This is a genomic window from Sphingomonas sp. P3_C6 (assembly GCF_056402595.1).
This window is the reverse complement of sequence record NZ_JBFUHB010000029.1, coordinates 1-57,066: the sequence shown is the minus strand read 5'-3', so window position 1 is coordinate 57,066 and position 57,066 is coordinate 1. Positions and strand designations below refer to the sequence as shown.

General features: G+C 64.7%; 50 protein-coding genes (1 of these 50 only partly in view). 26 read left to right on the top strand and 24 right to left on the bottom strand.

What is annotated here, in order from left to right; translation table 11 throughout:
* The 5 genes from kdpA to AC1DT7_RS20530 form a co-directional block, all read left to right on the top strand.
* Window positions 1–1,683, top strand: partial view of a potassium-transporting ATPase subunit KdpA gene (kdpA, locus tag AC1DT7_RS20550; RefSeq protein ID WP_478038046.1) — the 3' portion only. It extends 21 nt beyond the left edge of the window; the window shows 1,683 of its 1,704 coding nt (coding positions 22–1,704); its start codon lies beyond the left edge, outside the window; its stop codon occupies window positions 1,681–1,683.
* Window positions 1,684–1,838: 155 nt separating this feature from the next.
* The gene (gene kdpB, locus AC1DT7_RS20545; protein ID WP_478038045.1) at window positions 1,839–3,869 is read left to right on the top strand and encodes a potassium-transporting ATPase subunit KdpB; all 2,031 of its coding nucleotides are present in this window, start codon (window positions 1,839–1,841) and stop codon (window positions 3,867–3,869) included.
* A gap of 131 nt (window positions 3,870–4,000) precedes the next feature.
* Complete coding sequence (gene kdpC, locus AC1DT7_RS20540; RefSeq protein ID WP_478038044.1) at window positions 4,001–4,582, top strand: potassium-transporting ATPase subunit KdpC; 582 nt, start codon at window positions 4,001–4,003, stop codon at window positions 4,580–4,582.
* Window positions 4,583–4,591: 9 nt separating this feature from the next.
* Window positions 4,592–5,281 (top strand): response regulator, encoded by a 690-nt coding sequence (locus tag AC1DT7_RS20535; RefSeq protein WP_478038043.1) that lies wholly within the window; start codon window positions 4,592–4,594, stop codon window positions 5,279–5,281.
* A 121-nt stretch (window positions 5,282–5,402) separates the two neighbouring features.
* Window positions 5,403–7,445 carry a TonB-dependent receptor plug domain-containing protein gene (locus AC1DT7_RS20530; RefSeq protein ID WP_478038042.1) on the top strand — a complete coding sequence of 681 codons (2,043 nt, stop codon included), beginning with the start codon at window positions 5,403–5,405 and terminating at the stop codon, window positions 7,443–7,445.
* On the opposite strand, the gene AC1DT7_RS20525 is transcribed toward AC1DT7_RS20530, so the two are convergent.
* From AC1DT7_RS20525 to AC1DT7_RS20480, 10 genes are all read right to left on the bottom strand, one after another.
* Window positions 7,442–8,188 (bottom strand): 3'(2'),5'-bisphosphate nucleotidase CysQ, encoded by a 747-nt coding sequence (locus AC1DT7_RS20525; RefSeq protein ID WP_478038041.1) that lies wholly within the window; start codon window positions 8,186–8,188, stop codon window positions 7,442–7,444. The two genes, AC1DT7_RS20530 and AC1DT7_RS20525, sit on opposite strands and share 4 nt — an antisense overlap.
* Window positions 8,185–10,239 (bottom strand): sulfate adenylyltransferase subunit CysN, encoded by a 2,055-nt coding sequence (gene cysN / locus AC1DT7_RS20520; RefSeq protein ID WP_478038040.1) that lies wholly within the window; start codon window positions 10,237–10,239, stop codon window positions 8,185–8,187. The genes AC1DT7_RS20525 and cysN overlap by 4 nt, the downstream gene beginning before the upstream one ends.
* The gene (gene cysD / locus AC1DT7_RS20515) at window positions 10,239–11,141 is read right to left on the bottom strand and encodes a sulfate adenylyltransferase subunit CysD (RefSeq protein ID WP_478038039.1); all 903 of its coding nucleotides are present in this window, start codon (window positions 11,139–11,141) and stop codon (window positions 10,239–10,241) included. Before cysD ends, cysN begins: the two co-directional genes overlap by 1 nt.
* A 66-nt stretch (window positions 11,142–11,207) precedes the next feature.
* Window positions 11,208–11,426: a hypothetical protein gene (locus AC1DT7_RS20510; protein ID WP_478038038.1), complete on the bottom strand. Its 219-nt coding sequence runs from the start codon at window positions 11,424–11,426 to the stop codon at window positions 11,208–11,210.
* 76 nt (window positions 11,427–11,502) lie between these two features.
* Window positions 11,503–12,768: an N-succinylarginine dihydrolase gene (locus tag AC1DT7_RS20505; RefSeq protein WP_478038037.1), complete on the bottom strand. Its 1,266-nt coding sequence runs from the start codon at window positions 12,766–12,768 to the stop codon at window positions 11,503–11,505.
* Complete coding sequence (locus AC1DT7_RS20500; RefSeq protein WP_478038036.1) at window positions 12,769–13,785, bottom strand: arginine N-succinyltransferase; 1,017 nt, start codon at window positions 13,783–13,785, stop codon at window positions 12,769–12,771. It abuts the gene before it with no gap.
* Window positions 13,782–14,990, bottom strand: a complete 1,209-nt coding sequence (locus AC1DT7_RS20495) for a hydrolase (protein WP_478038035.1) — start codon at window positions 14,988–14,990, stop codon at window positions 13,782–13,784. Before AC1DT7_RS20495 ends, AC1DT7_RS20500 begins: the two co-directional genes overlap by 4 nt.
* 91 nt (window positions 14,991–15,081) lie before the next feature.
* Window positions 15,082–15,975, bottom strand: coding sequence for a DUF481 domain-containing protein (locus AC1DT7_RS20490; protein ID WP_478038034.1), 894 nt, complete (start codon window positions 15,973–15,975; stop codon window positions 15,082–15,084).
* 32 nt (window positions 15,976–16,007) lie between these two features.
* On the bottom strand, window positions 16,008–16,484 hold the full coding sequence (locus tag AC1DT7_RS20485) for an RNA pyrophosphohydrolase (RefSeq protein ID WP_478038033.1): 477 nt from the start codon (window positions 16,482–16,484) through the stop codon (window positions 16,008–16,010).
* The gene (locus AC1DT7_RS20480) at window positions 16,481–17,470 is read right to left on the bottom strand and encodes an alpha/beta hydrolase (RefSeq protein ID WP_478038032.1); all 990 of its coding nucleotides are present in this window, start codon (window positions 17,468–17,470) and stop codon (window positions 16,481–16,483) included. The genes AC1DT7_RS20485 and AC1DT7_RS20480 overlap by 4 nt, the downstream gene beginning before the upstream one ends.
* Before the next feature lie 42 nt (window positions 17,471–17,512).
* Here AC1DT7_RS20480 and AC1DT7_RS20475 point away from each other — a divergent pair, with 42 nt between their 5' ends.
* The 4 genes from AC1DT7_RS20475 to fdxA all read left to right on the top strand — a co-directional run bounded on the left by AC1DT7_RS20475 (window position 17,513) and on the right by fdxA (window position 21,793).
* Window positions 17,513–18,418, top strand: coding sequence for a histone deacetylase family protein (locus AC1DT7_RS20475; RefSeq protein WP_478038031.1), 906 nt, complete (start codon window positions 17,513–17,515; stop codon window positions 18,416–18,418).
* 102 nt (window positions 18,419–18,520) lie between these two features.
* Window positions 18,521–20,389 carry a 2-oxoacid:acceptor oxidoreductase subunit alpha gene (locus AC1DT7_RS20470; protein WP_478038030.1) on the top strand — a complete coding sequence of 623 codons (1,869 nt, stop codon included), beginning with the start codon at window positions 18,521–18,523 and terminating at the stop codon, window positions 20,387–20,389.
* Window positions 20,386–21,420 (top strand): 2-oxoacid:ferredoxin oxidoreductase subunit beta, encoded by a 1,035-nt coding sequence (locus AC1DT7_RS20465; protein WP_478038029.1) that lies wholly within the window; start codon window positions 20,386–20,388, stop codon window positions 21,418–21,420. Before AC1DT7_RS20470 ends, AC1DT7_RS20465 begins: the two co-directional genes overlap by 4 nt.
* A gap of 31 nt (window positions 21,421–21,451) precedes the next feature.
* Entirely contained in the window at window positions 21,452–21,793 is a 342-nt protein-coding gene (gene fdxA / locus AC1DT7_RS20460; protein WP_478038028.1) for a ferredoxin FdxA, read from the top strand.
* A 9-nt stretch (window positions 21,794–21,802) separates the two neighbouring features.
* On the opposite strand, the gene AC1DT7_RS20455 is transcribed toward fdxA, so the two are convergent.
* On the bottom strand, window positions 21,803–22,975 hold the full coding sequence (locus AC1DT7_RS20455; RefSeq protein ID WP_478038027.1) for a cupin domain-containing protein: 1,173 nt from the start codon (window positions 22,973–22,975) through the stop codon (window positions 21,803–21,805).
* A 143-nt stretch (window positions 22,976–23,118) separates the two neighbouring features.
* Here AC1DT7_RS20455 and AC1DT7_RS20450 point away from each other — a divergent pair, with 143 nt between their 5' ends.
* The 3 genes from AC1DT7_RS20450 to AC1DT7_RS20440 are packed head-to-tail and all read left to right on the top strand — an operon-like array spanning window position 23,119 to window position 26,977.
* Entirely contained in the window at window positions 23,119–24,483 is a 1,365-nt protein-coding gene (locus AC1DT7_RS20450) for a cryptochrome/photolyase family protein (RefSeq protein WP_478038026.1), read from the top strand.
* Window positions 24,484–24,539: 56 nt separating this feature from the next.
* Window positions 24,540–25,811 (top strand): class I SAM-dependent methyltransferase, encoded by a 1,272-nt coding sequence (locus tag AC1DT7_RS20445; protein ID WP_478038025.1) that lies wholly within the window; start codon window positions 24,540–24,542, stop codon window positions 25,809–25,811.
* Window positions 25,812–25,825: 14 nt separating this feature from the next.
* A complete protein-coding gene (locus tag AC1DT7_RS20440) occupies window positions 25,826–26,977 on the top strand; it encodes a serine hydrolase domain-containing protein (RefSeq protein WP_478038024.1) in 1,152 nt (383 codons plus the stop codon).
* A gap of 188 nt (window positions 26,978–27,165) precedes the next feature.
* Here AC1DT7_RS20440 and AC1DT7_RS20435 read toward each other — a convergent pair whose 3' ends face one another.
* Together AC1DT7_RS20435 and purF are read right to left on the bottom strand one after the other, a co-directional pair.
* Window positions 27,166–27,876, bottom strand: coding sequence for an SDR family NAD(P)-dependent oxidoreductase (locus AC1DT7_RS20435; RefSeq protein ID WP_478038023.1), 711 nt, complete (start codon window positions 27,874–27,876; stop codon window positions 27,166–27,168).
* A gap of 93 nt (window positions 27,877–27,969) precedes the next feature.
* Window positions 27,970–29,427, bottom strand: a complete 1,458-nt coding sequence (purF, locus tag AC1DT7_RS20430) for an amidophosphoribosyltransferase (protein WP_478038022.1) — start codon at window positions 29,425–29,427, stop codon at window positions 27,970–27,972.
* A gap of 131 nt (window positions 29,428–29,558) precedes the next feature.
* On the opposite strand from purF, the gene hisI reads away from it, so the two are divergent.
* The 4 genes from hisI to AC1DT7_RS20410 are packed head-to-tail and all read left to right on the top strand — an operon-like array spanning window position 29,559 to window position 32,706.
* The gene (gene hisI / locus AC1DT7_RS20425; protein WP_478038021.1) at window positions 29,559–29,921 is read left to right on the top strand and encodes a phosphoribosyl-AMP cyclohydrolase; all 363 of its coding nucleotides are present in this window, start codon (window positions 29,559–29,561) and stop codon (window positions 29,919–29,921) included.
* Window positions 29,918–30,433, top strand: coding sequence for a hypothetical protein (locus tag AC1DT7_RS20420; RefSeq protein ID WP_478038020.1), 516 nt, complete (start codon window positions 29,918–29,920; stop codon window positions 30,431–30,433). The genes hisI and AC1DT7_RS20420 overlap by 4 nt, the downstream gene beginning before the upstream one ends.
* A gap of 37 nt (window positions 30,434–30,470) precedes the next feature.
* Window positions 30,471–30,899 (top strand): MerR family transcriptional regulator, encoded by a 429-nt coding sequence (locus AC1DT7_RS20415; RefSeq protein ID WP_478038019.1) that lies wholly within the window; start codon window positions 30,471–30,473, stop codon window positions 30,897–30,899.
* Window positions 30,900–30,903: 4 nt separating this feature from the next.
* Entirely contained in the window at window positions 30,904–32,706 is a 1,803-nt protein-coding gene (locus AC1DT7_RS20410; RefSeq protein ID WP_478038018.1) for an acyl-CoA dehydrogenase C-terminal domain-containing protein, read from the top strand.
* Between the two features lie 9 nt (window positions 32,707–32,715).
* Here the strand turns inward: AC1DT7_RS20410 and AC1DT7_RS20405 are convergent, their stop codons facing one another.
* The 4 genes from AC1DT7_RS20405 to AC1DT7_RS20390 form a co-directional block, all read right to left on the bottom strand.
* Window positions 32,716–34,089 (bottom strand): cell wall hydrolase, encoded by a 1,374-nt coding sequence (locus AC1DT7_RS20405; RefSeq protein WP_478038017.1) that lies wholly within the window; start codon window positions 34,087–34,089, stop codon window positions 32,716–32,718.
* Between the two features lie 185 nt (window positions 34,090–34,274).
* Window positions 34,275–34,622, bottom strand: a complete 348-nt coding sequence (locus AC1DT7_RS20400) for a hypothetical protein (protein WP_478038016.1) — start codon at window positions 34,620–34,622, stop codon at window positions 34,275–34,277.
* Between the two features lie 65 nt (window positions 34,623–34,687).
* Complete coding sequence (gene cysK, locus AC1DT7_RS20395) at window positions 34,688–35,608, bottom strand: cysteine synthase A (protein WP_478038015.1); 921 nt, start codon at window positions 35,606–35,608, stop codon at window positions 34,688–34,690.
* Window positions 35,605–36,888 carry an MFS transporter gene (locus tag AC1DT7_RS20390; protein ID WP_478038014.1) on the bottom strand — a complete coding sequence of 428 codons (1,284 nt, stop codon included), beginning with the start codon at window positions 36,886–36,888 and terminating at the stop codon, window positions 35,605–35,607. Before AC1DT7_RS20390 ends, cysK begins: the two co-directional genes overlap by 4 nt.
* Window positions 36,889–37,061: 173 nt before the next feature.
* On the opposite strand from AC1DT7_RS20390, the gene pdhA reads away from it, so the two are divergent.
* Window positions 37,062–38,105 carry a pyruvate dehydrogenase (acetyl-transferring) E1 component subunit alpha gene (gene pdhA / locus AC1DT7_RS20385; RefSeq protein ID WP_478038013.1) on the top strand — a complete coding sequence of 348 codons (1,044 nt, stop codon included), beginning with the start codon at window positions 37,062–37,064 and terminating at the stop codon, window positions 38,103–38,105.
* Entirely contained in the window at window positions 38,105–39,502 is a 1,398-nt protein-coding gene (locus AC1DT7_RS20380; RefSeq protein WP_478038012.1) for a pyruvate dehydrogenase complex E1 component subunit beta, read from the top strand. The genes pdhA and AC1DT7_RS20380 overlap by 1 nt, the downstream gene beginning before the upstream one ends.
* A 116-nt stretch (window positions 39,503–39,618) precedes the next feature.
* Here AC1DT7_RS20380 and AC1DT7_RS20375 read toward each other — a convergent pair whose 3' ends face one another.
* The 3 genes from AC1DT7_RS20375 to AC1DT7_RS20365 are packed head-to-tail and all read right to left on the bottom strand — an operon-like array spanning window position 39,619 to window position 42,838.
* Complete coding sequence (locus AC1DT7_RS20375) at window positions 39,619–41,487, bottom strand: TadE/TadG family type IV pilus assembly protein (RefSeq protein ID WP_478038011.1); 1,869 nt, start codon at window positions 41,485–41,487, stop codon at window positions 39,619–39,621.
* Window positions 41,488–41,498: 11 nt separating this feature from the next.
* Complete coding sequence (locus AC1DT7_RS20370; RefSeq protein WP_478038010.1) at window positions 41,499–42,194, bottom strand: TadE/TadG family type IV pilus assembly protein; 696 nt, start codon at window positions 42,192–42,194, stop codon at window positions 41,499–41,501.
* On the bottom strand, window positions 42,167–42,838 hold the full coding sequence (locus AC1DT7_RS20365; RefSeq protein WP_478038009.1) for a TadE/TadG family type IV pilus assembly protein: 672 nt from the start codon (window positions 42,836–42,838) through the stop codon (window positions 42,167–42,169). Before AC1DT7_RS20365 ends, AC1DT7_RS20370 begins: the two co-directional genes overlap by 28 nt.
* Before the next feature lie 476 nt (window positions 42,839–43,314).
* Between AC1DT7_RS20365 and AC1DT7_RS20360 the strand changes: the two genes are divergently transcribed.
* Complete coding sequence (locus tag AC1DT7_RS20360) at window positions 43,315–43,992, top strand: squalene/phytoene synthase family protein (protein ID WP_478038008.1); 678 nt, start codon at window positions 43,315–43,317, stop codon at window positions 43,990–43,992.
* A 64-nt stretch (window positions 43,993–44,056) separates the two neighbouring features.
* Window positions 44,057–44,521, top strand: a complete 465-nt coding sequence (locus tag AC1DT7_RS20355; RefSeq protein WP_478038007.1) for an EF-hand domain-containing protein — start codon at window positions 44,057–44,059, stop codon at window positions 44,519–44,521.
* A gap of 286 nt (window positions 44,522–44,807) precedes the next feature.
* On the opposite strand, the gene AC1DT7_RS20350 is transcribed toward AC1DT7_RS20355, so the two are convergent.
* Window positions 44,808–45,188 carry a VOC family protein gene (locus AC1DT7_RS20350; RefSeq protein WP_478038006.1) on the bottom strand — a complete coding sequence of 127 codons (381 nt, stop codon included), beginning with the start codon at window positions 45,186–45,188 and terminating at the stop codon, window positions 44,808–44,810.
* Window positions 45,189–45,273: 85 nt separating this feature from the next.
* On the opposite strand from AC1DT7_RS20350, the gene soxR reads away from it, so the two are divergent.
* Window positions 45,274–45,717: a redox-sensitive transcriptional activator SoxR gene (gene soxR, locus AC1DT7_RS20345; RefSeq protein WP_478038005.1), complete on the top strand. Its 444-nt coding sequence runs from the start codon at window positions 45,274–45,276 to the stop codon at window positions 45,715–45,717.
* 116 nt (window positions 45,718–45,833) lie between these two features.
* On the opposite strand, the gene AC1DT7_RS20340 is transcribed toward soxR, so the two are convergent.
* The 3 genes from AC1DT7_RS20340 to AC1DT7_RS20330 are packed head-to-tail and all read right to left on the bottom strand — an operon-like array spanning window position 45,834 to window position 50,169.
* The gene (locus AC1DT7_RS20340) at window positions 45,834–47,327 is read right to left on the bottom strand and encodes a PepSY-associated TM helix domain-containing protein (protein WP_478038004.1); all 1,494 of its coding nucleotides are present in this window, start codon (window positions 47,325–47,327) and stop codon (window positions 45,834–45,836) included.
* Entirely contained in the window at window positions 47,324–47,902 is a 579-nt protein-coding gene (locus AC1DT7_RS20335) for a hypothetical protein (protein WP_478038003.1), read from the bottom strand. Before AC1DT7_RS20335 ends, AC1DT7_RS20340 begins: the two co-directional genes overlap by 4 nt.
* Window positions 47,899–50,169, bottom strand: coding sequence for a TonB-dependent receptor (locus tag AC1DT7_RS20330; protein WP_478038002.1), 2,271 nt, complete (start codon window positions 50,167–50,169; stop codon window positions 47,899–47,901). Before AC1DT7_RS20330 ends, AC1DT7_RS20335 begins: the two co-directional genes overlap by 4 nt.
* A 166-nt stretch (window positions 50,170–50,335) precedes the next feature.
* Between AC1DT7_RS20330 and AC1DT7_RS20325 the strand changes: the two genes are divergently transcribed.
* The 5 genes from AC1DT7_RS20325 (at window position 50,336) to AC1DT7_RS20305 (ending at window position 56,691) form a co-directional block, all read left to right on the top strand.
* Complete coding sequence (locus tag AC1DT7_RS20325; protein WP_478038001.1) at window positions 50,336–51,658, top strand: DUF418 domain-containing protein; 1,323 nt, start codon at window positions 50,336–50,338, stop codon at window positions 51,656–51,658.
* Between the two features lie 60 nt (window positions 51,659–51,718).
* Window positions 51,719–52,276, top strand: coding sequence for a DNA-3-methyladenine glycosylase I (locus AC1DT7_RS20320; RefSeq protein WP_478038000.1), 558 nt, complete (start codon window positions 51,719–51,721; stop codon window positions 52,274–52,276).
* A gap of 270 nt (window positions 52,277–52,546) precedes the next feature.
* On the top strand, window positions 52,547–54,808 hold the full coding sequence (locus AC1DT7_RS20315; protein ID WP_478037999.1) for a S9 family peptidase: 2,262 nt from the start codon (window positions 52,547–52,549) through the stop codon (window positions 54,806–54,808).
* 415 nt (window positions 54,809–55,223) lie between these two features.
* Window positions 55,224–56,252 (top strand): aspartate-semialdehyde dehydrogenase, encoded by a 1,029-nt coding sequence (locus AC1DT7_RS20310; protein WP_478037998.1) that lies wholly within the window; start codon window positions 55,224–55,226, stop codon window positions 56,250–56,252.
* 4 nt (window positions 56,253–56,256) lie between these two features.
* Window positions 56,257–56,691, top strand: a complete 435-nt coding sequence (locus tag AC1DT7_RS20305) for a GFA family protein (protein ID WP_478037997.1) — start codon at window positions 56,257–56,259, stop codon at window positions 56,689–56,691.
* Window positions 56,692–57,066: the final 375 nt, after the last annotated feature.

Sequence of the window (57,066 nt, the reverse complement as noted above, 5' to 3'; positions counted from 1 at the left end):
CTGATCGCCCTCTTCGTCATCATCCTCGTCGCGCTGGCCAAGCCAATGGGCATGTGGCTGTTCGCGCTGTACGAGGGCCGTCGCACGCCGCTTCATTACGTCTTGGGACCGGTGGAGAAGGGCTTCTACAAGCTCGGAGGCATCGACCCGAACGCCGAGCAGAGCTGGCGCCGCTACGCGGTGCACATGCTCGCGTTCAACCTCGCGCTCCTGCTGCTCACCTATTTTGTCCTGCGTTTCCAGGATCTGCTGCCGATGAACCCGCGCGGCTATGCGGGCATCGCGCCCGATGGTGCGTGGAACACCGCGATCAGCTTCACCACCAACACCAACTGGCAATGGTATTCGGGAGAGGTCGCTCTCTCGAACTTCAGTCAGATGTTCGGCCTGGTGATTCACAATTTCCTGAGCGCTGCGACCGGCATCGCGCTCGCCTTCGCCCTGTTCCGCGGCTTTGCGCGGCGCGAAGCGAAGTCGATCGGCAATTTCTGGGCCGACCTGACGCGCGTCACCCTCTATCTGCTGCTCCCGATCTCGATCGTCTATGCCGTCTATCTCATCTGGAGCGGCGTTCCCCAGACCTTCGCCCAATCGATCGACGCGACCACGCTTGAAGGCGTTAAGCAGACCATCGCGCTCGGCCCGGTCGCTTCGCAGGAAGCGATCAAGATGCTCGGCACCAATGGCGGCGGCTTCTTCAACGCCAACAGCGCGCATCCGTTCGAGAACCCGACGGCGATGACCAACCTCATCCAGATGCTCTCGATCTTCCTGATCGGTGTCGGACTCACCTGGACCTTCGGCAAGGCGGTCGGCAACACCCGCCAGGGCTGGGCGATCCTGGCCGCGATGCTGATCATCTTCGTCGCCGGTACCAGCGTCGCCTATTGGCAGGAAGCGGCGGGCAACCCCGTGCTGCACCAACTCCATGTCGCCGGCGGCAATATGGAGGGCAAGGAGGTCCGCTTCGGCATCGCCGCCTCGGCCCTGTTCGCCAGCGTTACCACGGCAGCATCCTGCGGCGCGGTCAACGCGATGCATGACAGCTTCACCGCGCTCGGCGGCATGATCCCGATGATCAACATGGAGCTTGGCGAAATCGTCGTCGGCGGCGTCGGTGCTGGCATCTACGGCTTCCTGCTCTTCGCCATCCTCGCCGTGTTCGTCGCCGGGCTGATGGTCGGTCGTACCCCCGAATATGTCGGCAAGAAAATCGAGGGCCGCGAGGTGAAGTTCGCCGTGCTGGCCATCGCTGTCCTGCCGTTGCTGATCCTGGGCGGCACGATGATCGCCTCGGTGCTGCCTGCCGGACTGGCCGGGCCGCTCAACAAGGGCCCACATGGCTTTTCGGAAATCCTCTACGCGTTCAGCTCGGCCGTCGCGAACAACGGGTCCGCCTTTGCCGGCCTGACGGCGGGTACGCCCTTCTACAACGCGCTGCTGGGTATCTGCATGTGGGGCGGGAGGTTCTTCATGATCGTGCCGATGCTGGCGATCGCCGGCAGCCTCGCGGCCAAGAAGTACACGCCGCCGTCCTCGGGCTCGTTCCCGACGACCGGACCGCTCTGGGTGGGGCTGCTCATCGGCGTCATCGTGATCATGGGCGGCCTGACGTTCCTGCCATCGCTCGCCTTGGGACCCATCGCGGACCATCTCGCGATGATCGGCGGTCACCTCTCATGAGCGCGCTTTTCCAACCGTCATGCCGGACTTGTTCCGGCATCCATTCCTCCTCCCGCGCCGCAGCGCCTGAGGCGCGATGGACCCCGGAACAAGTCCGGGGTGACGGCAGAGATTTCGGCATCCGCCTTTCCTTCATCATCGATCGGGACTGATCCATGTCCGCACCAACCTCCATCTTCAACGCGAGCCTGGTCGTTCCCGCGATCGGCGACTCGTTCCGGAAGCTCGATCCGCGCCAGCTGATCAAGAATCCGGTGATGTTCACCACCGCCGTCGTGGCGACCCTGCTCACCGTTCTGCTGATCATCGGTGGCGAGAATCTCAGCTTCGGCTTCCAGATCCAGCTCATCGTCTGGCTGTGGCTGACCGTGCTGTTCGGCACCTTCGCCGAGGCGCTGGCCGAGGGACGGGGCAGGGCGCAGGCCGCCTCGCTCCGCGCGACCAAGGCCGACCTGAAGGCCAAGCGCCTGCTCGGCGTCGGCGAGACCTATGAGATCGCCTTCGCCACCCAGCTCGAAAAGGGAGACCTCGTCCTGGTCGAGACGGGCGACCTTATCCCGGCCGACGGCGAAGTCGTCGAGGGCGTGGCCTCGGTCAACGAAGCGGCGATCACCGGCGAAAGTGCGCCGGTGATCCGCGAGGCGGGCGGGGACCGCTCGGCCGTCACTGCAGGTACGCGCGTCATCTCCGACCGGATCAAGGTCCGCATCACACAGGAGCCGGGGCGTGGCTTCCTCGATCGCATGATCGCGCTGGTCGAGGGCGCCGAGCGGCAGAAGACGCCGAACGAGATCGCGCTGACCATCCTTCTCGTCGGCCTGACAATCATCTTCCTGATTGCGGTCGCGACCATTCCGGGCTTCGCGATGTATGCTGGCGGCGACGTGCCGGTGGCGATTCTCGCGGCGCTGCTGATCACGCTGATCCCCACGACCATTGCCGCCCTGCTGTCGGCGATCGGTATCGCCGGCATGGACCGGCTGGTGCGGTTCAACGTCCTCGCCAAATCGGGTCGTGCGGTCGAGGCAGCCGGCGACATCGACGTGCTGCTGCTCGACAAGACCGGCACGATCACCATCGGCGACCGCCAGGCGAGCCAGTTCCATCCGGTTGGCGGGATCGATATCGACACGCTGGCGAGCGCAGCGTCGCTGGCGAGCCTTGCCGACGAGACGCCCGAGGGTCGTTCGATCGTCGTGCTGGCCCGCGAGCGTCACGCCATCCCGACCCGCGCCATGCCGGACGATGCCGAGATCATTCCCTTCACCGCCCAGACCCGCGTATCGGGCATCATCACCGGCGGCAGCACGATCCGCAAAGGCGCGGTAGATGCGATCCTGCGGGCCGATCCGGGTCTCGGCGACAGCCCGGTCGCGGTCGAGCTTCGCCGCGTGACCGAGGAGATCGCGCGCTCCGGCGCGACCCCGCTCGCCGTGTCGCGCGACGGCAGGCTGCTCGGCGCGATCGCGCTGAAGGACGTGGTCAAGGCAGGCATCCGCGAACGCTTCGGGGAACTGCGTCAGATGGGCATCCGCACGGTGATGATCACCGGCGACAACCCGCTGACCGCCGCCGCCATCGCCGCCGAGGCGGGCGTCGACGACTTCCTCGCCGAGGCGACGCCCGAGGACAAGCTCGCTCTGATCCGGAAGGAACAGCAAGGCGGACGGCTGGTCGCGATGTGCGGTGACGGCACCAACGACGCTCCGGCACTGGCCCAGGCCGATGTCGGCGTGGCGATGAACACCGGCACGCAAGCCGCGCGCGAAGCCGGCAACATGGTCGATCTCGACAGTGATCCGACCAAGCTGATCGAGGTCGTCGGCCTCGGCAAGCAGCTGCTGATGACTCGCGGTGCGCTGACCACCTTCTCGGTTGCGAACGATGTGGCGAAGTACTTCGCGATCATCCCGGCGATGTTCGTCGCGCTCTATCCGGGGCTTGGCGTGCTCAACGTGATGGGGCTGGCGACGCCGCAGTCGGCGATCCTGTCGGCGATCATCTTCAACGCGCTGATCATCCCGCTGCTCGTGCCGCTTGCGCTGAAGGGCGTGACCTATCGCCCGATGCCGGCCGGACCGCTGCTTGCCCGCAACCTTGCCGTCTACGGCCTTGGCGGACTGCTTGCCCCGTTTGTCGGGATCAAGCTGATCGATCTGGCCGTGACGGGGATGGGGCTGGCCTGACCTTCCAGACTGCTTCCCCGGCGAAGGCCGGGGCCCAGTTGGGAGAACCCCAATGATGACCCGCAGCACTCGTTTCCATCCGTCCCCCAACTGGGCCCCGGCCTTCGCCGGGGAACAATAAGGAGCTTATGATGCTCACCGACCTGAAATCCGCTCTCCGGCCCGCCTTCGCGCTAACCGTTGGTTATGCGCTCCTGCTCGGGCTCGCTTACCCGCTCGCGTTGACCGGCGTCGGCCAGGCGCTGTTTCCTTCCCAGGCCAATGGCAGCCTGATCACCGAGAATGGCAAGGTCATCGGCTCCGAGCTGATCGGCCAAGCCTTTACCGGCGAGCGCTACTTTCATGGCCGGCCTTCCGCCGCGGGCAAGGGCTATGACGCCAGTGCTTCGTCCGGCTCCAATCTGGGTCCGGCATCCCAGGCCCTCGCTGACCGCGTGAAGGCCGATGTCGCTGCCAACCCCCCTTCACCGGATTCTATGGTCCCCTCCGATCTGGTGACGTCCTCCGCCTCGGGGCTCGATCCCCATATCAGCCCCGAGGCGGCTTTTTATCAAGTGAGCCGCGTTGCCAAAGCGCGGGGCCTCACACCCGATGCGGTGCGCTCGCTGGTGACCGCGCAGACCGAGCATCCGCTGCTTGGTTTCCTCGGTGAGCCGCGTGTGAACGTGCTGGGGCTCAATCGGGCGCTCGACCACGCCGGCAAGCAGTCCTAACAAGGGGACATGCCGATCGCCGCGAAGGTCCTGATCGTCGAAGACGACGCGCACATCCGCCGGTTGCTGCGCGTCGCGGCCGAACGCGCCGGCTACAAGGCGGGCGAAGCAGCGACGGCCCGGGAAGGGCTGTCGCTGCTCGACATCGACAAGCCCGATGTCGTGCTGCTCGATCTTGGCCTGCCCGACCGTGACGGGCTAGAGCTCATCCAGCTCATCAAGGCGCGTGGCGCGACACTGATCGTCGTCTCGGCGCGTGACGATACCGCAGAGAAAGTCGCCGCCCTCGACCTGGGTGCCGACGATTATCTGACCAAGCCGTTCGATACCGAGGAACTGCTCGCCCGGATTCGTACGGCGCTCCGCCACCGGCTCGCCGACCAGACGGCGCAGCCGGTGGTGACGATCGGCGAAGTGACGATCGACCTCGACACCCGCCGCGTGCTGCGCGCCGGCGAGGAGGTTCATCTTTCACCCAAGGAATATGGCGTGCTGGCCGAACTCGCCCGGCGGCCCGATCGCATTGTCGGCCATACCCAATTGCTGCGTGACGTCTGGGGACCGGCGCACGAAAACCGGGTTGAATATCTCCGCATCGTCGTGCGCAACCTGCGGCAGAAGCTCGAGCCAGATCCGGCGCGGCCGACCATCATCCGCAACGAGATCGGCGTGGGGTATCGGCTGACCGGAGCGGTATAATCGCGGTCTCATTACCGCTTTTGCGCAAATCGATGACATTGCGCGCCCAAAGGCTGCCGATGATGTAGCGCGCATGGCCGAATACCACTAGTTCGGCGGTAATGGCGCCGAATCATATAGGATGTCGCCAAGCTCTCGGACGAGGATTCTGCTGGTGCGTCGTTTCTTTGCTCTTCCCCTCGTCGCCCTGCTGCTCCCCACCCATGTCTTCGCGCAGGACGCTGCGCCGGACGCGGCCAACCCTGCGGATATCGTGGTGCTGGGTTCGGACCTGCCGCTGCCGCCTGGTACGCCCGCTTACGGATCGGTGGTCATCGACCGCGACCGCCTGACCGGCGACGCATCGGGCCGGGTCGAGAACGTGCTGGCCGATGTCGCCGGCCTGCAGCAATTTCGGCGGTCGGACAGCCGGTCGGCCAATCCGTCAGCGCAAGGGGTAACGTTGCGGGCGCTTGGCGGTAATGCGTCGAGCCGAGCGCTGGTGCTGCTCGACGGGGTGCCGCTGGCCGATCCGTTCTTCGGTTACATCCCGTTCAATGCATTGGTAGGCGATCGCTTATCGGGCGTGCGGATCACGCGAGGTGGCGGCGCGGGGGCGTTTGGTGCGGGCGCGGTCGCCGGGACGATCGAACTGGCCAGCGCTACGCGGGCGGATTTGCCGCTTTATTCGGGCAGCGCCTTTTACGGCAGTTATGATTCGCAGAATGTGAGCGGATCGTTCAGCCCCGATCTGGGCGATGGCTTCGTCTCGCTATCGGGGAAATGGGAACGCAGCGATGGCTATCGTACGGCGCCCGTATCGCAGCGCACCCCGGCGGATTCACGGGCTCGGTTCCAGGATTGGTCCGGCGGTGCCCGTGCGGTCGTGCCGATCGACGCCGAGACCGAGATTCAGGCGCGGGGCCTCATCTTCCGCGACAATCGCACATTGCGTTTCCAGGGAGCGGACAGCAGCTCCGAAGGGCAGGATGCCAGCATTCGCCTGATCCATCGCGGCGACTGGAAGATCGACGCGCTGGCCTATATCCAGGCGCGCAACTTCACCAACAAGGTGATCAGCGCGACCAGCTTCAAGCTCACGCTCGACCAGCGCAACACGCCCTCCACGGGGCTCGGCGGCAAGATCGAGGTTCGGCCCCCGGTCGGTGCCGACCATGTGCTACGGATCGGCGTCGATGCCCGTCTTGCAGACGGTGAGCTGTACGAGGACGCCTATGCCGCGAGTGGGGCGGTAACGGCCCGCCGCAACGCGGGCGGCAACAGCAGCACGATCGGTGCGTTCGTCGAGGACGACTGGACGATCGGCAAGCTCGTGCTGACCGGCGGTGTGCGCGGCGACCGCTGGACGATCACCAACGGCTTCTACCGCGATCTTGCCCCCAGCGGCCTGTATAACCGCAACAATGTCTTTCCCGATCGCGACGGATTCGAGGGCACTGGCCGGGTCGGGGCATTGTTCCACGCGACCAACGCCATCGCGCTTCGTGCTGCGGGCTATACCGGTTTCCGCTTGCCGACGCTGAACGAGTTGTACCGGCCCTTCACGGTTTTTCCGATCAACACGCTGGCGAACGAGAATCTGAAGCCTGAAAAGCTGAAGGGCTTCGAAGGTGGCGTCGACCTGACACCTGCGCCCGGCGTGTCCCTAGGTATCACCGGCTTTTACAATCGGCTCGATGACGCAATCGCCAATGTAACCACCGCCCTCAACACGCGTCAGCGCCAGAACGTCAACGCGATCGTCGCCAAGGGGATCGAGGTGACCGCGGGGGTAAAGCATGGCGCAGTTTCGCTCGACGGTTCCTATGCGTTCAGTGACAGCCATGTCCGCGCGCCCGGCACGACTCTGGATGGGCTTGTCCCGGCGCAGAGCCCGCGCCACGCGGCGAGCGCGACGCTCGCCTGGGAACCCAGAACGGGGCCATCCTTCTCCGCGACCCTGCGTTATGTGGGCCTGCAATATGAGGATGATCTGCAGACGGGAGTCCTGCCCGCGGCAACGACCGTCGACACGGTTGCGCGCCTGCCGATCGGCAAGCATTTCACCCTCATCGCACGGGCCGAGAACCTGTTCGACGAAACGATCGTCACGCGGAACGCCGGTGGATCGATGGACCTCGGAACGCCGCGCACCCTGTGGATCGGCTTCAAGGTGAACGGTTAGGCGGCGGCGACCGCCGCCAATACCGCTTCGGCATATTCCGGCCGGCAGATCAGCAGGTCGGGGAGCAGAGTGTCGGCGCAATTGTAGACGAGCGGGCTGCCATCAATGCGTGAGGTATGAAGCCCCGCCGCCCGGGCCACCGCGACCGGCGCGCAATTGTCCCATTCATATTGCCCGCCGGCATGAAGGTAGATTTCCGCCCGGCCCTCGACCACGGCCATCGCCTTGGCCCCGGCCGATCCCATCGGCACCAGCTCGGCACCAAGGACTTCGGCGACGCTGCGGACGATCTCGTGCATGCGCGTCCGGCTGACCACCATGCGGGGGCGTTCCGGAAGCGGCGGAAAGTTGGGCGGCGCGTCGTCGGTCACGAAGACCTGATGCGTGGCGGGGAGGGCCACCGCGCCCGTCTTCGGAACACCGTCGATCGCGAGCCCGATATGAACCGCCCAGTCTTCACGCCGCTCGCCGAATTCGCGCGTGCCATCGAGCGGGTCGACGATCCAGACCCGGCTTGCCGAGCAGCGGCTGCGGTCGTCAGCCGCCTCTTCCGACAGGATGAAATCGTCGGGCCGGGCCGCCCGAAGGCGATCGAGGATCAGCGTGTTGGTCTCGGCATCGCCGCGGCGCTTCAGATCTTCGTCGGGGCAATTGCCGGATGCGCAGAGGTCACGCAGCAAAGCAGCTGCCTCGAGCGCCACGGAACGGGCAACCTCGGCATCGGTTTCGGGCGAAAGGGTCAAAGGTCGGGACTCCATACACCCAGAATATGCTCGACGATCCGCTCGGCAGCCGCTTCCGGCGTTTCCCGCGTGGTATCGACCCGGACCTCGGGGCGCTCCGGTACTTCATAGGGGCTGGAGATGCCGGTGAAGTTGGCGATCTCTCCGTTACGCGCCTTGGCGTAGAGGCCCTTCACGTCCCGCTTCTCCGCCTCGGCGAGCGGTGTGTCGACGAAGATCTCGACGAACTCGCCGGCCGGCAGCATCGACCGCACCAACTCGCGCTCGGCACGGAACGGGGAGATGAACGCCGTCAGCACGATCAGTCCGGCATCGGCCATCAGCTTGGCGACCTCGCCGATGCGGCGGACATTCTCGACCCGGTCGGCATCGGTGAAGCCGAGATCCTTGTTCAGTCCGTGGCGGATATTGTCACCATCGAGCAGGAAGCTGTGGCGGCCCTGCGCATGCAGCTTCTTCTCGACCAGGTTGGCGATGGTCGACTTGCCCGAGCCCGACAGGCCGGTGAACCACAGCACCTTCGGGTTCTGGCCCTTTTGCGCCGCATGCGCCTCACGCGTCACGTCGATCGCCTGCCAATGGACGTTCTGTGCCCGGCGGAGCGAATAGGTGAGCATGCCTGCCGCGACCGTGGCGTTGGTCGCCCGGTCGATAAGGATGAAGCCGCCGAGATCGGCGCCCTCTTCGAATGCCTCGAAGACGATCGGCCGGTCGGTGTAAAGCTGGGCGACACCGATATCGTTCAGTCCGAGGGTCTTCACCGACAGCTCGGCCAAGGTGTTGACGTCGACTGCATATTCGGGCGGCTGGACCGTCGCGCCGACCGTCTGCGTGCCGATCTTCATCCAATAGGTGCGGCCGGGCAGTAACTGCTCCTCGGCCATCCAGACGATCGTTGCCTTGAACTGGTCGGCCACCTCGGGTGGAGACGACGCGGTGGCGATCACGTCGCCGCGAGAACAATCAACCTCGTCGGCAAGGGTCAGCGTGACGGATTGTCCCGCTACCGCCTGGTCGAGATCGCCGTCCATGGTGACGATCCGCGCGACCTTGCTGGTCTTGCCCGAGGGCAGGATACGAACGGGATCGCCGGGACGGATGGTGCCCGAGGCGATCATGCCGGCAAAGCCGCGGAAGTCGAGATCCGGACGATTGACCCACTGCACTGGCAGGCGGAACGGGCGGTCCTGCGCCGCGTCGGCCCCGAGCGGCACCGTTTCGAGATGCTCGATCAGCGACGGGCCCGAATACCAGTCCATCGCGTCCGATCGCGAGGCGATATTGTCGCCCGCGAGGCCGGAAATCGGGATGGCCGTAAAGCTTTCGATCCCGATCGAGTCGGCGAAGGTCCGGTAATCGTCGACGATCGCGTCGAAGGCCGCCTGATCATAGCCGACCAGGTCCATCTTGTTCACCGCGAGCACGATGTGCCGGATGCCGAGCAGGTTGACGAGATAGGAATGGCGCCGCGTCTGGGTCAGCACGCCCTTGCGCGCGTCGATCAGGATCGCGGCAAGGTCGGCGGTCGAGGCGCCGGTGACCATGTTGCGGGTATATTGCTCATGCCCGGGCGTGTCGGCGACGATGAACTTGCGCTTCTCGGTGGCGAAAAAGCGATAGGCGACGTCGATCGTGATGCCCTGTTCGCGCTCGGCGGCAAGGCCGTCGACCAGCAGGGCGAAGTCGATGTTCTGGCCCTGGGTGCCGACGCGCTTGCTGTCTGCTTCGAGCGCGGCGAGCTGATCCTCGAAGATCATCTTCGAATCGTAGAGCAGCCGGCCGATCAGGGTGGACTTGCCGTCGTCCACCGAGCCGCAGGTGATGAAGCGGAGCAGCGATTTGTTCTGGTGGAGGGTCAGATAGGCGTCGATGTCCGAGGCGATGAGGGAGTCGGCCTCATAACTACTTGCCTCCCCTCCCGCTTGCGGGAGGGGATTGAGGGGTGGGCTCGCGCTGTCCGCAAGCGTTGTGGGTGCGGTGAGCGGGAGCCCACCCCCGGCCCCTCCCGCAAGCGGGAGGGGGGAAGAAGCAGAAGGTGCAGCGTTCGCCATCAAAAATACCCCTCCGCTTTCTTCTTTTCCATGCTCGCGGTCTGATCGTGGTCGATCGCGCGGCCCTGGCGTTCGCTGGTAGTGGTCAGCAGCATTTCCTGAATCACTTCGGACAGGGTCGCCGCCTCGCTCTCCACCGCGCCGGTCAGCGGGTAGCAGCCGAGCGTGCGGAACCGGATCGAGCGTTCGACCGGAATCTCGCCCGGGTTCAGCCGGAAACGATCGTCATCGACCATCAGCAACAGGCCGTCGCGCTCCACCGTGGGGCGCGGGGCGGCGAGATAGAGCGGCACGATCTCGATGCCCTCCGCAAGGATATATTGCCAGATGTCGAGCTCGGTCCAGTTGGAGATGGGAAAGACCCGCATGCTCTCGCCGCGGCTCTTGCGGGCGTTGTAGAGCTTCCACAATTCCGGGCGCTGGTTCTTCGGGTCCCAGCGCTGGCGGGCCGAGCGGAAGCTGAAGATGCGTTCCTTCGCCCGAGACTTCTCCTCGTCGCGCCGGGCACCGCCGAAGGCCGCGTCGAAGCCGTATTTCTCCAGCGCCTGCTTAAGCCCCTCGGTCTTCCACATGTCGGTGTGGAGGCTGCCATGGTCGAACGGGTTGATCCCGCGTTCTTCCGCCTCGGGGTTGCGATGGACCAGCAGCTCCATGCCCGCCTTGGCGGCAGCACGGTCGCGCAGGTCGTACATGGCGCGAAACTTCCAGGTCGTATCGACATGGAGCAGCGGGAAGGGCGGTGGCGCCGGGAAGAACGCCTTGCGCGCCAGGTGAAGCATCACCGCGGAATCCTTGCCCACGGAATAGAGCATGACCGGGCGTTCAGCCTCGGCCACCACTTCGCGCATGATGTGGATGCTCTCGGCTTCGAGACGCTGGAGATGGGTCAGAGCGACATTCATTCTCGCCCAGATAGTGACGTAAGCGCCGAGCGCGATCAACTTATCCTGTTGGCCGCAAAAGCTCGTTCATTCCGAGCGGGAACGCTCGACCGAATCCAGGATGCGTCCGCCCGCCATGAACACCGCGATCGGGCAGACCGCGAACAGCAGCCAGCCGCCATAGCCCGGATATTGCTGCAGATAGTGGACGCCGCGCTCAACCGCGCCAAGGCCGAGACCGTAGATGACGGCAAACGCCTCGAACTTGGTCTTGATGACGAACAGGCGTGTGAATTTCGTCCACATGTCACTCGTTAAGCAATGACCGGGCCAATGGCGGATTTGCGCGGTTCTGGTCGTAACGAGCGTGGTTAATTGTTAATTAACCCGACACTCGCGGGTCGATCAGCTCGGTTAGCCCGAGGGCGTCGAGCAGGGCGGTGCGGGCGCGTTCGACGGTGCCGATGAGCGCCGGATCCGCGATCGCGCCGTGCGGGATCTGTTCCGGCCAGTATTGCTCGACGACAGTCGCGATGAGGTCGAGCCGGGCGTCATCCACCAGGAAACGCGGGTCGATCGTCGCCGGATCGGCGACCACGCGCAGGCGGAGACAGGCCGGGCCGCCGCCATTGGCCATCGACTGGCGGACATCGACGACCTCCAGCCGGCGGATCGGGCCGTTGCCGGCGACCATCTCCTGAAGCCAGGTCCAGACGGCGGCATTCTCGCGCGCTTCCTCGGGCAGGATCAGCGCCATGGTCGAGTCCGGCAGGGTGACGAGCTGGGCGTTGAACAGATAGGAGGAGACCGCATCGGCCAGGCTGACGCGAGAAGCGGGCACCTCGACGATCTCGACCTCGGGCAGCATGTCGCGCAGGTCGGCGTAGAAGCGTTCCCTGTCGGCAAAGGCCAGTTCATGCGCGAACAGCACGCGTTCGTTGGCGACGGCGACCACGTCGTTGTGGAAGGCGCCGGCTGCGATCGCTTCCACGGACTGTTCGACGAACAGCGTGTAGCCCGCATCGAGCCGATGCCGCCGTGCGACCGCCATGCTTGCCTCGCGATGCTGGCGCGCGGGGAAGGGGCCGCCCGAGACGCCATAGACGAAGACTTCGACGCCCGGCTGGCCATGGGCTGCGCAGAGCCGCATGTGATTGGCCGCGCCCTCGTCGCCGAACGGCGCCGGCACCGGGCCGTGGACCGCGAAGAGAGGGTCGGCAAAGGCGAGCTTGAGCTGAGCGAGCGTACCGGGCCATTCATGGCTGCGGTGCGGCATCGTCACGAGATTGGCGACCGAGAGATGGCAGCGTCCATCGGCGGTGTCGGGCGCGGGCGAAACGGTCGCCGCATTGGCGGCCCACATGGCCGAGGCGGACAGGGCCTGGGCCTGGAGATGTGGTGCTGCCTCGGCATAGCTGGTGGCTAGGCCGTCGAGCCAGGCATGGTCCGGGCGAGCGAGGGGGAGAAACACACCCTGGGTGAGGCCGAACGCCAGATTCGCGCGCATCTTGGCGATGCCCTCCAGCGCGGCGCGGCGCGGGGCCGCGACCTTGCCGGCATTGCGTGTCGCGGCGAGATTGCCGGGGCTGAGCCCGGCATAATTGTGGCTTGGGCCGATCAGGCCGTCGAAGTTGATTTCGGTCAGCATTCAGGCGCGTCCGACATGGCTGATCTCGGCATCCTCGTTCACGGCGAGCGCAGCGGCACAAGTTCGGTCGATCGCCACGCCGTCGCCGCTGGGGCGCAGGCGGCCATAGGCGCAGCGGAAATCGACGAGCCGGCCGGTGGCGATCAGCGCGGGGTCGCCGCCGTCATCGTCGATCGCGGCAACCCTGGTCGAGTGTGCCTCACGGATAGTGCGGACTTGGTCGGTCTTTGCGGTCATGGTCGGGCCACCGTCGAAGATGTCGACATAATTCTCGAAGGCGAAGCCCTCATTCTCCAGCATGCGCATCGCGGCCCGGCCGGACGGGTGGGGCAGGCCGATCGTGGCGCGGGCGTGTTCGGAGAGCATCGCGACGTAGATCGGGTGCTTGGGGAAAAGATCGGCGATGAACTGGTGGCCGCGGACGGCATTGAACTGGTCGGCATCCTGGAAATTCATGCCGAAAAAGCGGCCGGCCAGGCCGTCCCAGAAGGGCGAGCCGCCGGCCTCGTCGATGATCCCGCGCAGCTCGGCGAGGATTCGGTCGGCGAAGCGGGCGCGATGGCGGGCGATAAACAGATAGCGGCTGCGGGCGAGCAGCATGCCCAGGCCGCCGGCACGCTCGCCGGGGTGAAGGAACAGGCCGCCGACCTCGCTGCACCCTTCCAGATCGGTGGTGAGCGAGAGCTGGTCGGCGCGGAAGGTGCGGCCGAGTTCGGCGCTGTGCTGGGTCAGGGTGCCGATGCGGTAGCTGTAGAAGGGATAGCGCTGCCCGACTTGCGTGAAGATCTGGCACGTCCCGCGCACCTCGCCGGTGTCGACATTCTCCAGCACCAGTACGAACAGGTCGTCGGCCAGCGTGTCGTCCGTGCGGGCAAAGGCGTCGTGGCTGCGGGCGAGCTTGGTCTTTAGCGCCGTGCGATCGGCGGGAAGGTTGGTGAACCCGCCGCCGGTCAGCTTCGCCATCTCGTAGAGCGGCTGAAGGTCCTCGTCGCGTGCGGAACGGATACGGAAGTTCATAGCGATCCCTTTTCGGCAATACGCAGCACGGTCAGTGCCGAGAGGGCCGCGCGCTCGGCCAGGCTGTCGACGATGAGGAACTCGTCGGGAGAATGGATCAGGCCGCCGCGCGGGCCCATCGTGTCGACCACCGGCACGCCGCAGGCGGCGATATTGTTGCCGTCGCACACACCGCCGGTCGCCCGCCAGGAAATGGCGAGGCCGAGATCGGCGCCGGCGGTCTTGACCAGCTCGAACAGCCTCGCCGCGCCCGGATCGACCGGCTTGGGCGGGCGGTTGAAGCCGCCATGCACATGGATCCTCACGTCATGCTCTGCCGCCACGGCGGCGACCACCGAATCGATCGCAGCCTGGGCACGGGCGATTTCCTCCTGGGAGGCGGGGCGGAAATTGATTCGGAGGATGGCGAGGTCGGGCACGACGTTGTTCGGCCCGCCGCCCTCGATGCGCGCTGGGTTCACCGCCAGGCCGGGGGCGCGGACCTTGCTGAGCCGGAGCGCGATATCGGCCGCGGCGACGATGGCGTTGCGGCCATCGTCCGGGTTGCGGCCGGCATGGGCGCTCTTGCCGTGGACGACGATCGAGAAATTGCCGGTCCCACCACGGGCACCGGCCAGGGTGCCGTCGGGAAGCGCGGGTTCGTAGGTGAGGGCGGCCGCCTTGCCGCGCGCCGCCTGGGCGAGCAGCGCTGCCGAGGAGGCCGAGCCGGTTTCCTCGTCCGAATTGATCACGACCTCATAGCCGATGCGGGCGGCGAGCGGCGACGCCTCGACTGCCTGAAGCGCGGCGAGCATGGTCGCGATGCCGCCCTTCATGTCGGCGACCCCGGGGCCGTTGAGCGTGTTGTCTTCGAGGAAGCTCAGCGCCTGGAAGGGATGATCGACCGGATAGACCGTATCCATATGGCCGGTGAACAACATCTGCACCGGCGCTTCCGGGCGTACGGTCAGGTGGAAATGCCTGCCATGGGCGAGTTCGGAAACGGTGCCGTCGACGCCGACGCTGGTCACTGGAGTCGGATCGACGAACCCGATCTGGCCGGGCAGCACGGCGAAGGCATCACCCAGCTTGGCGGCCATGGCGGCGATGCCGACCATGTTGCGGGTGCCGCTGTTGATCGAGGCCCAATCCTGCACCTGGGCGAGCATATGGCCATTGTCGAGGGTGGCGATGGCGTCTCGTTCGACGGTGGAAAGAACGGTCATGAGGCCGTGTTAGCCGGATTCGAGGTGCGCGGAAACTGCGCGTCCCACCCTGGGGGGGATTGCGCGCATAACAGGAGCTCGATCGGAGGGCCTAGAAGCTGTAGACCAGCGAGGCTCGGCTGGTGGTGTCGGTGCCGACCCGGCCGATCGGCGGCATGCTTTCATATTGCACGGCGTAGGAGATCTTCCCAGCGAGCGGGCCGATCAGCTTTGCGCTGAGCGCGGTCGTGCTGCTCACCGTGCTGTTGTAGTGCTGCATATAGGCCGATGCGGCCTGGCTGAACGAGATAGCCCCGGTCAGTTTCCAGTCGAAATCGAGAGATCCGCGCGCGGCGATGCTGCTCTCGGTCGTGCGATCGGTGAAGGCGGTGTCGCGATAGGCCGGGCCGACTTCTAGATCGAGCTTCATGCCGGGCTGCTTGATCGCGCTGTAACCGGCGCCGACCGAGGCGGAATAGCGGCTGGTATAACCGAGGAACCGGTCGCTCTCATATTGAGCGGCGCCGTAGACATAGCCGCGCGGCGAGAATTTGAAGTTGGGCTCGTAAGCGGCGAGATAATGCTCGCGGCTGACCACACCCGCGCTTCTCTTGTAATCGGCGGCTAAGTTGAGCTTGTGGCGCCAGCGGATGGTTTCCCGCGACAGATCGATCGAGCCGCTGACGCCGGCATCCTGCGTGTTGCCGGTGGTAAGATATCCGCCCAGTTCGGCGCGGCCGTGCCAGAGATCGAACGCACCGGCATCGCGCAGAGTCGCGTCGCGTTTGGCAGCCCTGTCCTTCGCCCATGTCTCGACCGACGCGGCGATCGCATCAGCGGAAGCGGGGTCGGCCGCCCGGGCATATTTGGAGATCGTCGCGACCTCGGCTTCGTTGCCTGACTTCATGGCCGCGTCGAGCATCGCCTTCAGCGGCTCCGGAATCGGCGCCGGCTCGGCATTGGCGAGCAGCAGGGGCGCGGCGAGCAAGGCGAAGCGAACATGCATGAAGGCCGGATAGCGCGCCGATCAGCTCCCGATCAACCCAGCTGTCCTGCGAAAGCCGCCAGAACGTCCTGATAGAGCGCCTTCTTGAAGGGCACGATGATTTCCGGCAGCTCCGCCGGGTCGACCCAGCGCCAGGCGCGGAATTCCTGATGGTCGGTCATGATGTCGATATCGCCGTCGTCGCCGAGGAACCGGAAGAGGAACCAGCGCTGCCGCTGGCCGCGCCATTTGCCCTTCCACACCTTGCCGATCAGATCCTCCGGCAGGTCGTAATAGAATTCGCCCGGCGCCACCGCGACCAGTTCGACCTTGTCGGGCTGGACCCCGGTTTCCTCGCCAAGCTCGCGGATCGCGGCTGTCTCCGCATCCTCGCCGTCGTCGATGCCGCCCTGCGGCATCTGCCACGCCTCGACGGTCGTATCGATCCGCTGGCCGACGAAGACCTGCCCGGCCTGGTTCATCAGCATGACGCCGACGCAGGGGCGATAGGGAAGAGTGGAATCGTTCATCCTGCTGCCTGTGCCATGACCCGGTCGCCCTCGGCCTCTACGATCACCGCCTTGAGCGCGGCAAGGGCGGCGGTGACATCGCCGACCGAGGACGGGATCGCCTTTCGCAGCGTGACGAACCCATGGACGTTGCCCTTCGCCTCGCGGAAGACCACCGGCACGCCGGCCGCCGCGAGCGCGCCGGCATAAGCGCGGCCCTGGTCGCCGATCGGGTCGAGGCTGGCGGTGATCACAACAGCGGGGGGCATGCCGCGCAGGTCGCCGATCAGCGGCGAGGTGCGGATATGGTCGGCTTCGCCCTTATAGGCCGCCTCGAACCATTCCATGCTGTCGCGGGTCAGCAAATAGCCATCGGCGAAACTCGTGTAGGACGGATATTCCCGCGAAGCGTCGGTGGCGGGATAGATGGGGAATTGGGCGATGACCGGCACCGGGGCAGGCACGTCGCGGAGCGCCATGGCGGTAACGATGGCAAGGTTGCCGCCCGCGCTGTCGCCGCAGACGACCAGGCTGGTGACGGTGCGGCCTAGTTCGGCGGGATTGCCGGCCACCCAGCGGGCCGCCGCCTCGCAATCATCGGGCGCGGCCGGCCAGGGATATTCCGGCGCGAGGCGGTAGTCGACCGAGATCACCGGGACGTCGAGCACACGGGCGATTTCCGCGCAGAAGCTCGCATGAGTCTCGATATTGCCGATCACGAAACCGCCGCCATGATAAAACAGCATGGCCGGTCCCGGCTCGCGGTTCGCCTTTGCGTCGAACAGCCGCGCCGGGATCGTGCCGGCGGGACCGGGGATCGAAAGGTCGATGATGGTGGCGAGATCGCCCGAGGGCAGGTCGGCCACGTCCTTCATCGCCGCATAGATGGCGCGGGCCGCGGGCGGCTCCAGCTGGTGCATCTTGGGCCCGGGCAAATTATTGAGGTAGGCGAGGAAACTGCGCACATCCGGGCGGACGAAGGCTTCGGTCACATCATTCTCCCACATCCCGCATTGGCGCTGCGGCTGTCGGCTGACTACCTAAAGACGATGATCGCGGTCGTCCATCATCCAGCCTATCTCGCCGCCGGGCTTCACGTGGGGCGGCTGACCAAGAATGCGGCGATCCGCGACCTGCTCCTGAAGGAGGGCGGCAGGATCGACTGGATCGAACCCGAGCCGATGCCGCGGGACTGGATCGAGGCCGTGCATGATCCCGATTATGTCGATGAAGTGCTGAACGCGCGGGTCCCGCGCGCGAAGGAGCGGCGGATCGGCTTCCCGGTGACCGAGGCGGTGGCGTTGCGATCACAGATGGTCGCCGGCGGCACCTGGCTGGCGGCACGGATCGCGCTCGAGCGGGGCTTCGCGGCCAATAGTGCCGGCGGCAGCCACCACGCGCTGGCGACGACCGGAGCGGGATACTGCGTGCTCAACGACCTGGCCATCGCGGCGGTGCGCCTGATCGAGGAGGGCACGGTTGCGAGCGTGCTGATCGTGGACGGCGATGTGCATCAGGGCGACGGCACCGCGGCGCTCACTGCGGGCAGGCCGGATATCGCGACCTATTCGATCCATGCCGAACGCAATTTCCCGGTGCGCAAGGCGCGATCCACGCTTGATGTCGGCCTCGCCGACGGGACCGGCGACGCAGCGTATCTGGAGGCGATGGAGTCGAGCCTCGTACCGCTGATCGAGGAGCAGCGGCCCGGACTGATCCTCTATCAGGCCGGCGTCGATCCGTTCGGCGGCGATCGACTGGGGCGTCTGGGGCTTACCCAGGATGGGCTGATCGCTCGGGACCGAATGGTTGCGGGGCTGGCGAAGGAACGCGGCATTCCACTCGCGAGCACGGTCGGCGGGGGCTATGGCGAGGACGTCGTCGCGGTCGCCGAACGGCATGTTACAGCGATCCTGACGCTTGGATCGGTGTTCGCGCCGGTGGAGCGCAAGTGATGCCTTAAAAGAACCAGTTGCAGGCGCCGCCGATCAAACTAGGTTGGCCAGTCAACGCCCCGGGCATAGAGGGTGTCGGATAAATCCGCAGGACAAATATAAATGGCATCTGCCGTTCACGAATTGACGCCCGCAGAGGCGTCCGCAAATCCCCCCGCAGAATCGATCGTCGTGCGCTTTGCCGGAGACTCCGGCGACGGTATGCAGCTGACGGGCGGGCAGTTCACCCTGTCGACCGCGCTTGCAGGCAACGATCTGGCGACGTTCCCGGATTTTCCGGCGGAGATCCGGGCGCCGCAGGGCACCTTGTTCGGCGTCTCCGCCTTCCAGATCAATTTCGGATCGACCGCGATCGAGACGGCGGGCGATGCGCCGGACGTGCTGGTCGCGATGAACCCGGCGGCGCTCAAGACCAATGTCGGCGCGCTCAAGCCCGGTGGGCTGATCATCGCCGACGAGGGCGAATTCGGCGACCGCAACCTCGCCAAGGCGAAATATGCGGTGAACCCGCTGCACGACGGCAGCCTGGCGAAGTGGCAGGTGCTTGCGTTCAACATCTCGCAGCTGACGCTCGATGCGGTGAAGCCTTTCGGCCTCGGCAACAAGGAGGCGTTGCGCTGCAAGAACATGTGGACTTTGGGGCTCGCGCTCTGGATGTTCGATCGTGATCGCGCGCCGCTGATCGACTGGCTCAAGACCAAGTTCGCGAAGAACCCGACCCTGGTCGAAGCGAATATCGCCGCGCTCAACGCCGGCCATGCCTATGGCGAGACGGCCGAGCTGGCCGGGCCGATGAAGCAGCATCATGTCGCGGCCGCCCCGGCCGAGCCGGGCCTGTACCGGACCGTCACCGGCGCCGAGTCGATCTCGCTCGGGCTGGTCGCGGGCGTTCAGCTTGCCGGCGTGAAGATGTTCTTCGGCGGCTATCCAATCACCCCGGCATCGGCGATCCTGCATCACCTCTCGCGGCTGAAGGAATTCGGCATCACGACCTTCCAGGCGGAGGACGAGATCGCCGCGATCGCCAGCGCGATCGGTGCCTCCTATGCCGGGCAGCTTGGCGTGACCTCGTCCTCGGGGCCGGGCATTGCGCTCAAGGGCGAGGCGATGGGCCTGGCGATCATGACCGAGCTTCCGCTGGTCATCGTCAACTCTCAGCGCGGCGGGCCTTCGACCGGCCTGCCGACCAAGACCGAGCAGTCGGACCTCTACCAGGCGGTCTATGGCCGCAACGGTGACGCGCCGATGCCGGTGATCGCGGCGCGCTCGCCCGCCGACGCGTTCGACTGCGCGATCGAGGCGGTGCGTATCGCGGTCCAGTATATGACCCCGGTGATGCTGCTGACCGACGGCTATATCGCCAACGCGGCCGAGCCGTGGCTGGTGCCTGACATGGACAGCTACGCGCCCTTCCCGGTGACCTATCTCGAGGAAGTGCCGGAGGGTGGTTTCCTGCCCTACGCGCGTGACGAGAAGCTGGCGCGGCCCTGGGTGAAGCCGGGTACGCCCGGCCTGCTCCACCGCATCGGCGGCATCGAGAAGCAACTCGGCACCGGCAACATCGAATATGGCGCCGCCAACCACCAGGCGATGACCGAGATTCGCCGCGACAAGGTGCTTGGCGTCAAGGTGCCCGACCAGACGGTCGAGATGGGAACGGAGAGCGGCAAGCTCGTCATCGTCGGCTGGGGATCGACCTATGGGCCGATCCATCAGGCAGTGCGCCGGGCCCGCGCTCGAGGGCTCGACGTCAGCCACGTGCATATCCGGCACATCTGGCCCATGCCGGGCAATCTCGGCGCGCTTCTCAAGGGTTATGAGAAGATCCTCGTACCCGAGATGAACACTGGCCAGCTCAAGACGGTGCTGCGCGATCAGTATCTGGTCGATGCCAAGCCGCTCAACAAGATTTCCGGTCAGCCCTTCATGATCTCCGAGATCGAAGCGGCGATCGAGGAGGCACTCGCATGAACGACATGACCCCCGTGGCGAAGACCCTGCCCAAGGATTGGGAGACCGACCAGGAAGTGCGCTGGTGCCCGGGTTGCGGCGATTATGCGATCCTGAAAGCGGTTCAGCGTACTATGCCGGAGATCGGCGGGCGGCCCGAGAATACCGTGTTCGTCAGCGGCATCGGCTGCTCGTCGCGTTTCCCTTATTATATGGAAACCTATGGCTTCCACACCATCCACGGTCGCGCGCCTGCGGTGGCGACGGGCGTGAAGCTGGCCAATCCCGATCTCGACGTGTGGATCATCACCGGCGACGGCGATGGCCTGTCGATCGGCGGCAACCACACCATGCATCTGATCCGCCGCAACCTGGATTGCCAGGTGCTGCTGTTCAACAACGAGATCTACGGCCTGACCAAGGGCCAATATTCGCCGACGAGCCATGTCGGGACGCGCAGCCCCTCGACGCCGTTCGGGTCGCTCGATCGGCCGCTGACGCCCTGCGCCTTCGTGCTCGGCAGCGGTGCGCGCTTCGTGGCGCGGGCGATCGACGTGAACAAGAATCTTCCGGCCGTGCTCAAGGCGGCGCATGCGCACAAGGGCACCGGGTTCGTCGAAATCTTCCAGAACTGCATCGTGTATAATGACGACGTGTTCGCGCCCTTCACCGAGAAGGCCAATGCCTCGGCCAACCAGCTTTGGGTCGAGCATGGCAAGCCGTTGCTGTTCGCGGGCGGGACCAAGGGCCTGACGCTCGATACCGAGCGACTGGTACTGAAGGTCGTCGATGTCGAGGGCGGCGACTGGGAAGCGGCCAAGATCATCGTGCACGACCAGACCAACCGTGCGGTCGCGCACATGCTGGTCGAGATGCCGTTCGGGGCGTTCCCGATGGCGCTCGGCGTGATCTATGACGACCCGGCCCCGACCTTCGAGAGCGCGGTCGTGGCGCAGAACGCGCAGGCCAGCACTGGCAAGACGCCGAACCTGCAGAAGCTTTTGTCGCAGGGCCAGACCTGGCAGGTCGAGAAGCAGCCGCACACGATGTAGCCCTTGGGCAAGTGCGCCTCGGGAGGCGGTAATGACGTTCGTCGTCACGGATGCGTGCATCCGGTGCAAGTTCATGGATTGCGTTCAGGTCTGTCCCGTGGAGGCCTTCCGCGAGGGTGCCAACATGCTCGTCATTGATCCGAACGAGTGCATCGACTGCAATCTCTGCCTGCCCGAATGCCCGGCGGACGCGATCCGGCCCGATATCGAAAGCGATGCGGCGGCATGGATCGAGCTGAACAAAACCTGTGCGGCGTTATGGCCCGCAGTGACGAGCAAGGCAGGCCAGATGCCTGATGATGCAGAGGCGTTCAACGGCGTGGCGGGCAAGTTCGAGGCATATTTCTCGGCCGAGCCCGGCCCCGGCAACTGATCGCCGGTGTCAGACCGGCTCTTCCGACAATAGGACGAGCGATTTGCGCGCGAGGCCGGAGATGGCATTGCGTATGTCCTGTGCGGACATGTCGGGCAGAGCCTCGATCAGCCCGGCAAGCGTCGAGGCGTCGCGGTCGAACAGCTCGGCCAGTAAAGTGCGTTCGGCCGGTGTCAGTGTCGTCGTTGTCGGCCCATGGCGTAGCTGGGTTGAGCCCTCCGGAAGGGGCAGGCGGCGGCGCAGCATGGGCCGGATCACGACATCCGGATCGAGCGGATCGGACAGGCCGAGGTTGAGCGCCTTGAGCGACTCGCGCTGGCGATCCGCCGTGGCGAGGAACCGGCCGAGGTCGAGTTCGTCCACCGCCCGGTGAAGCGCCGCCCGCAGGTCTTCCTGCCGGGTCGCCAGTGCTTCGGGGCCGGCGAGGGTCGAGATGTCCCGGCGGAAAAGCGCGTCCTCCACGCAGCGCCGGCCGATCCAGCGCACCACATCGTCGCCGCGGGGAAAGGCGAGGCCGATCGTCAGGTGGAGCGAATGACCGTCTTCGATCTGGGCGCGGTGGAACTCGCCGCGCGGGATGTAGAGCACATCGCCCGGTTCGAGCACCTCGCTCCATAACGGTTCCTCCGCATCGCCGATCTTGGTGGCCGCCGGAGCGCCCTTCATCGGATAGGCGTCGCGCTTGCCATAACAGAACCAGCGTTTGCGCCCATGGACCTGGAGCACGAGCACGTCGTGATCGTCCCAATGCGCGCTGAAAGCGCTATCCTGGCGGAAGCTGACATAGGCGTTGACGCCGGCGCGGGCGCGGACATGGCGTTCGACCATCGCGGCGAGCGCGCCGATCCCCGGGACCAGTCGGTGGATATCGTTGATCACCAGGCTGAGGCCCATATCGGCCAGGGATTGAAGCGCGTCTGGGGCCAGTTCCTGATTGTCGAACCGACCCGAACGCGCGGTCAGCATGCCGATCGGCATGTCGTGTCCGTTGCGGATCGCACGGACCTGGCCGCCCTGCAGCCGGTCGAGCGTGATCAGGGCGTTGAAGGCGGACCAGGACAGCAGCCGGGAGAAATCGGCCTGTTGAGTCGTGTGCAGATGAAGCCGCCGTTCCGCGACCATCGCATCGGTCAGCGTGGCAAGCGGGGTCGGCGCAATCAGGCTGCGCAGGTCGGTTATCATGTGCTGGGGCCACTCCCGCTATTATGGTTCGTGACTAGACCAGTATCGGCCGGATTGGGAAGCGCTTCGCCCGGGGCGCTTGCGGGCATGGCGGCCGGCAGGCATGTCGGAGACATGTACTGCTTCTCAACCCGGCGGCGGCGTTGACCGTGCCGACCCTTGTCTGGTTTCGTCGTGATCTCCGCCTGGCGGATCAGGCTGCGCTGATCGCCGCCGTGAAGGAGGGGCCGGTGATCCCCGTCTATATCCTCGACGACGAGACGCCTAAGCATCGCCGCATGGGCGCCGCATCGCGCTGGTGGTTGTATCACAGCCTGGCGGCGCTCGACCGGCATCTGCGCGACAAGGGATCCCGGTTGATTCTCCGCCGCGGGGCGGCCGCGGAGGAGCTGGTTAAGCTGGCGGAGGAGACCGGGGCAGGGCGGGTGCATTGCCTCAGCCATTATGAACCCTGGTGGCGCAACGCCGAGCGGGCGGTGGTGAAGACCCTCGATCTGGTGCGCCATGACGGCAACTACCTTGCGCCGCCTGGATCCATCCTCACCGGGGCGGGGCAGCCCTACAAGATCTACACGCCCTTCTGGCGGGCGCTGCGCGAGCATATGCCACCGCCTGCTCCAACGCCGGTACCACACAGCATTCCGGCTCCCGGACAATGGCCGGAGAGCGATCGGCTGGCTGACTGGAACCTGCTGCCGGCCCGGCCCAACTGGGCTGGTGGGTTCCGCGACGAATGGACACCCGGCGAGGACGGCGCGAAGGATCGTCTCGACGATTTCGTTCCCAACGCGGTCGCATACGACGTGGATCGTAACCTGCCATCGGAGGAAGGCAGTTCGCGCCTTTCGCCGCATCTGCATTTTGGTGAGATTTCGCCCGCCACGGTCTGGCACCATGTCGCGAAAGCGCGGGGCGACACGACGACTTTCCTGAAGGAGGTCGCCTGGCGGGACTATGCGCAGAATGTGATCCTGCAATTCCCCGACTACGGATCGAAGAACGGGCGGGAGGCGCTGGACACTATGGCGTGGCGCCGGAGCGAGGCGGATCTCAGCGCCTGGCAACAGGGACGCACCGGCTACCCGATCGTCGATGCGGGCATGCGCCAGCTCTGGGCGAGCGGATGGATGCACAATCGGGTACGGATGATCGCGGCGAGCTTCCTGATCAAGCACCTGCTGATCGACTGGCGCGAGGGCGAGGCCTGGTTCTGGGATACGCTGGTCGATGCCGATTACGGCAACAACAGCGTCAACTGGCAATGGACAGCCGGCACCGGTGTCGATTCCAACATGTTCGTGCGCATCATGGCGCCGCTGACCCAGTCGGCGAAGTTCGATGCTGCCGACTATATCAGGCAATGGGTGCCGGAACTTGCCCATCTTCCGGACGGGGTGATCCATGATCCGGATGCTGCGGGATGCCGGCCCGATGCCTATCCGCCGCAGATCATCGGCCACCGCGAGGCGCGGGAACGCGCCTTGGCGGCAGCGAAGCAGGCGCGGTAGCACGCTGTCACGAATCGCTTTTCCCCGATCTGCTCCGGGTGCATGAGAGCCGCCTGATGAATGTTTCTGCGCCGAACAGGGGCCGTCGCTTCGGGACGCGCGCAAAACCGGCAACCGGTCGGATCGACCGGCTTCTTGCGCCCTTTGCCGGCATGTTCCATCGCCTGCTCGACCGTATAGATCAGGGCCTTGAAGCMGGGTCGATCGAGGCATCGCTGCCTGATGGAACCAGGCGCGTGCTTGGCGGCCGCGCCGACGGGCCGGTCGCCATCGTCGAGATCGGGAGCTGGCGCGCGCTGATCCGGCTGGCGATGGGCGGATCGGCGGGGTGGTATGTCGCCTGGTCGCTCGGCGAATGGCGCAGCCCCGATCCGGTGCCACTGTTCGACCTGTTCATGCGCAACCGCCGCCCGCTCGGCGAAGCAGGCCGGTCGCGGGGACCGATGCGGGCGGTCCGGCGCCTGTGGCACATCCTGCGCCGCAACCATCGCAGCGGGGCGCGGCGGAACATCGAGTTCCATTACGATCTGGGCAATGATTTCTACAGCCTGTGGCTCGACCCGGGCATGACCTATTCGAGTGCACTGTTCGACGAACCAATCTCGCCGGCTCAGTCGCTCGAGGCCGCTCAGGCGACGAAGCTTCGCGCCATTCTCGACCGCACCGGGGCAATGCCGGGCAATACGATCCTGGAGATCGGCTGCGGCTGGGGTTCTTTCGCCGAGACCGCGGCGCGGGCCGGGGCGAAGGTCCATGGCATCACCCTGTCCAGCGAGCAGAAGCGGGCGGTCGAGGCGCGCATGTCGCAGGCGGGGCTGGCCGGAGTCACCGTCTCGCTGACCGATTATCGCGACGTAACGAGCCAATATGATGCGGTCGCCAGCATCGAGATGGTGGAGGCGGTCGGCGAGGAATATTGGCCGGCCTATCTTGAGACGATCGCGCGGGTGCTCAAGCCCGGCGGGCGGGCCGCGATCCAGTATATCGCGATCGATGATGCGATCTTCGACGCCTATGCGAACAATGTCGATTTCATCCAGCGCTATGTCTTTCCCGGCGGCATGCTGCTGTCGGAGAGCCGGTTCCGGGCCATCGCCGAGGCCAAGGGGCTGAGTTGGCACGACCGGCAGGAATTCGGGCTCCATTATGCCGAGACCCTGAAGCGCTGGCGCGCAGCATTCGATGTGGCTGTCGCGGCCGGACGGTTGCCTGCCGAATTCGATCGCCATTTCGTCGATCTGTGGCGATACTATCTGATGTATTGCGAGGGCGGGTTCGGAGGCGGCGGGATACATGTCGCCCAAGTCACGCTGATAAAAGGGGGATGAGGATGAGAAGGCAGATGATGACCGCGCTCGCGCTGGCGAGCGCCGTGCTGTTGCCGGCGCAGGGTTTCGGCCAGGCGAAGCCGATGGACGAAGCGACCCAGCGGCAGGTTGGTGCCGAGATATTGTTCTGGTCGCAGGCGCAACGCGATTCGAACTTCCCGGCGATGGAGAAGATTTTCCCGGGCAATGTCATCAAGGCCGATCCGACGAAGCGCCGCGCGCTGCCTGCCGGCAAGCCACTGCCCATGGCGGCGACCGATGTCGACGCGTTCATGACCTCGATGAACGTTGCCGGGCTGATCGTGTTGCAGGATGGCAAGGTGCGGCTGGAGCGTTATGCCCGCGAGTTGACCGCAGAGGGACGCTGGACCAGCTTTTCGGTCGCCAAATCCTTTACCTCGACCCTGGTCGGCGCGGCGATGAAGGACGGTTATATCAAGTCGCTCGATGATCCGGTGACGCGCTATATCCCCGATCTCGCGGGCAGCGGCTATGACGGGGTGACCGTCGCGCAGCTGATGACGATGACCTCGGGCGTCAAATGGAACGAGGACTATACCGATCCCAAGTCCGACGTGGCGCGCATGTTCCTGGAGCCGGTGCCGGCGGGCGTCGACCCCACCGTCTATTTCATGCGCAAGCTGCCGCGCGAAACGGCGCCGGGCACGAAATGGGTCTACAAGACCGGTGAGACCAATCTGATCGGCGTGCTGGTGCGCCGCGCCACGGGCAAGACGCTCGCCGCCTATGCCGAGGAGAAGATCTGGAAACCGGCCGGCATGGAGCGGGACGGCTTCTGGATGAAGGACCAGACCGGCGCTGAGGTCAGTGGGTGTTGTTTGTCGGTGTCGCTGCGGGACTATGCGCGGTTCGGGCAGTTCGTGCTGGAAGGCGGCAAGGGCGTGGTCGCGCCGGGTTGGTTTGCCGAGGCGACGCGCGCGCATGCCGAAGTGGCGCCGGGCGGTTATGGCTATGGCTATCAATGGTGGACCTATCCCGAGGGGCGTTACGGCGCGCAGGGGATTTTTGGCCAGATGATCACGAGCGACCCCAAGTCGAAGGTCGTGATCGCGATGGTCAGCGCAGCGCCCAAGGCGAGCGATCGTCCGCTGACGCTGGCGCGGCTGGCGTTCTTCGAGAAGCTGATGGCGGCGGCGACGAAGTAACTTCTTATTCCCCTCCCGCTTGCGGGAGGGGCTGGGGGTGGGCTCGCGCTTTCCTTCTCCGCTCCGCCTGGGGTAGCCGGGCGCCCACCCCTAACCCAGTTTCAGGTGAACGATGCCCCGCATCGTTCAGGTCAGGCCGGGGGCCTGACCGACCTGAAACTCGCAAGCGGGAGGGGGATAAAAAGGGGTCAGTCGATTCGCTCGAAATGGCCTGTTTCGAAATCGCCGGCGATCAGCGCCACCAGGCGATCCGCCACAACCTCCGGCGCCTTCACCGAGGCTGGATCTTCGCCCGGATAAGCCCGCTCACGCATCTTCGTGCGCGTTGCGCCTGGATCGACGATCGCGGTGCGGATGCTGCTGATGTGCTCCATTTCGTCGCCATAAGCGCCGACCAGCGTTTCGAACGCCGCCTTGGAGGCGCCGTACAGGCCCCAATAAGCGCGGGGCTTGCGGCCGACGCTCGAGGTGATGCCGATCACCCGGGCGCGCTTCGAGCGGCGCAGCATCGGGTCGAACGCGGTGATCAGCGCTGCCTGCGCGCTGACGTTGAGGGTCAGGACGGTCGCCAGTTCCTTGGAGTCGATCGCCGGCACGGCGGCGAGGCTGCCGAGGGTCGCGGCGTTCATGACCATGATGTCGAGCTGGGGCCAGCGCTCGCCGATAGCGGCGCCGAGGCGGGCGATGCTGTCGGTCTCGGTCAGGTCGAGCGGAGCGATGGTCGCGCTGCCGCCTGCTTCGAAGATCGACGCCTCGACCTCCTCAAGGTCCTTTGCCGTACGAGCGGTGATGACGACATGCGCGCCGGCCGCGGCGAGAGCCCTGGCGGTGGCGGCGCCGATGCCGCGGCTGGCGCCGGTCACGAGGGCGATCTGGTTGGCGAGGGGCTTGTCGGTCATTCTCGTCTCTCTTCGTCACCGGCCCATGCGCACGGACGCGGTGGCGCTTGCACCACGGTGCATGCCGGAACAAGTCCGGCATGACGATGTGGGTTAAATCACCCGTTCTGCGAGAAGGGCGAACTGGTCGACCGAGGCGACCTCATCCTGGTCGGTCAGCGTCGTCGGATAATCGCCGGTGAAGCAGGCATCGCAGTGGCTCGGGCGGATATCGGCGCGGCGCGGCTGGCCGAGTGCCTTGTAAAGGCCGTCGATCGAGACGAAGGCCAGGCTGTCGGCCTGGATATAGGTGTTCATCTCGTCGATATTCTTGGTCGCCGCGAGCAGCTTTGCGCGTTCCGGCGTGTCGACACCGTAGAAGCAGCTGTGCCGGGTCGGCGGGCTGGCGATGCGCATGTGCACCTCGGCGGCGCCGGCCTCGCGCATCATCTGCACGATCTTGAGCGACGTGGTGCCGCGCACGATCGAATCGTCGATCAGCACGATCCTCTTGCCCTTGATCAGCGCGCGATTGGCATTGTGCTTCAGCTTCACGCCGAGATGGCGGACCTTGTCGCCCGGCTGGATGAAGGTGCGGCCGACATAGTGCGACCGGATGATGCCAAGCTCGAACGGGATGCCCGACTGCTGGGCATAACCGAGTGCCGCCGGCGTACCCGAATCGGGCACCGGAATGACGATGTCGGCCTCGACCGGGCTCTCGATCGCGAGCTGGGCACCGATTTCCTTGCGCACCGTGTACACGCTGCGATCGTCGGAGATCGAATCGGGCCGGGAGAAATAGACATATTCGAAGATGCACGGCCGCGGGAAAGCGGGCGCGAACGGGCGGTGCGAGCTGATCTCGGTACCGCGCACGATCACCAGTTCGCCCGGCTCGATCGAACGGACGAACTCCGCGCCGACCACGTCCAGCGCAACCGTCTCCGAGGCGAAGATCACCGCGCCATCGAGTTGGCCCATCACCAGGGGCCGGATGCCGAGCGGGTCGCGGCAGGCGATCATGCCCTCAGGCGTCATGACGATCAGCGAATAGGCGCCCTCGACCCGCTTCAGCGCATCGATGAACTTGTCGACGAAGGTGCGATAGTTGGAGGTCGCGACGAGATGGATGATCGTCTCGGTATCCGAGGTCGACTGGAAGATCGAACCGCGCTGAACGAGGTCCCGCCGCAGCCGCATCGCGTTGGAAATATTGCCGTTATGCGCGATGGCGAAGCCGCCCGAGGCGAGATCGGCATAGAGCGGCTGCACGTTCCGCAACGCCGTTTCGCCGGTCGTCGAATAGCGGACATGACCGCAGGCAACCGTGCCGCGCAGCGCGCCGATGATATCGTCTCGATCGAAATTGCCGGCGACATGGCCCATCGCGCGGTGCGTATGGAACTCCGCGCCGTCGAAGCTGGTGATGCCGGCAGCCTCCTGGCCGCGGTGCTGCAGCGCATGAAGCCCCAGCGCGACGAGCGCAGCTGCGCCGTCACTGCCGGATACGCCGAAAATGCCGCACTCTTCGCGCAGCTTGTCGTCATCAAATGGGTTCGTAGTAAGCATGGCGCCCTTCGGGGGGAGTAGCGTCGCCCGCCATATAGGGACGGCTTTTCGATTTGTCGCGCTTTTGTCACATCGATTAATCGTCGTCCGTCGCATTGGCGGTTTTGCGTGGGGACGCTAAGCGTTCGCGCATGCCTGATTCCCGCGAAACCGGCCTTGTGCTCGACCCGAAATATGATGCTGGCGGCCTGATCACGGCGGTTGCGACCGACCGCATCACCGGCGAGGTGCTGATGCTCGCGCATATGAATGCAGAGGCGCTCGCGGCCACCGTCTCCACGCGCGAGGCGCATTTCTGGTCGCGCAGCCGCGGTCGGCTCTGGAAAAAAGGCGAGTCGTCGGGGCATGTCCTGCGAGTCGTCGATATCAGGATCGATTGTGACCAGGACGCGGTGTGGCTGATCGTCGATCCCGCCGGCCCGGCCTGCCACACCGGCGAACGCAGCTGCTTCTATCGCCGGATCGATGGCGATTCGCTCGCGACGGTCGAATGAAGCGGGCGCTGCCGGTCGCCCTGATGCTGCTCGTCGCCGGCTGTGGTCGCGGTGGCCCCGAACCGGTACACAATGCGACGGCGGCAGCGACCGGTCTCGAGGCGGCGGCGATCGAGGCGGGGGTGATTCCAGACCCGAACAGCACCGATATCGCCGGCCTTTATGCGCGCGACACCGACCGGGTCTGCATCGTGCCGAGCGCAACCGCCTACCGGGTCGGCGTGTTCGTCGATTATGGCGACAAGGTGAGCTGTGGTGGCTCGGGCACCGTGACGCGGGCAGGCGAGAAGCTCCAGCTCGAATTCGACGGCAGCGACGGATGCAGCTTCGAGGCGCGCTTCGAAGGCGACCGGATCGTGTTTCCCGCCACCTTGCCCAATGCCTGTCAGAAGCTATGCGCACGGCGCGCGTCCCTGGCTGCCCTTGATGTGACGCGGCTCAGCGAGTCGGTTTCCGAGGCATCGACCTTGCGTGATGGCAATGGCAAGCTGCTCTGCGGCAATAGCGGCTGAGCTTGACGTTCACGTAAACGGCATTTAGCGTGCGGGCATGTCCACAGTCGCCGCCTATGCCGCGATCGAGCGCCATCCCGATCGCGATCACTTTTCGATCTCAGACCTGTCGGCCGAGTTCGGCGTGACGGCGCGGGCGCTTCGATTCTACGAGGATGAGGGGCTGATCGCGCCCGAACGGCGCGGCACCGCCCGTATCTATTCCCAGCGCGATCGGGCCCGGCTCGCCTGGATCCTGCGTGGCAAAAGGGTCGGCTTCAGCCTCGCGGAGATTCGCGAGATGATCGACCTCTACGATATCGGGGACGGGCGCCAGGTGCAGCGCGCCGTCACGATCGATCGCTGTCGCCAGCGCGTGTCGCTGCTGACGTCACAAAAGAACGATATCGATGCCGCGATCGACGAACTGAACGACTTCATCACCCTGCTCGAAACCCATGGCGCGCAAGGCCGCCTGAAGGACTGATACCATGCCACAATATACGCCACCCGTGCGCGACACGCGCTTCATCCTGGAGCATGTGGTCGGACTCGATCGCTATGCGAACCTTCCCGGCTTCGCGAACGCGACCCCCGATGTTGTCGATGCGGTCCTCGACGAGGGCGGCCGGTTCGTGGCGGAAGTGTTGTTCCCACTCAACCAGTCTGGCGACCTCGAAGGCTGCACGCGTCACGAGGACGGATCGGTCACGACGCCCAAGGGCTTCAAGGAAGCCTATGAAAAGTTCGTCGAGTCGGGCTGGGGTACGCTGTCGGCGCCGGCCGAGTTTGGCGGGCAGGAAATGCCGCACGTCGTCTCGACCGCGTTCCAGGAATATATGATCTCCTCGAACATGGCCTTCGCCATGTATCCGGGCCTGACCCACGGGGCGATTGCGGCTTTGCTCGTCAAGGGCACCGACGAGCAAAAGGCCAAATACGTCCCCCATATGGTCTCGGCCAAATGGGGCGGGACGATGAACCTGACCGAGCCGCAATGCGGCACCGACCTGGGCCTGATCCGTACCCGCGCCGAGCCGCAGGCGGACGGCAGCTACGCGATCACCGGCACCAAGATATTCATCTCGTCGGGCGAGCACGACCTGACCGAAAACATCATCCATCTCGTCCTGGCGAAGACGCCGGGCGCGCCGGAAAGCTCGAAGGGCATTTCCCTGTTCGTGGTGCCGAAGTTCATGGTCAATGACGATGGATCGCTCGGCGCGCGCAATGCGGTGTCGTGCGGCTCGATCGAGCACAAGATGGGTATCCACGCCAATTCGACCTGCGTGATGAACTATGACGGCGCCACCGGCTGGCTGGTCGGCGAGGAGATGAAGGGCCTGGCCGCGATGTTCATCATGATGAACGCGGCACGGCTCGGCGTCGGCTTGCAGGGGCTGGGCGTTGCCGAGACGGCGTATCAGAATGCCGTTCAATATGCGCATGACCGTCGCCAGGGCCGCTCGCTGACCGGCGCCAAGGAGCCGCAGGAAAAGGCCGATCCGCTGTTCGTCCATCCGGACATCCGGCGCATGTTGATGGATTCCAAGGCGCTGACCGAGGGGCTTCGCGCATTGTGTCTGTGGGGCGCTCTCCAGGTCGATCTCGAACATGCTGCCGGTAGCGAGGAGGAGCGTCAGCTCGCCGGGGATCTGGTCGGACTGCTTACCCCGGTCATCAAGGGATACGGCACCGACAAGGGCTACGAGATCGCGACCAATGCCCAGCAGGTTTACGGTGGCCATGGCTACATCGCCGAATGGGGCATGGAGCAATATGTCCGCGATGCCCGCATCTCGATGATCTATGAGGGCACCAACGGCATCCAGGCGATGGACCTGGTCGGCCGCAAGCTGGCGATGAATGGCGGCCGCGCGGTGCAGGCTTTCTTCAAGGTCGTCGGCGAGGACGTCGCCGCCGGCAAGGCCGATCCCGCCACCGCCGATTTCGCGACGCGCCTTGAAAAGGCCAATGGCGAGCTTCAGGCGGCGACCTTGTGGTTCCTCCAGAACGGCATGAAGAACCCCGACAATGTCGGTGCAGGCGCCCAGCCCTATCTGCACCTGATGGGTATCGTCGCGGTCGGCCTGATGTGGCTGCGTATGGCCTCGGCCGCGGCAACGCTGAAGGCGGCGGGTGAGGGGGATGCAGCGTTCCTCGACGCCAAGCTGGTGACTGCGCGCTACTTCGCCGAACGGATCATGCCCGACGCCGGAGCGCTTCGCCGCAAGATCGAGGGAGGCGCCGAGGCGCTGATGACCCTGCCGCCGGAGATGTTCGTCGCGGCCTGAGCGCCGCGTCTAACGTGTCGGCTGGATAGCCGGCTTGGGTGCGGTGGTGGGTACCGCCACGGGCCTTGCCGGTGCCGGTGCCGGTGCCGGTGGTGTCTCGCCCTTCCGGCGCACGCCACCAAGCTCGGGCACCGGTTTTGCGGTAGGAACTGTCGGCGGGGGCGTAATGCCAACCGTGCCCGGCAGGGTCTCCAGCTTGAAACTGTCCGCTTGGCGCGCGACCGGCACCAGCACCTGCAGCTTCATGCACTGACTGAAGTCTGCACGTTTGAACTCGGTGCAGTTCCACAGGGCCTTGTCGTAATTATGCGCGCGGTCGCGCAGATAGCTGAACGACATCGATGCGATTTGGGTCGGCTGAAGCGGCAATGTGCCCGGGGTCTTCGCCTTGCTCGTCCAGCCCATGATCTTGCAATAGGGCCGCTCGCCGCAGGTACGCGCTGCGAGCAGGGCAAAGGCGTCAGGCGGCATGCGCGGATCGAGGGTCAGCAGGAAGCTGTTGGTGTCGGTCGTCAACGCTGGCGGTATGGCCGCACCCGCAGCGGCGGCTTCTACGATCGCCGCCGAGGCATCGACCAACGCGGCCCCGGTCTTGTGAGCGTCGGAATAGAGCGCGAGTTGTGATATCACCGGCTCGTCCGAGGAGACATGGCGATTGAAGGCGGGCGGCGTGCCCCACCAGCCGGTCCAACGGAAGAACAGGTGAGTCTCGACCTTGGCGATCTTGTCGAGGCTCGATTGCCAATAGGGCACGACCCAGTCGGTGTGGTAATGGGTCGCATAGCCGACCGGTTTGAACACGGCTCCGTTCAGTGCGAGCGTGGCGGTTTCGCGGGCTCTCACCCAGGCCGCGTCCGACCAGCGGTGTCGCACCAGGGCACCGTCGCAGGTAAAGGTGAACTGGCATCCGGTGGCTCGTTCCGAGCCCTGGAACACAACGCCGCAGATCGTCTTGGGGAAGGCCGGATGCCGGGTGCGGTTGATCACCACCTGCGCCACCGAGCGTTGGCCGAGTGTGTCGTCGCCCGCCTCGTAGAGTACGCCAGCAGCCAGACAGTCGATCGCGCGCGCGCGTTGCTCTTCTGTGCCGACGAACTGGAAGGGCCGTGCGGCCGGGTTGGGACCGGTCGAGAAGGGCACCGAGGCGTTGAAGGCGCGGGCGTCGTCGGGTTCGAGATTCTGGAACGCGACCGGCTCGACCGGCGGCAACTCGGCCTGGGGCACCACGCGCTGGGGCAGGCGCTTGACCGGATGATGCCGGGCGACGGGCGGTGCATTGTGGACGATCAGCGCCGGTGCCGCGATCGCGCCGAGAGCGACCAGCGACAGCAGGAGCGTGAGGCCGGGACTTGACGTGCCTGGCAGGGCGGAAGGTTGGGGCATGGGGCGTTCAGCAGTGAGGGGCGCGGCGCGGGGCGAAGATCAAGAGCGGCTCCTGACGTACAGAAGGACGGGCCTTACTCCAGAACGCTTCGGATGCGAAATGGTTCGGTTCGTCTCCCGCGAGACTGGGCAGACTGTACGATTGGGGCAATGCCCCGGCCGGCACTGCGTTATGCTGACTGGACTTATTCAGGCCAGAATCCCGTGGCGTCGCATACATCCGATTGGTCGATGGTTTTGATACGGCAGGATTTGTCGGTAGCGGCACAACGGCGCGATGCGGCCTGATACTGGGCCTCGCAGCTCCTGGGAGCGGCGCTGCCGAGATTGCTCGCCCGTGCGGGAATCGGAATCGCTTTTACCGCCGCGACGACGGAACTGGGCGTCGTTGCGGACGGCGGTGCCGTCTCGGCGGCCAGCGCGCCAGCGCCGCGTTGCCCGAAGATCATCGGCCATATCTGGAAAAGCGCCAGCATCACGCTGACGCAAATCATCGCCCTGCGCATGTAAAACCCTTGCAATGCCCCCTGCATCGCCTGCGCCCACATAACCCAAACGGTAGGGACGAAACAGGGACGAAACAGGGGGCTGCGCGAGATCAACTTTCGGGCAGGAAGTCCGGCACGGAGAGGTAACGCTCCCCGGTGTCATAGTTGAAGCCGAGCACACGGACATTGTCCGGCAGGTCGGGAAGTTTCTGCAGGATCGCGGCCAGGGTCGCGCCGGAGCTGATGCCGACCAGCATGCCTTCCTCGCGGGCGGCACGGCGGGCCATGTCCTTGGCGACCGCCGCATCCACCTGGATCACGCCATCGATCGACTGGGTATGCAGGTTGGTCGGGATGAAGCCCGCGCCAATGCCCTGGATCGGGTGCGGCCCCGGCTGCCCGCCGGAGATGACGGGCGAGGCCTGGGGCTCGACCGCATAGACCTTCAGGTGCGGCCATTCCTTCTTCAGCGCCTCGGCAACGCCGGTGATGTGACCACCGGTGCCGACGCCGGTGATGATCACGTCGATCGGCGACTCGCGGAAATCGTTGAGGATCTCCTGCGCGGTGGTGCGCATATGGACATCGACGTTGGCAGGGTTGTCGAACTGTTGCGGCATCCAGCTGTTCGGCGTCTGCGACACGAGCTCGAGGGCGCGCTCGATCGCGCCCTTCATGCCCTTTTCACGCGGGGTGAGATCGAAGGTCGCGCCATAAGCCAGCATCAGCCGACGGCGTTCGATCGACATGCTTTCCGGCATGACGAGCACGAGCTTGTAGCCCTTCACCGCGGCGACCATCGCCAGGCCGACGCCGGTATTGCCGCTGGTCGGTTCGATGATGGTGCCGCCCGGCTTGAGATCGCCCGACTTCTCGGCCGCCTCGATCATGGCGAGCGCGATCCGGTCCTTGATCGAGCCGCCCGGGTTCGAGCGTTCCGACTTGATCCACACCTCGGCGCCCGGAAACAGCCGCTGTACGCGGATGTGGGGGGTGTTGCCGATCGTCTCGAGGATCGTGTTGGCTTTCATCGTGCGGCCTCCATCTCAATGTCTGCGGCGTCTTGGGGTGTCGTGGGTGCGTCGAATGTACGGGCGTTGCGGATGCTCGGGAAGAGCCAGGTCCACAATATGGTGACGATGATCGCGCCGCCACCGCCGACCAGCACAGCGCCGACCGGACCGAATGCCGAGGCGAGGAAGCCCGATTCGGCCTCGCCCAGTTCGTTCGAGGCGGAAATGGTGAGCTGCGAGACGGCGCCGACCCGGCCGCGCTTGTCGTCCGGCGTGTGAAGCTGGATCAACGACTGGCGGATATAGACCGAGAACATGTCCGCCGCGCCTGCGATGGACAGTGCGATCAGGCTGAGCGGCATCGAGGTCGACAGGCCGAATATCACCGTGGCCGCCCCGTAGACAAGCACCGACCCGAGCATCTTCGGCCCGACATTGGTCTTGAGCGGCCGGAAAGAGAAGAACAGGGCGGTCACCGCCGCGCCTACCGCGGGGGCAGCCGCGAGCGCGCTCAGGCCCTGCGGCCCGACCTTCAGGATGTCATGTGCATAGATCGGCAGTAGCGCGCTGGTGCCGGCGAGAAACACGGCGAACAGATCGAGGGTGATCGTCCCCAGGATCATCTTGTTCTGCCAGACATAGGCAAGACCATCGGCGATCTGCTTGAGCGGATGCGCCGTGCTGACGGCGACGGTGCGGGCGACTGGCCCGATCATCATCAGGCAGATCAGAGCGCCGCTGAACAGCGCCGTCGCAAGAAAATAGGCGGCGGACGGCGCGAGGGAATAGGCGAACCCGCCGATCGCCGGCCCGATGATCGTACCGACCTGCCAGGAGATCGAGCTGAGCGCGATTGCGGTCGGCAGTACCTCACGCGGCACGAGATTCGGTGCCAGCGCCGAGAAGGCCGGGCCGGCAAAGGCGCGACCGAGGCCAAGCAGCACGGCGACCGAGAAGAGCACCGGCAGCGACATCCAGCCCTCATAGGTCGCCATCGCGAGAATGAAGGCGCAGAGGATCTGCAGCGACACCGTGACTCGCGTGATCCAGCGGCGGTCGAATCGGTCGGCGACCCAGCCGGTGATGGGAGTAGAGAGGAACAGGGGTACGAATTGCAGCAGGCCGATCAGCCCGAGCTGGGCCGCAGCGCCGGCGGGCGACATGGTCTGGCGCGCGATGGTGTAGGTCTGCCAGCCGATGACGATGATCATGCCGTTCTGCGCGAGCGTCATGCAGAAGCGGGCGGCCCAATAGGCCCGGAAATTGGCGATGCGGAACGGGTGGGGAGGCGAATCCATCGAGACGGGCCTTAGTCCTCCGATCCTTGAGGGGGCAATATCCGATTGCTTTGGTAGGTGAAACTTCTCTTGTGGGCCTCCATGACCGATGTTGTGCCCGGACGATTGATGTCCGGGATGAAACGGGCCTATAGGCTCGCCGTCCTCCCCCACGGAAACGAGGTTTCCCCCACGTGGCCAAAGCCCCTGCTGCTCGCAAAGCCGAGCCCCTGACGCCCAATCGTGAGCGTCCCGACGAACCCCAGCCTTACAAGGCGACCAAGGAAGAGCTGCTTGAATTCTACAAGCAGATGCTGCTCATCCGCCGCTTCGAAGAGAAGGCGGGTCAGCTTTACGGCCTCGGCCTGATCGGTGGCTTCTGCCATCTCTATATCGGCCAGGAAGCCGTCGCGGTCGGCCTTCAGTCGGCGCTGACCGACAAGGACAGCGTCATCACCGGCTATCGCGACCATGGCCATATGCTGCTGTGCGGGATCCCGCCGCAGGACGTGATGGCCGAGCTCACGGGGCGCCAGGCCGGCATCTCGAAGGGCAAGGGCGGTTCGATGCACATGTTCAGCGTCGAACATAAATTCTATGGTGGCCATGGCATTGTCGGCGCCCAGGTGTCGCTCGGCACGGGGCTCGCCTTCAGCCACAAATACAAGGGTGATGGCGGCGTGTGCCTCGCTTATTTCGGCGATGGCGCGGCCAACCAGGGCCAGGTGTATGAAAGCTTCAACATGGCCGAGCTGTGGAAGCTGCCGGTCATCTACGTCATCGAGAACAACCAGTACGCCATGGGTACGAGCGTCAACCGCTCGTCGGCCGAGGACCAGCTCTATCGCCGCGGCGAGAGCTTCCGCATCCCGGGCATCCAGGTCGATGGCATGGACGTGCTCGCCTGCCGCGGTGCGGCCGAAGAGGCGCTGGCCTGGGTCCGCGCCGGCAAAGGCCCGATCATCCTCGAGATGAAGACCTACCGGTACCGCGGTCATTCGATGTCCGACCCGGCCAAATATCGCAGCCGCGAAGAGGTCCAGGCCGTTCGCGACAAGTCCGATCCGATCGAGCATGTGAAGAAGCTGCTCGAAGAGCTCGGCGCGAAGGAAGACGAGTTCAAGAAGGTCGATCAGGAGATCCGCAAGGTCGTGAACGAAGCCGCCGATTTCGCCGAACAGACGCCTGAACCGGAGCCAGCCGAGCTCTACACCGACGTGCTGGTGGAGAAATACTGATGGCGATCGAGATCAAGATGCCGGCGCTTTCCCCGACGATGGAGGAAGGCACGCTCGCCAAATGGCTCGTCAAGGAAGGCGACACGGTCAAGTCCGGCGACATCATGGCCGAGATCGAGACCGACAAGGCGACAATGGAGTTCGAAGCGGTCGACGAAGGTACGATCGGCAAGATACTGGTCGCCGAGGGCACCGATAACGTGAAGGTCGGCACCGTCATCGCGACGCTGAATGCCGAGGGTGAAGAGGCGGCGCCTGCCGCTGCGCCCGCGCCGGCGCCGGCCGAGGCCGAGGCGCCTGCCGCTGCCGAGGCTGCGCCTGCTGCTTCCGACGGGGAAGATGACGGTGCCGCGACGCCCGAGCCGCTCAAGATCAAGACCAGTGCGCCCGAGCCGGAAGTCCCGGCAGGTACCGAATTGGTGAAGATCACCCTGCGCGAGGCGCTGCGCGATGCGATGGCCGAGGAGATGCGCAAGGACGACCGCGTCTTCGTGATGGGCGAGGAAGTCGCGCAATATCAGGGTGCCTACAAGGTGACCCAAGGCCTGCTCGACGAGTTCGGCGACAAGCGCGTGATCGACACGCCGATCACCGAATATGGCTTTGCCGGCGTCGGCACGGGCGCGGCGATGGGCGGCCTTCGCCCGATCGTCGAGTTCATGACGTTCAACTTCGCAATGCAAGCGATCGACCACATCATCAACTCTGCCGCTAAGACCAACTACATGTCGGGCGGCCAGATGCGCTGCCCGATCGTTTTTCGTGGGCCGAACGGCGCAGCGTCGCGCGTTGGTGCGCAGCATTCGCAGAATTACGGCCCATGGTACGCCAGCGTGCCGGGCCTGATCGTGATCGCGCCCTATGACGCGGCCGACGCCAAGGGCTTGCTCAAGGCGGCGATCCGCAGCGAGGATCCGGTCGTGTTCCTCGAGAACGAGCTTCTTTACGGCCGCACATTCGAAGTGCCGGCGCTCGATGACTACGTCCTGCCGATCGGCAAGGCGCGGATCATGCGCGAGGGCAAGGACGTGACGATCGTCAGCTATTCGATCGGCGTGGGTCTTGCGCTCGACGCTGCCGAGGCTCTGGCGGGCGAAGGCATCGATGCGGAGGTGATCGACCTTCGTACGCTGCGTCCGCTCGACAAGGAAACGGTGCTCAAGAGCCTCAAGAAGACCAACCGCATGGTGGTGGTCGAAGAGGGCTGGGCGACCTGCTCGATCAGCTCGGAGATCGTCGCGATCGCGATGGAGGAAGGGTTCGACGACCTCGACGCACCGGTGCTCCGCGTGACCAACGAGGACGTGCCGCTGCCCTATGCCGCCAATCTCGAAAAGCTGGCGCTGATCAACGCCGACAAGATCGTCGCAGCGGTGAAGAAGGTGACCTACCGGTAAACTCGCCTATGCCGGAGGCGGGGTCGACACCTCGCCTCCGTATCATAGATGGTATTGCAGAGCCGCATCCGGCGATGCGAACAGCGCCTCTTTTGGCGGCAACTGGCCTCCAGTTATTATTGCACCAGTCTGGCTGACTGGAGGGCCGTGGAGAACAGCTGCTGCAGGGCAGTGGTAATGTTGTCATTGGCTGTGACGGTCTGGACTAGCGGCGAACCGTTGGTGCCGGACGATGCGCAGCTCTGCAGTCCGGTCAGAACCTGATCGCTGCTTCCCGCACCGCCTGCGGGGTATGGCGAGGGAGGAGCCGGCAGAAACGGGGCGACGTTCGACTGCGACCAGCTGTCCCCGGCGAGCGACTCCGGCAGGTATTGCGTATAGAGGATGGCGATCTTGATGCCCTTGGCCTTGATGGCCGTGCATTGGGTCAGGTCGCTAGTCCTCATCGGTCCGAAATAGCGACCGCCTCCGTTCGGCTGGTCCAGCATGCCATCGGTAATGATGAACAGTATCTTTTGTGGTGTCGCTCCGGGAGCGCCCGTTCCTGCAGTGGGGATGACGTTGTTCATAGCCGTGAGCATGTTGGTAACTTCGGTGGATTTGTCGTCGTTGTTGGTGCCGTTGGTCGGTTGCGAATTCTGCCACCAGTAATCGTCGGCCGGGAACAAGGAGGCTGCCGAAAAGCCGCTGCCGTACGAAGCGACGTTTGTCAGGCTATTGAGCGTCTTGACGGGCGAATTGCCGCCAGGCCGCGTCCAGTCAAAAGAAAACATCTGCGCCTGGTAAGTGACATGGTATTGGGCAGCCTGGTTGGAAGCGAACGGGATCAGTTGCGTCGCAGCCGAAACGACCTCGTCCTTGCGCAGGACAATGGTTGAAGGGCCGCCGTAGAGTTGCCCGTAGTTGTGCGTGAGCCAGTACCCGTCGGCCCAGTATCCGGTGTCATAGGCCGTATTGGTCGTGGTGGCGCTCCCCGTGGACGTAGTGATTGTAGAGGCGCCGCCGCTGGCGGGTGTGGTCACCGTTTTGGTGGTCGGCGTCGACGTCACCTTTTTGTAGATGATAGCAGCTGGACCATTGGCGTTCTCGGTGACTGTGTAGGTAGTGACCGACACGGTGGTCACTGTGGTATCGATATTCTTAGTGCTGGTCCCGCTTCCGGACGTCGTCCTCGTCGGTCCCGAGACAGACGTCGAGGAGGAGGTCATGAGGGTCCCTGAGCTATCGTAGAGCAGATTGGCCGCTTGATCCCACCGATAATAGACATTTTTCGTCGCTGAACCGGAGGTGTAATAGCCCGCTGATAAGAGTATATGACGAGTTTGCGTATCTCTTATGTAGATGGCGTCACCTTTCGGTATTTGCGCGTGACACGCGAAGGCGCAGCCGTTCGGCTTCTGGGGCGACTTGGTCGCCGCGATGATCTTGCTGATACCATCGGAAGTGGCTGGCAGTAGCATCGAAGGCGAATTGTCCATCGCCAGGTAAAAATCGACGTTGGGCGGTTGAGCGGCACTTGCCGTGGATGTTCCGTTCACCGTCAGGGTGCTGGCCCCCAGAATCCCGCCAAACACGTTGATCGACTTGACCGTGTAGCTGACGGTAGCCTTTCGAAGGTAGCCGAGAGCGCCGCTGCTCCCGGAGGTCCCGTCCACAACCGTAGGGGTTACCTGCAGATCCTGGTAACCGGTCAGCATGGCGGCCTGCGCGTTGAACATGGCCGTCGCGGCAGCGGTCGATGTGCTGTTCGATTGAAGGATCATCGAGGGTGCGACGGCCGCCAGCGCCGCAGCGTCGGCAGCGGCGTTCAAATGAGTCCGGAGGCTCATCGCACGAGAATAATCGATGCCGAACCCGACTGCGAAGGTCAGCGGAATGATCGCAAACGCCGTTATCATCAGGACGCCGCCCCTGCGATCGGCTTTTAGCCGGGCAACGAGCCTGACCAATCCGGCCGAAGACCTGAATGAGAGGAACTTCTTCATCGTATAAGCACCTAGTAAAGGCGGGGAACCATGTAGATGGTGTGAGACAAGGTCGTGGTCTGGATAGGAATAAAGCCGACCACCGGGGTGAAGTTGTAGGTGATCTTGCCCATATACAGCCAACCCCCGGCTGTGCCGACCTGGGTCTTCGTGCTGGTACCCGGAGCAAGGTTCCCGCATACATTAGAGTTGTCCGGCGAGGTCGGCACCATCGTAGAGGTGATCATGTTGCTTGGGATGGAGACGACGTTGTTGGCCGACTGCGCCTCATTCGTCGGGAGCGTGCCCGCTATTTGGTTTGAGGTGGTGGGCGTAACGACGCTGCCATCGACATTCTGCGTCTGGGCCTGCGTCCAGACCACATAGGCATGCGTCGCATCGCAGACCCTTATCAGCGAAATTTGCTGCGTCGCGTTATTGAGCTTGTAAGGCCAGAGGACGACGCCGCTGGCGCTGAGGTACGATCTCGCACTGGCACTCTGGGGGTCGTTGTAGATGATCGTGGGAGACATGGTTCGGCTGGCGAGGTCGACCAGTGAACGGGTCGCGACGGTGACCTTGCGGTTGCAGGCGAGCATATCCGACAAACAGCATCCGCCCAGGTATAGCAGCAGAAGCACCGGCAGGCAGATCGCGAACTCGACGATCACAGCGCCGCGCGAGTCCTGCGCGAAGCGCTTCAGCACGAGGTCTGCGACGCGCTGCATGAATAGTCCTCTGTCGTGAACACTGAGGTTGCCACGAGTTTGCGATTGGAATTGGGCTGGTCGACCATGTTCAGACCGAGCGGCCCCTTTCCGGTAGGCCACAGGTAGATAAGTTGCAGGACGATGATGCGGTTTTTACCGTTGCCGTTCGACTGGTAATTGTAGCCCGTGCCTGTCGAGGTAAGTACGCCATTACTGTCGTAGGTGAATGTCGGCGAAGCTGTGTTGGCTACGTTGTAGGCATTGGCGGTCGTAACGTTGACCGTGAGGCGAGAACAGGAGAGCATCGGTGGCAATAGCGGGCGAATAGTGATGGCCTGGCCACTCGCTCCCGTGCCGGAAGTGCCATTGCATATGGCATTCTTGAAGTCGCTCGCTGACATGCCGACGTGCCCGTTGCCCAGTTGCAGCGTTTGAGCCGAGCCGGTCAGCAACAGGCGTCCTGCGCTCTCGGCCGCAGTCTGCAGCATTTGTTGCGCCAGGTAGATGAGCATCGTGTACAAAATCGCGAGCAGCAGCGCGAGGAAGGCCGGCCCGACTATGGCGAACTCCAAGGTGGCCGTGCCCTCACGGTTCTTCCACAGGCTCGTGCGAGATCGGCGCGCCCCTTTCGGTGCACAAATGATAGTGCGCAAAATCGCCACGCGAGGCCTCCTTGAGGTTATTCTCCACGGTCGGCGTTCAGATTTGGTAAACGGCCCGTAGCGACTGGCAGCGGGGTAATTGGCGCGCTCGGGCCTGCCGCACTCGACTTGCCACCGCATTGTCATCGGTTTTCCAGATGTCGTGCCTATTGCCGCACGACACGCGTGAGTGTCACAGGCAGGTTGCAGTCGTGTATTCGTGATGTACATCCAGCTGATGTCGATACCGCCAACAAAGAGCCGGGCACGCCGGATCAGCGCTGCCGCCGTAAGCGCAAGGGATTGCTTCGGGCGTTCCGATCGAATGCGCTCATGACACACGTGGCATCGCCAGGTCCGTCTTTCCCGCAGGCATTTACCTGCTCCACCTCGCAGGACCAATCTCCGGGCAGCCGTCAACGGGATAGCGAGATAGTCCCGCTTCAGGCGGCAAGGGTGTCGCGAAGGTTACCGTTGCCGCGTCCAAGTTGTTCATCATGAACGGCATGACCCAGAGCGATGATCCAGAGGCTGATCTCGTACTACAATATTCGCCCGAGGCGGCGCGGCCGGGTGTGCAGGCCCTGCTTCGGCTAGATACGAGTCTCGCCCAGATTCTCCGCACCACGCGTGAGCCGATGGTCGGGCAGATGCGGCTGACCTGGTGGCATGAGGCGCTGACCAGGCTCGACAATGCCCCGGCGCCCGCCGAACCCGTGTTGCAGGCACTGGCGCGCGACGTGATCCCGAACGGGGTGTCGGGCGGCCGGCTTGCCTCGATGATCGACGGCTGGGAGGAACTGCTCGAAGCCGAGCTCGATGAGGAGGCGATCGTGCGGCATGCGGCGCGGCGTGGCGGAACATTGTTCGAGATCGCCGGTGCCCTGCTCGGCGCGACGGAGTCCGATCCGCTTGCCATAGCGGGAGAGGGGTGGGCGCTTGCCGACCTGTCGCGCCATCTGAGCGATCGGGCGACGGCCGAATGGGCGCTGGCGCGAGCCGCCGCGCCGCTCGAACTGGCGACGCGTGCCCGCTGGAGCCGGCAGGCCAGGCCATTGGGGGCGATGGCGCATCTTGCGCGGATGAACCTGAGCGTCGCGTTCGATCAACCCGTGCCGGTCGGTGCGCCGCGCCGTGTCGCACGCATGCTGCTTCATCGGTTGACCGGTCGTTAGGCGGCTTTCCCAGGCCAGGGAAAGACGATAGCTCTTGCCTGTTCGGAACGGGAGGAGTGTGGGCATGTGGCGTTATGTCGTGGGCGGGGCGTCGGCACTGCTGTTGGCCGGTGCGGGCGTGATGCTGTCGACCAGCAAGGCGCGGCCGCCTTCGCCATTGGCCGCCCGGCCTGCCGCAACTGCCGCACAGGACGATCCGCTTCCGGCCGAGGTGCCCGAGGCAAGTGAGCGGACCCGTGAGCAGAAGCGCTTCGACCGCTACGACAAGGATCGCGACGCGCTGGTGACGCGCGACGAATATCTCGCCCAGCGCCGCAAGGCCTATGCAAAGCTCGACACCAACCATGACGGTCAGCTCTCGTTCGACGAATGGGCGGTGAAGACGACCACTAAATTCGCGGTGGCCGACAAGGACAAATCCGGCGGGATGACCCCAGCGGAATTCCTGACCACCGCGCCGAAGCGGTCGGTCAAGCGCAAGCCGAACTGCCCGCCGGCACCCGCGCCGCGCGAGGACGAGGATGTCTGATCTCCAACAAAGCCGCTGATCGGAGGGTTTTGTTTTTTCTTCCGCTGTTATGTTGGATTTCCGGTGCAGAATCTCCATTTATTTTCAATGCCTTAGGCTGCGTATTCCCTGTTCCGTGTAACAGCGGAAAATTGCGCGGCAAAAGCCGCTGATAAAGCGCAAATTGCCCGGATTTTCCGCTGTTCGCCGGCGATGAAATTCCAGCATATCAGTCATGAGAAAGAGCCGGCCGGAACGCGTGAAGCATGCCGGCCGCTCCAACTGCCATGATCCTCGTCATGTTGAATCAGGCATAGCTGACGATCTCATATTCGATCCGGTCATGGTCGAAGAAATAGAAGCGCCGGCCGGGCTCGTAATCGCCGTGCGAAAAGGGTTCGAGCCCGGCGGCCACCACCCGCCGTTCGATCTCGTCCAGGTCGTCGACCACGATGGCGACATGGTTGAGCGGCTCGCCCTTGGGGAAGTCTTCCCAGGCGGGCGTTCCCGCGGGCGGGGTGTAGAGGGCGATATAGAAGCGGTCGTCGCCGGCATGGATCGTGCGACCGCCGTCGCGCGAAGGGCCCATCCAGCGGACCTTCCAGCCGAACAGGTCGAGCAGCAACCTGGCCGAGCGCTCCGGCTCGCGGACCGTGAGATTGACGTGCTCGATGAAGGGAGTGGGCATGCATGTCGTCCTTTTGTTGACCGTCATGCACGACCTGATGCAACCTCAACCTAAGTTGAGGTCAAGCATTATTTCGGAGGTTGGGATGGGACGCGGTGACGAACTGCTGCCGATCGGCGAACTGGCGGCGCGCACCGGCCTGTCGGTGTCGGCGATCCGGTTCTACGAGGCGAAGGGGCTGGTGCAGGCGCTGCGCACCAGCGGCGGGCAGCGGCGTTTCCTGCGGTCCGATATCCGCCGGCTGTCCTTTGCACTGATCGCGCAGCAGCTCGGTTTCACCATCCACCAGATCGTTACGGAGTTGGACAAGCTGCCCCAGGGGCGCACGCCGAGCGCAGCCGACTGGCGGCGGATCAGCGCTACCTTCAAGAAGGCGCTCGACGCCCGGATCGCGGCCTTGCAGCGGACGCGCGCGGTGCTGGACGCGTGCATCGGCTGTGGGTGCCTGTCGCTGAAGAAATGTGCGTTATACAATCGGGACGACCGGGCCGGCCTGTCCGGTGCGGGCCCGCGTTTTGCACTGGGGTAGCACGTCCTGGCCGCGACTTGCGGCGTTGGTGGTTAGTCGATCGCCAGCAACGCGCCGATTGCCGAGGGGGCGTCGTCGTTAGCCTGCCGACATGGCTGAAACGAACGAAGTGAGCCTCACGTCAGGCGGCTCTTTGCCCGCATGGTCCAGCCGATCACTGCACCTCCGGCGATCAGGACGATATCGACTGCCCAGGCGACCGGATCCGCGCCGGACCGCAATACCATGTGCAATAGCCCGGTCGCCGCCAAGATCGCTCCCGTGGCAAGCCTAAGCGACGCGGACAGGCGCGGCGCGGTCAGCCAGATCGCGGCGGCCAGTGCGGCCAGGGTCGCGCCGCCCCAGACGGCGATCAGCAGAGCGACCGCGATGCCGTTTCCGGCCGTCACCGCCACCAGTGCTGCCAGGGAAAGCGCCGCGGGTTGCCCCCAGACGACGCCCGCCCAGACCCGCTCCAGCCGGGGCGCGGGACGGCGCTTGTCGCGGCGCCGGGCAAGCCAGATGGTCACGCCGCCTGCGGCCAGATAACTCAGCGCGAGGCCGAGCAGGGCATAGGCGACCTTGACGATGCCGCCGCCGAACCAGCCGAAATGCAGCTTGCCGATCGAGGCAAGGATGCTCTCCCCCAGATTATTGTCGGCAGAGCGCCGGTCCGAATAGATCCGGCCATCGTGACGAAAGGCGTAGGCGTCGACATTGGAGAGCCGCTTGCCGGCCCGTTCGACGTTGAACATCGCAGCACCGCCCCGTTCGGTCGGATGCTCGAGCAGGATCAGGTCGATCCGCCCGTCGGGCGCGCGGCGCGCGACCTCGGCGAACATCGGCGCGAGCTTCATGACCGGGGCAGGGCGGGGATCTTCCTTGGGCTCGGCGGGGACGAACAGTGCGTAGACCTTGCCGACATCGCCCTGGAACAGCGCGAAGCCGAGCACGCCAACGATCAGGGTCGTCAGCCCGAGCAGGGCGCCGGTCAGTGATACGAGCACATGGAAGGGCAGCGCCCAGACGCCCAGCCGGTTGTGCAGGTCGGCCTCCTGCAAGCGCCGGGCACCGCCGAGGCGCAGGTGGAATGCATCGCGGAAGATGCGCGGATGCGCGAGCACGCCCGAAATGAGCGACGACAGAAGCGCCACGCCGGTCAGCCCGACGAGGAAGAGGCCCCAGGTGCGCGGCAAGTGCAGGTTGATGTGGAGCCGGGTGAGGAATTCGGTCCAGGGCGTGCCGGCGTCGGCGGTCAGCGTACCGTCGGCATCGGCAATCCAGGCGCGGTCGCCCTTGCCGGTTTCGAGGCTGATATGGAGGCGCGGCAGATCGGGGCTGGGCAACTGGATATAGCCATGACCGATCCCGCTGCCGCCTAGCGCGACCGCTGCGGCCAGCGCGCGCTGCACGGCCTCTGGAGAAGCGCGTTCGACACGCGGTGCGCCGGCCTGTTCCCATCGTTCGAACTCGTGCGCGAACACCGCGACGCTGCCGGTAAGGCAGACGAGATAGATGATCGCCGCAAAGGCGAGGCCGAGCGCACTATGCCCCTTTAGCACCGCGCGGACAAAATCCGCCGGCACGCGCGACAGGAGCGGCTTGCGGGCCGATGGCATGGTCTTGCTCATGCGAACCCCTTGAGAATGGCGAGGCCGAAGCCGGCGATCGTTGTTCCGACCAGTACGGCAGTGGCGCGCAGGATTCGGTTGTCGGCGAGTGTCCATGCCATCGCACCGCCCCACAGAACCGGCACGATCAGCGCGCCGATGAGCAGGCGGGTCTGCGGCGCGCCGGGAACCCAGACCGAATAACAGATGCCGACCGCCAGCGCCGCGATCATGCCGATCGGGCCGGCGAGCAGCCAGCGCAGGGTGGTCTGCCAGCGCGTACTGGCGCGTTCATAGGGTTCGGGGGCGAGGCTTTCGGCGCCCCCGGCCCGGCCGGCCTTCACCGCCCGCACCGTCGCGCCGGTTGCCACCACGACAAGGGCAGCGATCGAGACCAGCGCGAGCGCGACGAATGGGCCGCGCACGCTTCCCAGTATCCAGGCCGGCCACAACAGAGTCGCGAAGATCACGACCCAGCCGAGCCATCGCGAGCGCGCGCCCTCGTCACCGCGCGCGCGCCAGGCCCGGCGGAGCAGCCACGCCCCGAGCCCGCCGCCCGCAAGGATCGGCCCACCCGCGAGCAGGGCGTCGCTCACCACTTCACGTCAGCGGCGAGGCCGAACACCCGCGGATTGCCGAGTACCGCCTGCGGATAATTCCGCGGGCCATATTGGACATAATCCTCGTCGAGCAGGTTGCTGGCAAAGGCCGACAGGCTCCATTTGCCCATGTCATAGGCGATTCGGGCATTGACCAAGGTGCGCCCGGCGATCTTCGTATCGGACTGCGGCACGCTCGCCTCGGCGAACACCGAACTCCGGTGATTGGCGTTCACGTTGAGCTTCACCCGGTCGAGGAAGCGCGCGTTGAACCCGCCCGAGACAGTCCAGTGCGGCGCATAGCCGAATTCGAGGCCCGACAGATCGGTGAAGGTGCCGACATCGACCTTGAACTCGTCGAATTTGGTACGGACATGGCCGAGCGATGCGTACCAGTCGAAATTCGGGCTGATGCGGTGCGCCGCTTCGATCTCGAAGCCATAGAGGTGCGACTTGCCGGCGTTCACCGTGTGCGTGTCGTACAGGTTGAGGCCGAAATTGACGCTGGTCTGCTGGTTGGTCCAGTCGACGTAGAAAGCGTTCGCATTGACCGTCAGCGCGCCGTCGAGCCAGGCGGTGCGCAGCGACAGTTCATAGTTCCAGGTATATTCCGGATCATAGGCGAAGGTCTGCGACCGCGCGGTGTTGGTGCTCGATCCGCCCGAGCGATAGCCGCGCTGCGCAGTGAAGGCGGTGCGGATGTCGTCGGTCCAGGCCATTTCGATGCCGGCCTTGGGCAGGAAGGCGTTGAACGTCCGGTCGATCGCGACCGCCGAGCCGCTCGCCTGGGCGACGATGCCAGCGACGCCGGCATTGATGCCGGAGACGGCGAGGAACAGCGGCGATCCGGACGGGCCATAGGCGGCGGGATTGGGATAGGTGCCGGCGAAGGTCGTCACCTGATCGACCGCAACGCGGTTCTTCTCATGATCGTAACGGAAGCCCGCGATCAGCGAGAGCCGGTCGGTCAGCTTGAAGTGGCCGTCACCGAAAAGAGCCATCGTCTGGACCCGGCCGGTCGAATCGGCGGCATAGTTCACTGGAATCATCGGCAGCGCCTGAGCATAGAGCGCCGCGAGACCGTTGGCCGTCGCGGCATCCAGGCCGTTGCCCTGGAGCAGGGCAGAGATCGTGGCGACCGGCGTCGGCACACCGACCAGGCTGGTCGAATCCATCTCCTGGTCGCGGTTGTAATAGAAGGCGCCGAGCAGGCCGCTGAAACGGTCGCCTTCATAGTTCAGCCGGACTTCCTGGGTGAAGGTCTTGTAGCGGTTGCGTTGCTGAAAGGCGCCTTTGTCGGCGGCGGTGCCGTCATTGTCGTAGCGATTATGCTCGCGCACATCGTTGTACGAGGTGACGCCAGTCACCGCGAAGCCGCCGCCGACGTCGTAGCGCAGGTCGAGCGTGCCGATATCGGTATTGGAGCGGCTGTCGTTCGGCACGTTCGACGTGTTGATGCGGTTCTCGAAATAGTTCGGAACGGTGATGTCGGTATAGCTGAACGGATACCCGCCATAGCGATGGTAATGGTTGTAGCCGAGCCGCGCCTCGAAGCCGGGCAGGGATGTGGGCGTCCAGAGCAGCTTGCCGCGCAGGTTGATCGAATCGAGCGGATTCTCGTTGGTCTTGCGCGTCGGGTTCCAGGTGAAGCCGTCGGCATCGCGCTTTTCGCCGGACAGGCGGAAGGCGAGCTCGCCCGGTGCGATCGGTCCGCCGATCGCCGCCGCGAACTGCGATTCATCGGCATCGCTGTACTGGGCGCGGGCACGGACATCCCAGCTCTGGGTCGGCTCGTTCGTTTGCACGATCACCGCGCCGGCCAGGGCGTTCAGGCCCTGAAGCGTCGACTGGGGGCCGCGCAGGATCTCGACCTGCGCCACGTCCCACATGTCGGTCGGCGCGGCCTGGAGCACGTTCGCCGGCAGCGGCGCGCCATCGACATAGACGGTGGAGAGCGCCGCGTCGCCGCCGCCGCTGATCCCGCGATTGGCGATGCCGCGGATGGTGAAACCGGATGTGCCATACGTCTCGGTGACGTTGGCGGTTCGCTGATAGACGTCCTGCAGCGAGAGGATATTCTCTTCGGCGATACGGCGCGGGGTGGTGACGGCGACGCTGGTCGTCGTCTCCTGAAGTGTGCGTTCGGCTTTTTCGCCGGTGACGATGATGTCGTCGCCGATATCCTGGTCAGCCGATTGGGCAAGCGCCTGGCTGCTCCACGCGAACGCTGTCAGGCTGGCGGCAATCGATAAAGTCTTACGCATATACGTCCCCTTTGGCTCGGCGACCGGCTAAAGGTGCAGCTATTGCGAGTCAATCGCATTCGCAATAGTTAGAGGAGGCGTCGCGACTGTCGTGAACTGCGTGTATTATTATTGCAATACACTGCGCCGCCCTCTACCCGTTGCCCCCGAGCCATGGGAGTGGGCGATGACCGGGCAGACGATCGCGAGGGTGGATGAGCCGGACGGCGCGCCGCGGATTGCCGTGCTCGATATCCTGCGCGGCGTCGCGATCCTCGGCATCCTGTTCATGAACGTGAACGATATGGGCGCCTCGTTCCGTGCCGGCGAGGATGTGCGGCATTTCGGCTGGACGCCGATCGACCAGGTCGCCTGGTGGCTGCGCGAGATATTCGCCAACGGTACCGCGCGCTGCCTGCTCGAAATGCTGTTCGGCGCGGGCATGGTGATCCTCACCGGCCGCGCGGTGGAAGCGGCAGGGCGGTGGGAGGTCATGCGACGCTATTATTGGCGGAACATCGTGCTGGTCGCGTTCGGCCTGGTGCACATGTTCATCCTGCTCTGGGGCGGCGACATTCTGCATACCTATGGCCTGGCGGCGCTGGTGGTGTTCTGGCTTCGCAGGCTTGCGCCACGCTGGCTGATGTCGATCGGGCTGGTCATGGCCGTGATGCAGCTCGGCGGCGCAGGCTATTTCGGCTATTATCAGGCCAACCAGCAGCGCGCGGACGTCGCCGAGTTGCGGGCACAGCGCGACGCCGGTCGAGCGCTGAGCAGCGCGGACAAGGCGACTCTGGCCAAGGCGGCGGAACATGAGGCCAAGCGGGCGAAGGCCGTCGCCGAGCGCAAGGCCGAGATCGACCGGGAAGATGCCGACCGGTCCAGCACGACGAAACGCTGGGTGACCGAACAGATCCGGATGAGCGCCGAGCGCCTGTTCGGGGTCGGCGAGCTGTTCGCGATCTGGGAATCGGCGAGCGTGATGCTGATCGGTGCCGCGCTGTTCAAGCTCGGTATCCTGCAGGGCGAACGGTCGCGGCGCTTCTACTGGCGGATGACGGTCGCCGCCTATCTGGTCGGCGGATCGCTGCGCATCCTGGGCGCGGACGAGATCATGCGGTTCGACGACGCGCCGCATATCAGTTGGGCGACTCAGGAGATCGCGCGGCTGGCGATGACGCTCGGCCATGTCGGGCTGGTCAACCTGCTGGTGTCGAGCACGTTAGGGGCCTGGCTCATGCGACCTTTCGTTGCCGCGGGGCGCACGGCGCTTTCCCTCTATGTGCTGCAGACGATCATCTGCCTGTGGGTGCTGTATCCACCCTTCGCGCTGGCGCTGTATGGCACGCAGGGCTGGGCGGCGATGATGGGCGTGTCGCTGGTGATCGATATCGGGCTGTTGTTCCTGGCCAATGCCTATGTCCGCCATTTCCGCATCGCGCCGGTGGAATGGGCGTGGCGGTCGATCGTGGAGGGGCGGCGGCGGCCGTTTCGCAAGGTCGTGGGGTAGGCGCGTGATATGGCCAGCCCGGCATTGCGCGGTGCCGTGGTTGAACTCTAGGACCTTGTCATGACGACACCTATCCAACGCTGCGCCTGGGCCGGCAACGATCCGCAGATGCGCGCCTATCACGACCAGGAATGGGGCGTGCCCGAGCGTGACAGCCGGGCGCTGTGGGAGAAGCTGATGCTCGATGGCTTCCAGGCGGGGCTCGCCTGGATCACCATCCTGCGCAAGCGCGATGCTTTCCGTGAGGCGTTCAAGGGGTTCGATCCCGAGGTCGTCGCGACCTTTGGTGAGGCGGATGTCGAGCGGCTGCTCGGGGATGCGCGGATCGTACGGTCGCGGTCCAAGATCGAGGCGACGATCGGCAATGCGAAAGCCTATCTTGCGATGCTCGATGCGGGTGAGGATTTCTCCGAATTCGTCTGGGGCATGGCGGGCGGTCAGCCGATCATCGGCGACGGCGTGCACCTGCCGGTGAAGTCGCCCTTGTCGGAAGAGATGTCGAAGGCGTTGAAGAAGCGCGGATTCAAGTTCGTCGGACCGGTGATCGTCTATGCCTGGATGGAGGCGGTGGGAATCATCGACGACCATGCGGCGGGGTGTTTCCGGCGGGCGGGGTGAACTCACCCGTCATGCCGGACTTGTTCCGGCATCCATCGTGCGGCGGGCGCTGCCCTTGCCGACAGAGGCCTGCGCTTGCGGAGGAATGGGCTCCGGAACGGCTCCGGGGGACGCAGTGACTGGGGCAGGCGCTGGCCGTGCATCCGCTCAATCCGATACCGATCTTTCGCTGGTAGCTGGCCCCTTTACGACACTGGCACACCCCGCAATAAGCGACGGCATGCGCCCGCATTCGTCGGGCTTTTAGCTTATCGGAACTGGAGATGATCGATGCCGAAATCCTGGCTGCTGGCGGGCGTGATGCTCGCGGCACTGGCGACTCCTGCAATGGCTGCTGAACCCGGCGCAGCGGCCGCCCTGGCAATGCCCGCCGATGCGGCACAGAAGCTTACCCTGCAGCGCGTGTTCTCGAGCCCGGACCTTGCCGGCCTTGCCGGCGCGCAGCCGCGGGCGTTGAAGGCGTTGAAGCTGTCGCCGGACGGGACCCTGCTCACCTCGCTCAAGCCGCGGCCCGATGACAGGGACCGGCTCGACCTGTGGGCGCTCGATACGAAGACCGGCAAGGAACGCATGCTGGTCGATTCCAAGAAGGTCGGCACCGGCGCCGAATTGTCCGAAGCCGAGAAGATGCAGCGCGAGCGCGCGCGCATCGGTGGCACGCGCGGCATCGTCGACTATGATTGGGCGCCCGACGGCAAGTCGATCCTGGTACCGCTCGATGGCGATCTTTACCTCGCCACGCTGGACGGCAAGGTCTCGCGCCTGACCAACACGACCGATGGCGAACTGAACCCGGTGATCAGCCCCAAGGGCGGGTTCGTCAGCTTCGTGCGCGACCAGAATCTCTTCGTCCAGCCACTCGGTGGCGGTGAGGCGAAGCAGGTGACCACGACCGGGGCGGGCACGGTGCACTGGGGCGAGGCCGAGTTCGTCGCGCAGGAGGAAATGGATCGCACCACCGGTTACTGGTGGTCGCCGACCGACGCGCGCATCGCTGTCGAGCGGTTCGACGAGGCGCCGGTGGGCATCGTGACGCGGGCGGCGATCGGCGCCGACGGCACCAAGGTCTATAACCAGCGCTATCCCGCCGCCGGCACGCCGAACGTTCTGGTCGAGCTGTATGTGATGAACGCCGATGGCACCGGCCAGGTGAAAGTCGACCTGGGCAGCAACCCCGATATTTACCTCGCCCGGGTCGACTGGACGCCCGATGGCCAGACCCTGCTCGTCCAGCGCGAGAGCCGGGACCAGAAGACGCTCGATGTGTTGAAGGTCGATCCGGCGACGGGCAGGAGCAGCATATTGTTCACCGAGAAATCGGGCGAGCGGAGCTGGATCAACCTGTCAGATGCCTATTGGCCGATGAAGGACGGCAGCCTGATCTGGCGGTCGGAGCGGGACGGCTATGGCCATCTCTATCGCTTCGCCAAGGGCAAGTGGACTCAGCTGACCAAGGGCGAATGGACCGTTCAGTCGCTCAACGGTGTGGACGAGGCCAAGGGGCGGATCTTTTTCACCGGCAACAAGGACGGCGCGCTCGAGCAGCATGTCTATTCGGTCGACATCGCCCGGCCGAACGTCGTCACCCGGCTGACCGAGCTGGGCTGGTGGAACAATGGCAAGATGGACCGGGCGGCGAGCCGGCTGATCGTCACGCGCTCCAACCCGACCCAGCCGCCGCAGACCTTCCTCGCCGATGCGGGCGGCAAGCGCATCGCCTGGGTCAACGAGAATGCCGTCGTGCCGGGGCATCCCTATTATCCCTATCTCGCCAATCATCAGGCCAAGACGTTCGGTAGCTTCAAGGCGGCTGACGGCACGACGCTGTGGTACGAGATGATCACGCCGACGCTTGAGCCCGGCAAGAAATACCCGGTATTCTTCGAACATTATGGTGGGCCTGGCACCGGCCAGCAGGTTACGCGCGCGTGGCAGAGCCCGTTGGCGCAGTACGTGGTCAGCCGAGGCTATGTATATTTCCGCATCGACAATCGCGGGTCGAACAATCGCGGCAAGGCATTCGAGGACCATATCTACCGCGCGATGGGCACGGTCGAGGTCGAGGACCAACTGACCGCGGCGAAATGGATCAAGACCCAGCCGTTCGTCGATCCGGCGAAGGTCGCGACCTATGGCTGGTCCTATGGCGGCTATATGACCCTGAAGATGCTGGAGGCGAATCCGGGCGTCTATGCGGCTGGCATTTCAGGCGCGCCGGTGACGAAGTGGGAGCTTTACGACACCCATTATACCGAGCGGTACATGGGCGACCCGAAGAAGGACGCCAAGGCCTATGCCGCGTCGGATGCGATCGACGACGCAGCGAAGATCAAGGACCCGCTGCTGCTGATCCACGGCATGGCCGACGACAATGTCGTGCTCGACAATTCGACCGCCTTTGCCGCGAAGATGCAGGCGCAGAACGTGCCGTTCCAGATGATGTTCTATCCCGGCAAGACCCATAGCGCGGGAAAGGACGTGCATGTCTGGACGACGATCTTCGATTTCCTAGACGAAAAGCTCGGGAAATAGGCTGCATCGCCCGGGGTGGAGTCAAGGGAGAAGTCTCCGCCCCGGGCAATGAGGACGACAGCGATTATTCGCCAAAGGCGCGGCGAGTTTAAGCTCCCGCGACCGCTGTCATCAAATTTGTCTGACTGGGGATAGTAATTGACCCCCTGCACTTTATTGCAAGGGGAGTCCGAACCATTATCGCTGCATTATTCGTGACGGTGCCGACATAATATCGGATATCGGAGAATATTGATTGCGGGCAAATAATGATTGTGCAGCGCGCGGCTTGCCGGCGAAACCAAAATCAGCCGGACAATCTCGCGGCACACCAAGCGAGGCTGGTGCGCGGGACATAAAAACTCGCTTCCATTCGACGGCGCGACGCCTACATGGCGTTGCCCGCCGAACAGGCGCAATTTTTGGAAAGATCGATATGGGATACCGGATAGTAGTCGCTGGCGCGACGGGGAATGTCGGGCGCGAGATGCTCAACATCCTGGCTGAGCGCGAGTTTCCGGCGGACGAGATCGCCGTCGTCGCATCGTCGCGGTCGCAGGGCGACATGGTCGACTATGGCGATACCGGTAAGCAGTTCAAGGTACAGAATATCGACCATTTCGATCCCACCGGCTGGGACATGGCGCTGTTCGCGATCGGATCCGAGGCTACCAAGATCCACGCTCCGCGTTTCGCCGCGGCCGGCTGCACGGTGATCGACAATTCGTCGCTCTACCGGATGGATCCGGACGTGCCGCTCATCGTGCCCGAGGTTAATCCCGAGGCGATCAGCGGCTATACCAAGAAGAACATCATCGCGAACCCGAACTGCTCGACCGCGCAGATGGTCGTGGCGCTGAAGCCGCTGCATGATATCGCGCGGATCAAGCGCGTGGTCGTTGCGACCTATCAGTCGGTGTCCGGCGCGGGCAAGGCCGGCATGGACGAGCTGTTCGAGCAGAGCCGCAACATCTTCGTCGGCGATCCGGCCGAGCCGAAGAAGTTCACCAAGCAGATCGCGTTCAACGTGATCCCCCACATCGACAGCTTCCTGGACGACGGTTCGACCAAGGAAGAGTGGAAGATGGTGGTCGAGACAAAGAAGATCCTCGATCCGAAGATCAAGGTTCACGCCACGTGCGTGCGCGTACCGGTGTTCGTCGGCCATTCGGAAGCGATCAACATCGAGTTCGAGGACGAGATTTCGGCCGAGCAGGCGCAGAAGGTTCTGCGCGAGGCGCCTGGGGTCATGCTGATCGACAAGCGGGAGGACGGCGGATACGTCACCCCGATCGAATGCGTCGGCGAATATGCGACCTTCATCAGCCGCGTCCGCGAGGACCCGACGGTCGAGAACGGTCTGGCTCTGTGGTGCGTATCCGACAATCTCCGCAAGGGGGCTGCGTTGAACGCGGTGCAGATCGCCGAGCTGCTCGGCCGCCGCCACCTGCAAAAGGCCGCATGAGCCAGTGATCGAGGGCGGCTGCCGCTGTGGCGCGTGTCGATACACGCTGGCCATGGAGCAGCTGCCCCCGGTCTATTGCTGCCACTGCGTCGACTGCCAGACCTGGTCGGGCAGCGCCTTCACCGAACAGGGTGTCGTGCGCGAGGATGCGATTAAGGCGAGCGGGCCGATCGTCGACTATCGTTTCACCAGTCCGAGCGGTTCTGAATCGCATCAGCGGCTGTGCGGGACATGCCACACCCGGTTGTGGAACACGAATAACGCACGGCCGGGCATCGCGGTGGTGCGGGCCGGCACGCTCGATGCGAGTGATACGCTGGCGCCGAAGCTGCATATCTGGGTGAAGCGCAAGCAGCCCTGGGTCGTACTGGGCGACAATATTCCCGTGTTCGAGGAAGGCGCACCGCCGGCTGAGTTCGCCGCGATCCTCATGCGCTAGCACTCTCGTCATGCCGGACTTGTTCCGGCATCCATTGTGCCGGTGGCGTTGCGGGCAATCTTTCGCTGAGCCGTGACAACAAGCTCCGCCACGTTATCGGACGCGGTGCGATGGGGCTCGGAACATGTCGGTGGTTATTTTCTTCCAACATGTACTGCTCCCCGGCGAAGGCCCTAGGACGTTCACACATCTTGCGGTTCGGTGTTCGATCTGATTCCGTTGAGGGGTTTGATCGGAGGGCAAGTGATGAAGTCAGGGCTGGGCTGTTTTGGGGACCTGCGCCTTCAAAAAGGGGGGCGTTTTTGCTGGGTCGGTTGGTGGGCACCGGCGCGGCGCGGGTACGGGTACGCTCGCTTGGTGGGAGCCGTGCTGGAG

Bases quoted from the DNA above. Each gene is read 5' to 3' on its own strand.
- kdpB (WP_478038045.1), top strand. From the start codon at position 1,839: ATGTCCGCACCAACCTCCATCTTCAACGCGAGCCTGGTCGTTCCCGCG.
- kdpC (WP_478038044.1), top strand. From the start codon at position 4,001: ATGCTCACCGACCTGAAATCCGCTCTCCGGCCCGCCTTCGCGCTAACC.
- AC1DT7_RS20535 (WP_478038043.1), top strand. From the start codon at position 4,592: ATGCCGATCGCCGCGAAGGTCCTGATCGTCGAAGACGACGCGCACATC.
- AC1DT7_RS20530 (WP_478038042.1), top strand. From the start codon at position 5,403: ATGTCGCCAAGCTCTCGGACGAGGATTCTGCTGGTGCGTCGTTTCTTT.
- cysN (WP_478038040.1), bottom strand. From the start codon at position 10,239: ATGGCGAACGCTGCACCTTCTGCTTCTTCCCCCCTCCCGCTTGCGGGA.
- cysD (WP_478038039.1), bottom strand. From the start codon at position 11,141: ATGAATGTCGCTCTGACCCATCTCCAGCGTCTCGAAGCCGAGAGCATC.
- AC1DT7_RS20510 (WP_478038038.1), bottom strand. From the start codon at position 11,426: ATGTGGACGAAATTCACACGCCTGTTCGTCATCAAGACCAAGTTCGAG.
- AC1DT7_RS20505 (WP_478038037.1), bottom strand. From the start codon at position 12,768: ATGCTGACCGAAATCAACTTCGACGGCCTGATCGGCCCAAGCCACAAT.
- AC1DT7_RS20500 (WP_478038036.1), bottom strand. From the start codon at position 13,785: ATGAACTTCCGTATCCGTTCCGCACGCGACGAGGACCTTCAGCCGCTC.
- AC1DT7_RS20495 (WP_478038035.1), bottom strand. From the start codon at position 14,990: ATGACCGTTCTTTCCACCGTCGAACGAGACGCCATCGCCACCCTCGAC.
- AC1DT7_RS20490 (WP_478038034.1), bottom strand. From the start codon at position 15,975: ATGCATGTTCGCTTCGCCTTGCTCGCCGCGCCCCTGCTGCTCGCCAAT.
- AC1DT7_RS20485 (WP_478038033.1), bottom strand. From the start codon at position 16,484: ATGAACGATTCCACTCTTCCCTATCGCCCCTGCGTCGGCGTCATGCTG.
- AC1DT7_RS20480 (WP_478038032.1), bottom strand. From the start codon at position 17,470: ATGTGGGAGAATGATGTGACCGAAGCCTTCGTCCGCCCGGATGTGCGC.
- AC1DT7_RS20475 (WP_478038031.1), top strand. From the start codon at position 17,513: ATGATCGCGGTCGTCCATCATCCAGCCTATCTCGCCGCCGGGCTTCAC.
- AC1DT7_RS20470 (WP_478038030.1), top strand. From the start codon at position 18,521: ATGGCATCTGCCGTTCACGAATTGACGCCCGCAGAGGCGTCCGCAAAT.
- AC1DT7_RS20465 (WP_478038029.1), top strand. From the start codon at position 20,386: ATGAACGACATGACCCCCGTGGCGAAGACCCTGCCCAAGGATTGGGAG.
- fdxA (WP_478038028.1), top strand. From the start codon at position 21,452: ATGACGTTCGTCGTCACGGATGCGTGCATCCGGTGCAAGTTCATGGAT.
- AC1DT7_RS20455 (WP_478038027.1), bottom strand. From the start codon at position 22,975: ATGATAACCGACCTGCGCAGCCTGATTGCGCCGACCCCGCTTGCCACG.
- AC1DT7_RS20440 (WP_478038024.1), top strand. From the start codon at position 25,826: ATGATGACCGCGCTCGCGCTGGCGAGCGCCGTGCTGTTGCCGGCGCAG.
- AC1DT7_RS20435 (WP_478038023.1), bottom strand. From the start codon at position 27,876: ATGACCGACAAGCCCCTCGCCAACCAGATCGCCCTCGTGACCGGCGCC.
- purF (WP_478038022.1), bottom strand. From the start codon at position 29,427: ATGCTTACTACGAACCCATTTGATGACGACAAGCTGCGCGAAGAGTGC.
- hisI (WP_478038021.1), top strand. From the start codon at position 29,559: ATGCCTGATTCCCGCGAAACCGGCCTTGTGCTCGACCCGAAATATGAT.
- AC1DT7_RS20420 (WP_478038020.1), top strand. From the start codon at position 29,918: ATGAAGCGGGCGCTGCCGGTCGCCCTGATGCTGCTCGTCGCCGGCTGT.
- AC1DT7_RS20415 (WP_478038019.1), top strand. From the start codon at position 30,471: ATGTCCACAGTCGCCGCCTATGCCGCGATCGAGCGCCATCCCGATCGC.
- AC1DT7_RS20410 (WP_478038018.1), top strand. From the start codon at position 30,904: ATGCCACAATATACGCCACCCGTGCGCGACACGCGCTTCATCCTGGAG.
- AC1DT7_RS20405 (WP_478038017.1), bottom strand. From the start codon at position 34,089: ATGCCCCAACCTTCCGCCCTGCCAGGCACGTCAAGTCCCGGCCTCACG.
- AC1DT7_RS20400 (WP_478038016.1), bottom strand. From the start codon at position 34,622: ATGCAGGGGGCATTGCAAGGGTTTTACATGCGCAGGGCGATGATTTGC.
- cysK (WP_478038015.1), bottom strand. From the start codon at position 35,608: ATGAAAGCCAACACGATCCTCGAGACGATCGGCAACACCCCCCACATC.
- AC1DT7_RS20390 (WP_478038014.1), bottom strand. From the start codon at position 36,888: ATGGATTCGCCTCCCCACCCGTTCCGCATCGCCAATTTCCGGGCCTAT.
- AC1DT7_RS20380 (WP_478038012.1), top strand. From the start codon at position 38,105: ATGGCGATCGAGATCAAGATGCCGGCGCTTTCCCCGACGATGGAGGAA.
- AC1DT7_RS20375 (WP_478038011.1), bottom strand. From the start codon at position 41,487: ATGAAGAAGTTCCTCTCATTCAGGTCTTCGGCCGGATTGGTCAGGCTC.
- AC1DT7_RS20370 (WP_478038010.1), bottom strand. From the start codon at position 42,194: ATGCAGCGCGTCGCAGACCTCGTGCTGAAGCGCTTCGCGCAGGACTCG.
- AC1DT7_RS20360 (WP_478038008.1), top strand. From the start codon at position 43,315: ATGAACGGCATGACCCAGAGCGATGATCCAGAGGCTGATCTCGTACTA.
- AC1DT7_RS20355 (WP_478038007.1), top strand. From the start codon at position 44,057: ATGTGGCGTTATGTCGTGGGCGGGGCGTCGGCACTGCTGTTGGCCGGT.
- AC1DT7_RS20350 (WP_478038006.1), bottom strand. From the start codon at position 45,188: ATGCCCACTCCCTTCATCGAGCACGTCAATCTCACGGTCCGCGAGCCG.
- soxR (WP_478038005.1), top strand. From the start codon at position 45,274: ATGGGACGCGGTGACGAACTGCTGCCGATCGGCGAACTGGCGGCGCGC.
- AC1DT7_RS20340 (WP_478038004.1), bottom strand. From the start codon at position 47,327: ATGAGCAAGACCATGCCATCGGCCCGCAAGCCGCTCCTGTCGCGCGTG.
- AC1DT7_RS20330 (WP_478038002.1), bottom strand. From the start codon at position 50,169: ATGCGTAAGACTTTATCGATTGCCGCCAGCCTGACAGCGTTCGCGTGG.
- AC1DT7_RS20325 (WP_478038001.1), top strand. From the start codon at position 50,336: ATGACCGGGCAGACGATCGCGAGGGTGGATGAGCCGGACGGCGCGCCG.
- AC1DT7_RS20320 (WP_478038000.1), top strand. From the start codon at position 51,719: ATGACGACACCTATCCAACGCTGCGCCTGGGCCGGCAACGATCCGCAG.
- AC1DT7_RS20315 (WP_478037999.1), top strand. From the start codon at position 52,547: ATGCCGAAATCCTGGCTGCTGGCGGGCGTGATGCTCGCGGCACTGGCG.
- AC1DT7_RS20310 (WP_478037998.1), top strand. From the start codon at position 55,224: ATGGGATACCGGATAGTAGTCGCTGGCGCGACGGGGAATGTCGGGCGC.